Genomic DNA, 57,671 nt, shown 5'->3' on the forward strand with positions numbered 1-57,671 from the left:
TGGACACGACCAAGACCGAAGAGCGCACCGACGACACGAAGGCCGACGAGGCCAAGGGGGCCACCGGGACGCCCGAGGCCGGAGAGACGGGCGAGAAGCCGGCGTCCGGGGCCGCGGCGGTCGAGGAGGACGCCCCGGCCGGTACGGACACCGCGGACGCGGACCCCGAGGAGACCGACGAGGCCGCCGACGACGCGCCGCCCGCCGCGGCGGGCGCGAGCGGCTCGGTGGCGGCCGGCGCCGGCGCCGTCGTGGCCGCCGGCCTCGGCCTCGCCTCGCTCTCCGGCACCTGGATGGGCACCGTCCTGGCCGAACGGCAGACGGTGCTCGGCCAGATCAAGCTCCAGACGGGCAAGGCCGCCGACCAGATCGGCGCCGTCTACGGCACGCCCTGGCACACCCACGCCCTCGTCAACGGCGCCTTCGCGCTGCTCGCCGTCGTGGTCGCCGCCCTGGTCCTCACCCGGACCCGCCCGGCCTGGGTGCGGGCCGTGGCCTGGGGCGGCCTCGCCCTCGGCGTCGTCGGGATCGTCGTCGCCGCCGGCATGTACTTCGACCTGTTCGCGAGTCTGCCGGCGCTGCCCAAGACCGGCGGCGCCGGAACCCCCGGTTCCTGAGGCACCCGCATACGGCAGCCGGTCCGGAACCCGGCGGTACGTAAGGGCGTACCGCCGGGTTCCGCGGCTGTCTAAGGAGGTGCCGGGCCGGGGTCCCCACCGGTCTAAGGCATCGCAGTGCCACAAGATCGGGAATCCTCCCGATGCGGGGCGCCTCCCTGGGCGAGCAGGGTTGAGCACGTCGAAGGGACACCGCCACCGGGTCCCTTGGCGCCAACCACCACCAGGGGAGCACACCGTGTACTACGGGGAACTCGAACACCGCGTCCGCCACGAGGAACTGCGGCGCCAGGCCGACCGGGAGCGGCTGGTCCTCCAGGTCCGCAAGGCGCGCCGGGCCGCGCGCCGGGCCGCCGCTTCCGGAACCGACGACTCCGGAGGGCGGGTGAGCGGCCTGCGGGAACGGTTCTCCCGCGCGGCCTGACGGGGCGGGCCGCGCGCCGTCCCCGGCGGCGGCTCGCCGGCGGTCCCGCCTGCCGTTCCGGCCCCGTGCACCGCACCGGCCCCACGGGCCGTCCCGCGTGACGATAACCACTGCCCCGCTGTCGGACCCCTGTGCCATGCTCGGCGACGTGGAGACCAGGTCCGTCAGTCCGGTGTTCGTCGGCCGCAGCAGCGAGCTGGGCACGCTGCGCGGCGCTCTCGCCCGCATCCAGGCGTCGGGCGAGCCCCGCGCGCTGCTCATCGGCGGTGAGGCGGGCGTCGGCAAGACCCGCCTCATCGACGAGTTCGCCGAGGCGGCGCGGGCCGACGGCGTCCTCGTCGCCGTCGGCGGCTGCATCGAAATCGGCTCCGAGGGCCTGCCGTTCGCCCCGTTCTCCGCCGTCCTGCACCTGCTCAACGCGCAGTTGCCCCGCGAGCTGGCCGCCGCGGTCGCCGGCCAGGAGGGCGAACTGGCCCGCATCCTGCCCGAGCTGGGCGAGACCGCCGTCGAGGGACACGACGAGGAGTACGGCCGCGCCCGCCTGTTCGAGCTGACCGCCCGCCTCCTGGAGCGCCTCGCCGCCCACCGCCCGCTCGTCCTGGTCATCGAGGACCTGCACTGGGCCGACCGCTCCACCCGCGAGCTGTTCTCCTACCTCCTGCGCGCCCTGCACGACGCCGGCATCCTCCTCGTCGCCACGTACCGCTCCGACGACATCCACCGCCGCCACCCGCTGCGCCCCTTCCTGGCCGAGATCGACCGGACGCGCACGGTCCGCCGCGTCGAACTGGCCCGCTTCAACCGCGCCGAGGTCCGCAGCCAGATCGCCGGAATCACCGGCAAGGACCCCGACGAGGCGCTGGTCGACCGGGTCTTCAAACGCTCCGAGGGCAACGCCTTCTTCGTGGAGGAGCTTGCCCGCGGCATCCGGGACGGCTGCCTGACCGGGCTCAGCGACCCGCTGCGCGACCTGCTGCTGGTCCGGGTCGAGGCGCTGCCGGAAGACGCCCAGCGGGTGGTGCGGGTGGCCGCCGAGGGCGGCTCCACGGTCGAACACGAGCTGCTCGCCGCTGTCTGCGGCCTGCCCGAGGACGACCTCATCGAGGCGCTGCGCGCCGCCGTCGGCTCCAACACCCTGGTGCCCGACCGGGACGGCACCGGCTACCGCTTCCGGCACGCGCTGGTCCGCGAGGCCGTCGTCGACGACCTGCTCCCCGGCGAGCGCACCCGCCTCAACCGCCGCTACGGCCAGGCCCTGGAGGCCGACCCCTCGCTCGTACGGGCCGACATCCGCGCCGCCCGCCTGGCCAGCTACTGGTACCACGCCCACGACCCGGCCAAGGCGCTGCCCGCGGTCCTCGCCGCCTCGGTCCAGGCCCGCCGCCGCCATGCCCACACGGAGCAACTGCGGCTGCTGGACCGGGCCCTGGAGCTGTGGGACGACGCGCCCAAGGAAGTCCGCCTGGCCGTGCGCCCGGTGGACTACGCGCAGGCGTACCCCGCCTGCGGCGTCGACGACGACGCGATGCGCTTCATGGACCTGCTCGCCGAGATCACGGTGGCCGCGCGCCTCTCCGAGGACACCGAGCGCGCCTTCACGATCGCCAAGCGCGCCCTGCGCGCCCTGGACGCGGAGCAGGACCCGCTGCGTACGGCCTGGTTCCTGCTCCAGCGCTCCCGCCTCGTGCAGTGCACGGGCCGCGGCGACGGCTGGGCCGAGCTGGACCGCGCGCAGGAGCTGGTGCGCGGCCTGCCGCCGTCCGCCGTGCACGCCGCGGTGCTCGCCCAGTCGGCGGCCTGGGCGGTGCTGCACAACCCGGGCCCGGACAGCTTCGCCACGGCCGAGCGCGCGGTCGAGCTGGCCCGGCTCGTCGGTGACGCGGAGGAGGAGCTGAACTCCCTGCTCACGCTCGGCGGGCTGCGAGTGGACGCGGGCGAGGTGGACGCCGGGCTCGCCGAGCTGCGCACGGCCCTGGACCGGGCCGTCGCCGACGGCTGCTTCCCGGTGATCGCCCGCGGGCACATCAACCTCTCCTCCTGCCTGGAGGGCGTGGGCCGGTCCGGCGAGGCCGTCGAGGTGGCGGACCGCGGACTCGGCCTCGCCGAGCGGTACGGCATGAAGGAGAGCATGAGCTGGATGAGCGGCAACCGCTCCGAGTCGCTCCTGTCGCTGGGCCGCTGGGAGGAGGCGGCCGAAGCCGCGCTGGACGCCCGCCGCAGGTCCCAGAGCGCCCGGTCACTGGCGCTGGCCTCCAGCCGCCTGACGGACCTGGCCCTCAAGAAGGGCGACCTGGACCGCGCGGAGCGGAAGCTGGCCGCCGCCCGTGAGCACTACGGCACCCACGACCCGCAGCCCCAGTACATCATCCCCCTCGCCCGCTTCACCCTGGAGACGGCGGTCGCCAGGGGCCGCGTCACGGACGTGCGGGCCGCCCTCCGGCAGGCCCTCGAAACGGGCCTCCCGCCGGGCACGCAGCGCTACGTCTGGCCGCTGCTGTGGTCGGCGGCCACCGCCGAATCGGACCTGCGGGGCCTGCCGGCCGCCGAGGCGGACCGGCCGGCCGCCCTCGCCCGCATCCGGGAGGCCGCGAAGCACACGCCCGCGGTGTCGCCGGTGTGGGCGGCGTACGGCCGCGCCGTCGAGGCCGAGCTGCTGCGCGCCGCCGACCGCACCGCGCCGGACGCCTGGGCCGCGGCGGTCGCCGCCTTCCAGCGGGTGCAGCGCCCGTACGAGCTCGCCGCGGCCTGCTACCGCTGGGCGGAGGCGCTGCTGTACGGCGCCGCGCGGGCGACCACGGGCCTGGAGGGCCGTACGCCGCGCGAGGCCGCCGCGCTGCTCCTCGGCCAGGCGCACGCCGAGGCGCGGCGGCTGGGCGCCCGGCCGCTCGCCGAGCAGACCGCGCTGCTCGCCCAGCGGGCCCGGATACCGCTCGCGGTGGCGGGCAGCGACGCCGGGCGGTGTGCGGCGGACTGCCCCGCGGCCGGGCCGGACGAGCCCGCCGAGGCGTTCGGCCTGACCCCGCGCGAGCGGGACGTCCTGCGGCTGGTGGCGGCAGGACGCAGCAACCGCCAGATAGCCGACGAGCTGTTCATCTCGCCCAAGACGGCCAGCGTCCACGTCTCCAACATCCTGGCCAAGCTGGGCGTCTCCGGCCGGGGCGAGGCGGGCGCGCTGGCCCACCGGCTGCGGCTGTTCGCCCCGGCGGAGCAGCAGGCGGGGTAGCCGGCGGGGCAGCCGGGGCGAAGGCGGCCGCCCGTCAGGTGTGCCGCGGCGGCTCCTGGTCCGGCAGGCGGATGGTGACCTTGCCCGAGGACAGGTCTATGGGCCCTTTGCCCGGATCGTTGTCGCCGGTGTCGCTGACCACCAGGGTCAGCCGCCGCCGCTCCTCGTCGGTGTGTTTGCGCCCCGGCGCGAACAGCTCTTCCACCAGGTTGAACATCCGGCCCCCTGACGACGTGGCTTGTCCCGTAAGCCGAGTGTAGGCACCACCGGAACGGAACGGGCTGCTGACGACGACTCGGTCCGCGTATCCCCGCGCCGTCAGCTCACCGCCAGTCTCAGGATCCGGTCGTCGTCCTTCTTCGGGTCGCCGCGCCCGTCGGTGTTGCTGGTGACCAGCCACAGCCCGCCGTCCCCGGCCGCCACGACCGTACGCAGCCGCCCGTACTCGCCTTGCAGGAACGCCTGCGGCGCGGCCGCCGCCTCGCGCCCGGCGAGCGGGATCCGCCACAGCCGTTCGCCGCGCAGCCCCGCCATCCAGACCGAGCCCCGGACGTACGCGATGCCGCTCGGCGAGGCCTCCGCCGTGCCCCACTGCGCCACCGGGGCCGTGAACCGGCCGCCGTCCCCGCCCTTGCCCTCCACCTCGGGCCAGCCGTAGTTCCTGCCGGGCTCGATCAGGTTCAGCTCGTCCCAGGTGTTCTGGCCGAACTCCGCGGCCCACAGGCGGCCCTCGGCGTCCCAGGCCAGGCCCTGCACGTTGCGGTGCCCGTACGTGTACACCACCGAGCCGGCGTCCGGATTGCCGTGCACCGGCTCGCCGTCCGGCGTCATCCGCAGGATCTTGCCGCCCAGCGACTTCCTGTCCTGCGCGAGGCCGGTGTCGCCGGTCTCTCCGGTGCCCGCGTAGAGCATCTTGTCCGGGCCGAAGGCGATCCGCCCGCCGTTGTGGATCAGCCCCTTCGGGATGCCCTTCAACACCGTGTCGGGCGCTCCCAGTTGCTGGCCCGGCGGCTTTCTCTCGTCGTAGCTCATACGGGCGATGCGGTTGTCGGACTCGGTGGTGAAGTACGCGTACACCCAGTGGTCCCGCCCGAACGACGGCGCCACCGCGAGCCCCAGCAGGCCGCCCTCGCCGCCCGGCGCCACCCCCGGCACCGTGCCCAGCTCGGTCTTCTTGCCGCCCTTCGCCGCCACCCGGAAGACCGTGCCGGTGTCGCGCGAGGAGACCAGCAGGTCGCCGCCCGGCAGCGGGGCCAGTCCCCACGGGGTCGCGAGGTCGGTGGCGAGGGTGCTCACCACCTTCACCGAACCCTTGGCGGGCGGGGCCGAGGCGGAGGCGGAGACCTGCGCCTCGCCGGGGGAGGAGAGGACGGGAGACGCGGGGGAGGAACCGGAGGCACCCGGCGAGCCGCCGGTCGAGCATCCCGCAGCCAGCAGCAGCGAGGCGGCGGCCAACACAGGGGTCACGGAGCGACGTTGCACGGCGGAGTCCTCTCGTCGACGGGTCCCGCCCACCCCACCACACCCCGCCCCGCACGTCAGGACCCCACTCCGGCACCGCACGGCCCGGTTTGCCGCGTGACACCCGCGCACGCGCGTAGAGTCAGTCCCAGGATCCCAGCGCCGACGGCAGCGCGGCGATCTCCGCCAGGTCGCGGCGGTCGAGCGTCAGCCTGACCGCCTCGGCGTTCTCCGCGGCCCAACGTTCCTTCTTCGTCCCCGGCACCGGCACCACGTGCGGCCCCTGCGCCAGCACCCACGCCAGCGCCACCTGCCCCGGCGTCGCCCCGTGCCGCGCGCCGACCCGCCGCAGGCCGGCCACCACCGGCTGGTTGGCGGCCATCATCTCGGCCGTGAAGCGCGGGTGCCGCGCCCGTATGTCCGCCGGCTCGAAGCCCTGCCCCGGCGTCAGCGTGCCGGTGAGGAAGCCGTTGCCCAGAGGCATCGCGGCGAGGAACCCCACGCCACGGGTGACGCACCACGGCAGCAGTTCCTCCAGGGCCTCCTTCGACCACACCGACAGCTCGGCCTGCACGCTGCTGACGGGGAACACCTGCTGAATGCGTTCCAGTTGCCGCAGGGTCCCGTCGTACAGCCGGGCACCCCGGCGGCGCCCGGCGCGCGCCCCCACCGCGCACAGCCCCAGCGACCGCACCTTCCCGGCCGCCACCAGCTCCGCCATCGCGCCCCAGGTCTCCTCGATCGGCACCTCCGGGTCGGTCCTGTGCAGCTGGTACAGGTCGATGCAGTCGGTCTGCAAGCGGCGCAGGGAGGCGTCACAGGCCCGTTTCACGTATCCGGGGCGCCCGTTGGCGACGATGTGCTGCTCGCCCACCAGCAGCCCGACCTTGGTCGACACGAAGGCTTCCGCGCGGCGCTCCTTCAGGGCCCGCCCGACCAGCAGCTCGTTGGTGAAGGGCCCGTACATGTCGGCGGTGTCCAGCAGGGTGCAGCCCCGGTCGAGCGCGGTGTGCACGGTGCGCAGCGAGCTCTCGCCGTTGCGCTGCGACTCGGTGTACCCCCAGTTCATCGGCATGCAGCCGAGTCCGATTGCACCCACTTCGAGCGCTGTAGCCCCGATTGTCCTGCGCTCCACGCGGTCGTGCCTCCATCCCCTCGCCCCCGATCAAGGGCCTGACCAAACTAACGTCTGAGCACGGGGGGTATCGCATAGCCTCTGGCCATGGCACCTGCAGAACCGCGTACCGCCGCGAACGACGTATGGCTCCCGCTCCCGCCCGACGGGATCGGCGGACTGCCGGACGGCTTCCGCTACGTCCATTGGGACGCCGGGCCGGAGTTCCCCGCCGACCCCGCCCGCTGCGCCTTCTATGTGGTCCCGTACATGAAGAGCCCGGAGGCGTGCATACGACCGCTGCCGGAGATGACCGGGCTGCGCGCCGTACAGACGTTGACCGCGGGCATCGAACACATGCTGCCTGCCCTGCACCTGCTGCCTCCCGGCACCCACCTGTGCAACGCCCGCGGCCTCCACGACGCCAGCACGGCAGAGCTGGCGCTCACCCTGACGCTCGCCTCGCTGCGCGGCATCCCGGACTTCGTCCGGGGGCAGGACGCCGAGCGGTGGCTGCCGGGGTTCCAGCCGGCGCTGGCCGACAAGTCGGTGCTCATCGTGGGTTACGGCTCGATCGGCAGTGCGATCGAGGACCGGCTCACACCTTTCGAGTGTGCGCGGGTGGCGCGCATTGCGCGCACCGCCCGTGAGACCGTGCGCGGGCCCGTGCTTCCGCTCGCCGAACTTCCCGCCGAACTGCCCGGCGCGGACGTCGTGATCATCGCCACGCCACTCACCGACGCGACCCGCGGCCTGGTCGGAGCGGACTTCCTGGCGCGCATGAAGGACGGAGCGCTGCTGGTGAACGTCGCGCGCGGCGCCGTCGTCGACACCAAGGCGCTCCTCGCGGAGCTGGAATCCGGGCGGCTGCGGGCGGCCCTGGACGTCACCGATCCGGAACCGCTGCCCGCCGGGCACCCGTTGTGGCACGCTCCCGGCGTGCTCGTCACTCCACATGTCGGCGGCCCCAGCTCCGCGTTCCTGCCCCGTGCGAGGCGCCTCGTAAGGGATCAGCTGACGCGGTTCGCCACCGGGGAGCCCTTGCGCAACGTCGTGGCTACGGCCGGGTGAAACCTTCCCCACCCCCTTGCGGGTAGCTCTACGGGGCCGTACGACTGCACTGGGTATCGGCATCCCACCGATAGTCACGCTACGTATAGAGGCTATGTCCCTGAGTGACGAACCTGGTGTATCGTCCGAGCGGGGACCGCGCCGGCAGTGATACGGCGCAGCGCGAAAGACCGGAACCGAGGGGGGCGACGGGCGATGTACGGCCAATGGACGAATCGCAAGACAGGCTTTCCGCGATCTCCCGGGGGGACACCTCCGGGCCCCTGGGCGCTTCGGGCGCCCCGCGCACAGCGGCCACCACGATGTCGCGCGGCAGACGGGAGGAGAGGGCGGTGAGCGCCACGGGCGCGGTCCTCACCCGGCCGCCGGTGCAGACCGGCGGGGCCCCGGGTGTGCTGCCGCAGGTCGTGCTCGCGGTCGTCTGCGGCGGCTACGCCATCGGTGCCGCGCTCGGCTGGGGTTCACCCGAACTGGCGCTTTTCATGGGCGATTTCGGTCTGAGCCTGGCCGCCTTCGCCGCCGCCGTCTCCTGCTTCCTGTACGCCCGCAGGCACCACGGCCGCTTTCGACCCGCCTGGCTGCTGTTCGCCGCCTCCTCCGCGATGGCGGGGATCGGCAACGGCGTCTGGGGCTGGTACGAGGTCGTGCTGCGCGCGCCGGTGCCGAGCCCGTCGCTCGCCGACTTCTGCTTCCTGCTCTTCGCGCCACCGGCCATCGTCGGCCTGCTCGTGCTCGCCAAGAGGCCCGTGACCAAGGCCGGCTGGGTGTGCCTCGGCCTCGACGCCTGGCTGATCGGCGGCTCGCTGCTCACGCTCTCCTGGAGCCTGGCGCTCGCGCACACCGCGCACTTCCAGGGCCAGAGCGTGCCGCAGGGCGCGCTCGCGCTGGCGTATCCGCTGCTGGACATCGTGCTGGTGAGCATGGTGCTCGCGCTGCACTTCAAGCGCTCCTCCGCGCACCGCTCGGCCATCAACACCGCCATCGCGGCGCTGGCCCTGACGGTGCTGTGCGACGCGCTGTTCAGCTCGCCGCTGCTGCGCGAGCACTACCGCTCGGGGCAGATCCTGGACGCCGGCTGGTTCGCCGGCTCGATGCTGCTCACGTACGCGCCCTGGGTCGCCCGGCGGCTGCCCGGCGGCGATGCCGCGGACGACGAGGGCAAGCGCGCCGCGCACCGTCAGCCGCAGGCCCCGGGCACCCGGCCCATCGCGGGATCGCTCGCCGCGCTCACGCCGTACCTGGCCGCGGCCGTCTGCACCCTGGGCATCCTGTACAACGTCCTGGACGGCCGCCGCATCGACCGCGTGGTGCTCTTCACCGGCTGCACGGTCGTCCTCGCCCTGGTCGTGCGCCAAGGCATCATGCTGCTCGACAACATCACCCTTACGCAGGAACTGGCGCAGAAGGAGAACCACTTCCGGTCACTGGTGCAGGGCTCCAGCGACGTCATCATGATCGCCGCGCCGACCGGGATACTGCGCTACGTCAGCCCCGCCGCGGCGGGCGTCTACGGCCGGAACGCGGAGGAACTGGTCGGCTCCGAGCTGGCCTCCCTCATCCACCCGGAGGACCTGGGGCGCGTGGTGCACGAGGTGCGCAGATTCCTCGCCGCCCGGCCCGAGGACGAGCCGACCACGCGCATCGAGTGCCGGTTCCGCGCGGGCGGCCGCCGCTCGGGCGTCGAGAAGTGGCTCAACGTCGAGTCCACGGTCAACCGCCACCACGGCGGCCTCATCTTCAACTCCCGCGACGTCACCGAACGCGTCCGCCTCCAGGCCCAGCTCCAGCACAACGCCTCGCACGACGCGCTCACCGACCTGCCCAACCGGGCGCTGTTCACCGAACGGGTCAGCCAGGCCCTGACCGGCCGCCGCGCCAGCGATCCGGGCACCGCCGTGCTCTACATCGACCTGGACGGCTTCAAGCAGGTCAACGACACCATCGGGCACCAGGCCGGGGACGAGCTGCTGGTGCAGGCCGCCCGCAGGCTGGCCGAATCCGTACGGGCGGGGGACACCGCCGCGCGGCTCGGCGGCGACGAGTTCGCCGCGCTCATCATGGGCGACGGCACCCGCGACCACTCCGCACGCGAACACCGCATCCACGAGATCGCCGACCGGCTGCGCATCCGCCTCTCCGACCCGTACAAGATCGACGGCAGAGACGTACGCGTCGCCGCCAGCATCGGCGTCGCCTTCGCCGAGCCCGGCATCACCCCCGGCCCCCTGATGCGCAACGCCGACCTGGCGATGTACCGCGCCAAGCAGGCCGGAAAGGGGTGCGTCAAGTTGTACGCCCCCCAGATGCAGGACGACGTGGTGCGCCGGGCCGAGCTGGCCACCAAGCTGCGCACCGCCCTGCACGACGGCGAGTTCGCGCTGCTGCACCAGCCCGTGGTCGAGCTGGCCGGCGGCCGGATCACGGCGGTCGCCGCGCTGGCCCGCTGGCGCTCCGCGCAGGGCATACTCTTCACCCCCGCCGAGTTCCTGCGGGTCGGCGACCGCGGCCGGCTCAAGGAGGACGGCGACCGCACCGCGGAGCTGGGCCGCTGGCAGCTGGAGGAGGCGGTGCAGCAGGCCGCGGGCCGGCACCGGGCGGGCCACCCGGTCCCGGTGGCCGTCCGGATCTCCGCCCACCGGCTGCTGGACCGCGCGCTGCCGCCGAAGAGCATCGAGGCGCTGCTGTCCCGGCACGGCCTGCCGTCCGGCTCGCTGGTCCTGGAGCTGTCGGACACCGATCCGCGCATACCGCTGGAGGAGCTGGAGCGGCGGCTGGTCGCCCTGCGCCGGCTGGGGGTGCGGATCGCCCTGGACGGCTTCGGCAGCGGCGCGGCCGCCATCGGCGCCCTGCGCCGGCTGCCCGTCGACGTCCTGCGGCTCGACCGCGACCTGGTCGACGGGGTGGTGGAGTCCGCGCGCCTCCACAAGATCACCTCGGGGCTGCTGCGGATCGCCTCCGACCTGGGCATGCAGTCCGTGGCGGACGGCGTCGACCTGCCCGAGCAGATCGTCGCGCTGCGCTCCATGGGCTGTACGCACGGCCAGGGCATGGCCTTCTCCGGGCCGCTGGACGAGCACCGGCTGCGCCGCGCGCTGGCGCAGGGGGTCTATCCCGTGCCGGGCCCGGGGAGCGAGGGCCGCGCCGTGGTGCTGAGCGGTACGGGCCTGCCCGTACGCCACGTCAAGAAGGGGCGGGAGCCGGTGTCACCCGGACGGACGCTGGGCGAGCTGCCCAGACGGTTCGGTCCAGGCGAGGTCAGGGACGGGGCCGAGTCGGTCACGCATCCGACCCTGCGCCCAAATAGTGAGACCTCCGTCCCACCCACTTGACACTCGGCTGGCCCCGGGGGGAGGGTCAGTTCCATGCGCACCCGAATTCTCGTACTTGGAAAGCGCGTCGGCTGAAGCTGGGTCACCCACGAAACCCAGCGCTCCGCACCGGCGCGCTCCCCTCGCTTGCCTCATGGCACGAGGGGTTTTTTGTTGCATAACCACTCCCATACCCCGCCAAAACCCTCAGCTTCGAGAAGAGACGCAGATGACCGAGCAGGCCACCGGGGCCCACCATCCGCAGCCGCGGGCCCGCAACTCCGGCGGAGCGCACGCGACCACCGCCGTCGAGCACGTCACGGGCGCGCAGTCCCTCATCCGTTCGCTCGAAGAAGTCGGGGCCGACACCGTGTTCGGCATCCCGGGTGGCGCGATCCTCCCCGCGTACGACCCGATGATGGACTCCTCGAAGGTCCGCCACGTCCTGGTCCGCCACGAGCAGGGCGCCGGACACGCCGCCACCGGCTACGCCCAGGCCACCGGCAGGGTCGGGGTCTGCATGGCCACCTCGGGCCCCGGCGCCACCAACCTCGTCACCCCGATCGCCGACGCCCACATGGACTCCGTCCCGATGGTCGCGATCACCGGCCAGGTCGCCTCCAAGGCGATCGGCACGGACGCCTTCCAGGAGGCGGACATCTGCGGCATCACCATGCCGATCACCAAGCACAACTTCCTGGTCACCGACCCCGCCGAGATCCCCCGCACCATCGCCGAGGCGTTCCACATCGCCTCCACGGGCCGCCCGGGACCGGTCCTGGTGGACATCGCCAAGGACGCCCTCCAGGCGCAGACCACCTTCGTCTGGCCGCCGCACACCGACCTGCCCGGCTACCGCCCGGTGACCAAGCCGCACGCCAAGCAGATCCGCGAGGCCGCCCGCCTGATCACCGAGGCCCGGCGCCCGGTCCTCTACGTCGGCGGCGGCGTCATGAAGGCCGGCGCCACCGCCGAGCTGAAGGTGCTGGCCGAGCTGACCGGCGCGCCCGTCACCACCACTCTGATGGCCCTGGGGTCCTTCCCCGACACCCATCCGCAGCACGTGGGCATGCCGGGCATGCACGGCGCGGTCGCCGCCGTCACGGCGCTGCAGAAGGCCGACCTGATCGTCGCGCTCGGCGCCCGCTTCGACGACCGCGTCACCGGCAAGCTGGACTCCTTCGCCCCGTACGCGAAGATCGTGCACGCCGACATCGACCCGGCCGAGATCGGCAAGAACCGCGCCGCCGACGTGCCGATCGTGGGCGACGCGCGCGAGGTCATCGCCGACCTGGTCGTCGCCCTCCAGGCCGAGCACGCGGCCGGCCACACCGGCGACTACACCGCCTGGTGGAAGGACCTCAACCGCTGGCGCGAGACCTACCCGCTCGGCTACGACCACCCCGACGACGGCAGCCTGGCCCCGCAGCAGGTCATCCAGCGCCTGGGCGAGCTGGCCCCGGAAGGCACGATCTACGCGGCCGGCGTCGGCCAGCACCAGATGTGGGCCGCCCACTTCATCGACTACGACAGGCCCGCCACCTGGCTGAACTCCGGCGGCGCGGGGACGATGGGGTACGCCGTTCCGGCCGCCATGGGCGCCAAGGCCGGGCAGCCGGACCGTACGGTCTGGGCGATCGACGGCGACGGCTGCTTCCAGATGACCAACCAGGAACTGGTCACCTGCGCGCTGAACAACATCCCGATCAAGGTCGCGATCATCAACAACGGCGCGCTGGGCATGGTCCGCCAGTGGCAGGCGCTGTTCTACAACCAGCGGTACTCGAACACGGTCCTGCACCGCGGTCCCGAGGACTGCCTGGCCACCGCGGACGTCTCCGGCGGCGGCACCCGCGTCCCGGACTTCGTCAAGCTCGCCGAGGCGATGGGGTGCGTGGCGATGCGCTGCGAGGACCCGGCCGAGCTGGACGCGGTGATCGCCAAGGCGAACGCGATCAACGACCGCCCGGTCGTGGTGGACTTCATCGTCCACGAGGACGCCCAGGTCTGGCCGATGGTCGCGGCCGGCACCTCCAACGACGAGGTCATGGCGGCCCGCGGGGTGCGCCCGGACTTCGGCGACAACACGGACGACTGAGACCCGGGACGCGCGAGAGACGCGGATAGAAGAGAGAAGACCGACCCATGTCCAAGCACACGCTCTCCGTCCTGGTGGAGAACACCCCCGGCATCCTGGCCCGGATCGCCGCACTGTTCTCGCGCCGCGGATTCAACATCGACTCGCTCGCCGTCGGCGTCACCGAGCACCCCGACATCTCCCGCATCACCATCGTCGTGAGCGTCGAATCGCTCCCGCTGGAGCAGGTCACCAAGCAGCTCAACAAGCTCGTCAACGTCCTGAAGATCGTGGAGCTGGAACCCGGCGCCGCGGTCCAGCGGGAACTGGTGCTGGCCAAGGTGCGCGCCGACAACGAGACCCGCTCGCAGATCGTCGAGATCGTCCAGCTCTTCCGCGCCAAGACCGTCGACGTCTCCCCCGACGCGGTGACCATCGAGGCGACCGGCAGTAGCGACAAGCTGGAAGCCATGCTCAAGATGCTGGAGCCGTTCGGCATCAAGGAGTTGGTGCAGTCCGGCACCATCGCCATAGGGCGCGGCGCCCGTTCCATCACGGACCGCTCGCTGCGGGCGCTGGACCGCTCCGCCTGAGCCGGCGCGCCCGGACCGTATCGCGAGACCCCCGAACCCTTCCTTCCCCGCCCGACGTAATGTGTCGGGCAACCAGCTAGATCCAAGGAGATACCCGAAGTGGCCGAGCTGTTCTACGACGACAACGCCGACCTGTCCATCATCCAGGGCCGCAAGGTCGCGGTTCTCGGCTACGGCAGCCAGGGCCACGCCCACGCCCTCTCCCTGCGCGACTCCGGCGTCGACGTGCGTGTGGGTCTGCACGAGGGCTCGAAGTCGAAGTCCAAGGCCGAGGAGCAGGGGCTGCGCGTGGTCACCCCCGCCGAGGCGGCCGCCGAGGCCGACGTCATCATGATCCTGGTGCCGGACCCGATCCAGGCCAAGGTCTACGAGGAGTCCGTCAAGGACAACCTGAAGGACGGCGACGCGCTGTTCTTCGGCCACGGCCTGAACATCCGCTACGGCTTCATCAAGCCCCCGCAGGGCGTCGACGTGTGCATGGTCGCCCCCAAGGGCCCGGGCCACCTGGTGCGCCGCCAGTACGAGGAGGGCCGCGGCGTGCCGTGCATCGCGGCCGTCGAGCAGGACGCCTCCGGCAACGCCTTCGCGCTGGCCCTGTCGTACGCCAAGGCCATCGGCGGCACCCGCGCCGGCGTCATCAAGACCACCTTCACCGAGGAGACCGAGACCGACCTGTTCGGTGAGCAGGCGGTGCTCTGCGGTGGCGCCTCGGCGCTGGTCAAGGCGGGCTTCGAGACGCTGGTCGAGGCCGGCTACCAGCCGGAGATCGCGTACTTCGAGTGCCTCCACGAGCTGAAGCTGATCGTGGACCTCATGTACGAGGGCGGCCTGGAGAAGATGCGCTGGTCGGTGTCCGAGACCGCCGAGTGGGGCGACTACGTCACCGGCCCGCGGATCGTCAACGACGCCACCAAGGCCGAGATGAAGAAGGTCCTCGCCGAGATCCAGGACGGCACCTTCGCCAACAACTGGATGGCGGAGTACAACGCCGGCCTGCCGAAGTACAACGAGTACAAGAAGGCCGACGAGGACCACCTGCTGGAGACCACGGGCAAGAAGCTCCGCAAGCTGATGAGCTGGGTGGACGACGAGCAGTAAGCCGTACGGCGCGGGGCCGTGGCACACGCCGCGGCCCCGTTCGCCGCGACCGGGCCCGCAGGCGGCCGGCCGCCGGAGCGCCGGCACCGCACGGCGTTGTCCATCCCGTCACACCACTACCGGGTGATCCTTCCGAAACGGCGGAGGAACCCTCCCGGACCGCCACTACACTGCACACCACAAGCGCGTCAGGCTCACAGCGTCGTGCGTCTTCCACGCGGCTGCCCCCTTCACCGCCTTCGGCCGTCGGGACGGTCGTCCGCGAAGGACAAGTGAGGACTGAAGACCACGTGAGCTCGAAACCTGTCGTTCTGATCGCCGAGGAACTGTCGCCCGCCACTGTCGACGCTCTCGGTCCGGACTTCGAGATCCGGCACTGCAACGGCGCGGACCGCGCCGAGCTGATCCCCGCCATCGCCGACGTCGACGCCATCCTCGTGCGCAGTGCGACCAAGGTCGACGCCGAGGCCATCGCCGCCGCCGGGAAGCTGAAGGTCGTCGCCCGCGCGGGCGTCGGCCTGGACAACGTCGACGTCTCCGCCGCCACCAAGGCAGGCGTGATGGTCGTCAACGCGCCGACCTCGAACATCGTCACCGCCGCCGAGCTGGCCTGCGGCCTGCTGGTCGCCACCGCCCGCAACATCCCGCAGGCGAACACCGCGCTGAAGAACGGCGAGTGGAAGCGCAGCAAGTACACCGGTGTCGAGCTGTCGGAGAAGGTCCTCGGCGTCGTCGGCCTCGGCCGTATCGGCGTCCTGGTCGCGCAGCGCATGTCGGCGTTCGGCATGAAGATCGTCGCGTACGACCCCTATGTGCAGCCGGCCCGCGCCGCGCAGATGGGCGTCAAGCTGGTCTCGCTGGACGAGCTGCTGGAGGTCGCGGACTTCATCACCGTCCACCTCCCCAAGACGCCCGAGACCCTCGGCCTGATCGGTGACGACGCGCTGCACAAGGTCAAGCCGACGGTGCGCATCGTCAACGCGGCGCGCGGCGGCATCGTGGACGAGGCCGCGCTCGCGAGCGCCCTCAAGGAGGGCCGGGTCGCCGGCGCCGGCCTGGACGTCTACGCCACCGAGCCCTGCACGGACTCCCCGCTGTTCGAGTTCGACCAGGTCGTGGCCACCCCGCACCTCGGCGCCTCGACGGGCGAGGCGCAGGAGAAGGCGGGCATCGCGGTCGCCAGGTCGGTGCGCCTGGCGCTGGCGGGCGAGCTGGTGCCGGACGCGGTCAACGTCCAGGGCGGCGTGATCGCCGAGGACGTCAAGCCGGGGCTGCCGCTGGCCGAGCGCCTGGGCCGGATCTTCACCGCGCTGGCCGGCGAGGTCGCGGTCCGCCTCGACGTCGAGGTGTACGGCGAGATCACCCAGCACGACGTCAAGGTGCTGGAACTGTCCGCGCTCAAGGGCGTGTTCGAGGACGTGGTGGCCGAGACGGTCTCGTACGTCAACGCCCCCCTGTTCGCGCAGGAGCGCGGCGTCGAGGTGCGGCTGACCACCAGCAGCGAGTCGGCCGAGCACCGCAACGTGGTCACCGTGCGCGGCACCCTCGCGGACGGCGACGAGGTCTCCATCTCCGGCACGCTGGCGGGCAACAAGAACCAGCAGAAGATCGTCGCGGTCGGCGAGCACTCGATCGACCTCGCGCTCGCCGACCACATGGCCTTCCTGCGCTACGGCGACCGCCCCGGCGTCGTCGGCACGCTCGGCCGCATCCTCGGCGAGGCGGGCATCAACATCGCGGGCATGCAGGTCTCGCGGGCCGACGAGGGCGGCGAGGCGCTGGTCGCGCTGACCGTGGACGACACGATCCCGGCCGCGGTCCTCAGCGAGATCGCCGACGAGATCGGCGCCACCTCGGCGCGCGCGGTCAACCTCACGGACTGATTCGCGGCCGTCCCACCACCGGGCCCGGGCCCCCGCCATGGCGGGAGCCCGGGCCCGTCGGCGTGCTGGGTGTCCCTTCAACCAATCACCCGTTCGGCGTAACGCGGGCCGTTCGCGGGCGCCCCGCAAACTCGCCGCCGGGCCGGTGTTCCGGGGGTTTCCCGACTCGCTGCGCGTGGCGGTGCGACGCGCAATGGGAACTGCGCGTGCCCCCTGCCGGCGCGTGCGGAAGGAGAAGGACGCCATGAACGCACCCCTGGGTGAGAACCCTAAGGATCTGACCGGTATGAACGTGGTCGACCCGGAGGGCACCAAGGTGGGCTCGGTCCAGCAGGTCTACCGGGACGACGCCACCAACGCCCCTGAGTGGATCACCGTGCGCACCGGTCTGTTCGGGATGAAGGAGACCTTCGTACCGCTCGCGGGAGGCCGGCGCGTGGGTGACGAACTACAGGTTCCGTACACCAAGGACCAGATCAAGGACGCCCCGCGGATCGACGCGGACGGCCACCTGGAACCGGCAGAGGAAGAACGCCTGTACCGCCACTACGGCATGTCGCGTCCGGGGACCGCGCCCACCGGCACCGTTCCGGGCCGCACGACCGGCGCGGGGATGGGGACCGCGGGCGCGGCCGGGATGGGCCGGCCCGAGGAGCGCAGGCGGACCGAGTCCGCGCCGCTGGCCGGCGCGGGGGCCGGCGCGATGGCCATGTCCCGCGGCCGGGGCGACGACGCCGCGCGCGCCAAGGAACAGAACCAGGAAATGCTCATCTCCGAGGAGCACGTGGAGCTCGGCACCGAGTCGCGCGAGAGCGGCCACGCCCGGCTGCGCAAGCACGTGGAGACCGAAGAGGTGCATCGCACCGTGCCCGTCAGCCACGACGAGGCGCGCATCAGGCGCGAGAAGATCACCGAAGAGGACCGCCGCAAGGGGCGGGCCCAGCAGCCGAAGCTCGGCGACGGCGAGGTCGACGTCACGCTCTACGAGGAGCAGGTCGTCGTCCGCAAGGAGAACGTGCCGGTGGAACGGATCCGGCTGGAGACCGAGCGGGTCACCGAACAGCAGGAGGTCAACACCGAAGTCCACCGCGAAGAGGTGGAGTTCGACGACGGCAAGGGCACCGGCAGGCGAGGCCGGCGCGACCGGGGCGGCCCCGGTCCCGAGCGGGGCCGGTAGCTCCGGCGCCGGCGGGCGCCCGTGGACGGCCGTACCGGACATCTGCCCGGTACGGCCGTTCCGCACGGGCATAGGCTGGCCGCATGGGACACCGTGAAGACCTGCTGGAAGGCGCCAAGCGCTGCCTGCTCGAAAAGGGGTACGCGCGCACCACCGCCCGCGACATCGTGGCCGCGTCCGGCGCCAACCTGGCTTCCATCGGCTACCACTACGGCTCGAAGGACGTGCTGATGCGCCAGGCATGGGTGGAGACCGTCGCGGAGTGGGGCGAGGGGTTCGCGGGAACGGGTGACGGGGGCGGGGACGGCGATCCCGTGGAGCGCTTCGCGGACACGTGGGACCGGATCCTGCGGCGGTTCACCGAACAGCGGGAGTTCGTGACCTCCCAGGTCGAGGTGCTCGGCCTGCTGCCCCGCGACCCCGAGCTGCGCGCGGCGCTGGCCGCGGTCCTGCCGGAGGGCGGCGAGGGCCTGGTCGCGGTCTTCGAAGGCGTACCGGACACCGAGGTCGACGCGGAGGCGGCACGCGTCGTCGGCTCCTTCTACCAGGCGCTGCTCACGGGCCTGATGGTGCAGTCGCTGATCACCCCCGAGTCGCTGCCCTCGGGCCGGGACCTGGTGGAGGCGATGCGCCGGGTGCTGTCCGGTGCGGTGCTCGGGCCGGGGCCGGGCCGTACGGACGGCGGTCCGGCCGCTTCCTGAGCGGGCTCCGCGCCCGTCGCCCCACTCCGCGCCCGTCCGCCCAGCTGGCCGAGAGAATTCGGTAATTGGCCGCTCCCTGTGCTTGTCCGGTCACCCCACCCGGTTCTACGCTCCCCATACGGACCTGGCAGCGGCCCAGCGGCCTGCCGTCCGGCCCGGATCTCCCAGACCTTGAGGTCGCCGAGCAGCCCGTCACCCACGATCGGCCGGAGATCCGCGCCACGCAGCGAACAGCGACTCCGGCCCCGCCCTTCCCGGCCCGACCTGCCGGGGGCCCTCCCGCGCGCCCTCGGCACGCCAGGAAGGGCGGCCAGTACCGGGCGCAGGGGAAGAGGAGCCCCGTCGTCCGGTAGCCGGTCGCCGCCGGTCCCGGTTCTTCTCCCGGCGGCGGCCGCATCCTCCCGCGGGCACCCCGTCGTCCGTCCCCGTGCCGACGCTTCGCGGACTTTCATCGTGCGTCCGGGCCCGTCGTCTGTCCAGTACTCAACAAACGGCTTTCGCGCGGCCGCCGGCGGTGGCGGCGGTACCGTTTCACAGGCGTGCCGTTTTCAGGGCCATGTGCAGCAGCAGCCGGTCGCCGCCCTCGTCCAGATCGAGCCCGGTGAGCTTCTCGACGCGGCCGAGCCGGTAGTAAAGCGTCTGGCGGTGGATGCCGAGCGCCTGGGCCGCGCGGCCCGCCTGGCCCGCGCAGTCGAGGAACACCTCGGCGGTGCGCGCGAGTTCGCTGTGCGCGGGGGCCAGCAGGGGGCGCACGGTCGCGTCCGGTTCGGCCGGCGGCAGACCTGTCAGCAGACGGTAGGAACCGATCGTGCTCCATTCGGCCACCGGGCCCAGCCGGGATTCCGCGCGCGCCGCACGGGCTGCGGCCAGCGCCTCCTGCCAGGCGGCGGGCAGCGCGGACAGCTCCCGCACCGGCATGCCGAGACCGGCGGCGCTCGGCAGCGTACGGGCCTCCGAGCCGGACGGCACCGGGCCGCCGCCCGCGCGCGGCGAGCGCAGCAGGTGCTCGGCCACTGTGTGTGCCGCGGCCAAGGAAGACGGCGAGCGCAGCCGTACGAGGGCGGCCAAGGACGGGGTGTCGGCGGTCGCGCGGTGCGGCGGGGCGGCGGCGGACGGGTCAGGGCCCGCGGCGTCGGCACCGTCGCCCGACCCGTTCGCGGCGGGCAGCGCGCAGGCGGCGAGCAGCCCCGGCAGGGTGGGCAGCGGCGCGTGATCCGTTTCCGGGACACCCCACGGCGTCACCGCCACCACCATCAGGGGCGCGTCCGCCGCGGACCGCAGCCCGTCACGCAGCGCGGCCGACGCGGCGGCTCGCTCCGCCGGCCGCGATACGAGCAACGCGCGCAGCAGGTCGCCCAGTTCGGCCCCGGAGCGGGCCTCCGCCGCCAGCAGGGCGCCGATCCCCGCCGCCGACTCCATCGCCTGCTCGATACGGGGGTCCGGTGGCGTTCCGCCACCGCCCAGCTCCAGGTCGGTCAGGTGCCCGTCGTCCAGCAGCCACACGTATCCGTGCACGATGCCGCGGTGGCGCACGGGCAGGCAGATACGGCCCTTGAAGACGCCGGCCGCCGGGTCGGGCGGGATGCGCAGCGCCGTCTTCGCGCGGGCGATGCCGAACGCCTCGAACCAGGCCCGTACCGCCGCCGTCGAGCGGCGCTGGAGGATCGACCGGGTCCGTACCGGGTCCATGACCAGGTCGTCGTCGCCCTCGTGCGCGCCGAAGGCGATCAGCCCGAAATCGCGGTCCTCCAGGGTCGCCGGGGCGGCGAGGGCGGCCGAGATCTCGTCCACGAGCTGTTGGTAATCGCCCCGCATGCGCCGCGTGGCTCCTTTCCGGTCGCACCCGGCGGCCCGACGGCCCCGGTGTCCGCGCGGTCACCGGTGCGGTTGGGCCCGCCGGTGCCGTTGTGGTCTTCCTCCATTCTCATACATCTGTCTGAGATGCCGGCCACGAAGGCCAGACAGCTGTCGATGGCCGCCGAGTAGCGAGATCCTTAAGTTTCAGGTGGCTCATCTTGCCGTCGCGCCCGCCTGCCAGGCGCCCGCCCGGCATTGTCATCTTGAATCGTGGAGGTGCCCCGTGCTGGGTCCCGTGCTTCTCGCAGCAGCCCGCAGCGACAGCATCCGCCGTATCGTCTCGGCCGCCCCGGTCACCCGCCCGGTCGTCGACCGGTTCGTGGCCGGCGAGCGGTTGGACGCGTCCATGGCCGCCGTGCGGTCCCTGGCGGACCGCGGTATGGAGGTCACCCTCGACCACCTGGGCGAGGACATCACCGACCCCGCCGAGGCGCTGCGCAACCGCGACGCCTACCTCCAGCTGACCGCCGCCCTCAATGACCTGGGCCTGGGCGAGCGCGCCGAGATGTCGGTCAAGCTCTCCGCCTTCGGGCAGGCGCTGCCCGGCGGCCACGAGCTGGCGCTGAAGAACGTCACGCCGGTCGTCGAGGCCGCCGCCGAGGCCGGCACGACGGTCACCCTGGACATGGAGGACCACACCACGGTCGACTCCACCCTGGCGATCCTCGGCGAGCTGCGCGCCCGCTTCCCGCAGACCGGCGCCGTGCTCCAGTCCTACCTCTTCCGCACCGAGGACGACTGCCACGCGCTCGCCGGGGAAGGCTCCCGCGTGCGCCTGGTCAAGGGCGCCTACAAGGAGCCCGCGACGGTCGCGTTCCAGGACAAGCGGGAGGTCGACAAGGCGTACGTACGCTGCTTGAAGATCCTGATGGCGGGCAAGGGCTACCCCATGATCGGGTCGCACGACCCGCGTATCGTGGCGATAGGCCAGGAGCTGGGCCGCCGCTTCGGCCGCAAGCCCGCCGAGTACGAGTTCCAGATGCTGTACGGCATCCGCGAGTCCGAGCAGCAGCGCCTGGTCGCGGAGGGCCACCGGATGCGTGTCTACATCCCGTACGGCACGGACTGGTACGGCTACTTCATGCGGCGCCTCGCCGAGCGCCCCGCCAACCTCGCGTTCTTCCTGCGCTCGCTCGTCACCAAGGGCTGAGCCGGGCGCCCGGCCACGGCCGGGCCGCACGCGCCGGACCGCCGCCCGCGGCCCGGCGCCCCACAACTTGACGCACCCGCACACCCCCGATCGAAGGAGACGGCCGACATGGACGCCGTGACCCACGTCCCCGCCCCGTACAACGAGCCGGTGCACGGCTACGCCCCCGGTTCCCCGGAGCGCGCCCGCCTGGAGGCCAAGCTCAAGGAGCTGGCCGAGAACCCCATCGACCTGCCGATGACCATCAACGGTGAGAAGCGGATGGGCGGCGGCGAGCGCTTCGACGTCGTGCAGCCGCACAACCACAAGGCGGTCATCGGCACGTACGCCAACGCCACCCGCCAGGACGCCCAGGACGCCATCGACGCCGCCCTGGCCGCCGCCCCGGCCTGGCGCGCCATGTCCTTCGACGACCGCGCCGCGATCCTGCTGAAGGCCGCGGACCTGCTGTCCGGCCCGTGGCGCGAGACCATCGCCGCCTCCACGATGCTCGGCCAGTCCAAGACCGCCCAGCAGGCCGAGATCGACGCGCCCTGCGAGCTGGTGGACTTCTGGCGCTTCAACGTCCACTTCGCGCGCGAGCTGCTCCAGGAGCAGCCGCCCGTCCAGCCGAACGGCGTCTGGAACCGCCTGGACCACCGCCCGCTGGAGGGCTTCGTCTACGCGATCACGCCCTTCAACTTCACCGCCATCGCCGGCAACCTGCCGACCGCGCCCGCCCTGATGGGCAACGTCGTGGTCTGGAAGCCGTCGCCCACGCAGACCCACTCCGCGATCCTGCTCATGCAGCTCCTGGAGGAGGCCGGCCTGCCCAAGGGCGTCATCAACCTGGTCACCGGTGACGGCAAGGAGGTCTCCGAGGTCGCGCTGCCGCACCCGGACCTGGCCGGCGTCCACTTCACCGGCTCCACCGCCACCTTCCAGTACCTGTGGAAGTCGGTCGGCGAGAACATCACCAACTACCGGTCCTACCCGCGCCTGGTCGGCGAGACCGGCGGCAAGGACTTCATCGTCGCCCACCCGACCGCCGACCCGGCGATCCTGAAGACCGCCATCACCCGCGGCGCGTTCGAGTACCAGGGCCAGAAGTGCTCCGCGGCCTCCCGCGCCTACATCGCCCGCTCCATCTGGGACAACGGCTTCAAGGACGACCTGGTCGCCGAGGTCGAGGGTCTGACGATGGGCGACGTCACCGACCTGTCGAACTTCGTCGGCGCCGTCATCGACGACCGCTCCTTCGCCAAGAACAAGGCCGCGATCGACCGCGCCAAGCAGGACCCGACCTGCGAGATCGTCGCGGGCGGCACGTACGACGACTCGGTCGGCTACTTCGTGCGCCCGACCGTGATCGCCTGCTCGGACCCGGAGAACGAGGTCTTCAAGACCGAGTACTTCGGCCCGATCATCGCCGTCCACGTCTACGAGGACGCCGACTTCGACGCGATGCTGGAGCAGATGGAGTCCGCCTCGGCGTACGCCCTGACCGGCGCCGTCCTCGCCCAGGACCGCCAGGTCCTCGTCGCGGCGTCCGAGAAGCTCCGCTTCGCGGCCGGCAACTTCTACCTCAACGACCGCCCCACCGGCTCCATCGTCGGCCAGCAGCCCTTCGGCGGCGGCCGCGCCTCGGGCACCAACGACAAGGCGGGCTCCAAGTTCAACCTGCTCCGCTGGATGTCGCCCCGCGCCATCAAGGAGACGATGGTCGCCCCCACGGACTACCGCTACCCCCACATGGGCTGACGCGCCGGCGGCACCATGCGGACGGCCCGGCGCCCCTTCGGTGGGGTGCCGGGCCGTCGGCGTGGAGTCAGCCGCTGCGTGGCGGGCCGGTGATCGCCTCCCCGATGACGAAGCCCTTGGCGGGGCCTTCGGGGATGGTGACGTCGGTGCCGTAGGGGACGCGGGCCTCGGCCCTGTAGTCCGCCTTGTCCGGGACCGGGGAGGTGAAGACGGTGACGGTGCCGCCGTCGTTGTGGGCGTCGACGAGGACGTAGACGGGGATACCGGCGCGGGCGTAGGCGCGGCGCTTGCGGACGCGGTCGCGAGTGGTGCTGTCGTGGCCGGGAGAGACGATCTCCATGACGAGCGGGACCCCGCGGGCGTCGATGCCCAGGCCGTTGTCCGTGAGGAATTCGTCGTCGTCCCGGGGGGCGACGAGACCGTCCGGGATGAAGACCTTGCGGCCGTGCAGGACGTTCATGTCATTGCAGACGGTGTAGTCGCTGCTCTGTTCCCGGAGGTAGAGGAGAAGCTCCTCCCGCAGCCTGTTGCTGGTCCTTGCGTGGTTGTGACAACCAGTCGGCGACACCTCGATGAACCCCTCGACGATCTCGGCGTGATAGCCCTCGGGGAGTTTCATGGCTTCCCACGCCCGCCACAGGACCTCGTCCAGGTCTGGCCTGAGTGCCCCCTGGTCGGTCGGTTCGGAATCGACGCCGCAAGGGGCCTCGTGGGCAAGAGCGGTCATGACGTAGCACCTCCTCCTCAAGTGTGGGCGCGCCCGGCCCCGTGGCACAAGCGACGCCATCACGCTACGGAGGCGTGTCACCCACCGTGGCAGATCGTCTGACGATCACCCGGACGGGCAGCCGCCGGCCACCCGGCGAATTCCGGCACCCGCCCGAAAAGTGATAGCGCCCCGGAATGGCCAGAGTCAGAAAAAATGGCCGTTCCGGGGCGCCGGGCCGTCAAGGTGTCACAGAATTTCGATGGAATTCACCTTGGGCGGGCGGTTCGGGAAGGAAATCTCGGTCCAGCGGTTGACCCGCACCGAATCGCCGTTGGCGTCGTAGTAGATCAGGTCGTTGTTGCCCGTGGAGATCTTGTCGACCCACCACCCGCCGAAGTCGGTCCGCCCGCGGTTGGCGTAGCAGTCCACGCTCTGGCGGCCGCCGCTGTGCGACCAGATCTTCAGGAAGTTCTCGCCGCCGCGGCACTCGACCTTGTCGATCGCGAAGGCGTTGCCCGTCGGCATGGCCATGGTGAACGCGGCGGCCGCGGCGAATGCCACGGCGACGGAACGTCCGACCCTCTTCTTCTTGGAAATCACGGGGGTTCTCCTTAATTCGAATGTCGAACCGGGAGGGCACGCGGCAACCGGCTAAGGCTGCCTCGTGCTGACAAAAAGACGATCCTGTAAAGCCGCTGTAGGTGGCAATCTTCTTCGGTGCCCCAGGCTAAAATTCGACCACGAATGTCCGGATCGGCTCTATGTTGACAGATTGGGCGGTTTAGGCCCCGCGTTCGCCGGTCGCGGCCTTCGTCGCGCGGTGACCCCTTCGCCCCCGGACGTACCCCGGTCCGCCGGCCTCGGTCGATCACTCGAACATGCACCTCAGGCCAGGGCCTGTCTCAGATAGTAGGAAGGCCAAGTAATTGTGCAGACAGCACGGCGATGCTGGCTTAGCTTTGTAGGAGCCGAACGTTCCGCTCGATCGAGCGGCGGCGGGTGCGGCCCGGTGTGTGCGCGCAGGTGATCCCTGCTGATGCCGCGGCCCCCGCGTCTGTCGGCCGTTTCCGGAAGGACGCTTCCGTTCATCTTCTCGGGGCTTTGGCATTGGAGGCGCATCATGACCAAGACCGCTGTCCGCAGGATCCGTCACTCCGCCCGTAAGACCAACGAAGCCGACCGCAAGAACGCCGCGGCGGCGCTCCAGCGGGCGCTCGACCGCCGGGACAACGGCGGCTCGACCGGGCACTGAGCCCGGGAGCCGTCCGGCGAGCGGCGGGCGCGGATGCGCCCGCCCCGTCCGCGTCAGCGACGCCGGGTGACCTCGAAGCGGTCGATGCTCTCGCCCGACTCGGCGAGGGCCGTCACCTTCATCCGGGGCCGGTGGCCCGGCAGCACCTCGACCGCGATGAAGGAGTAGCCGGTGTAGCGGACCCGCGACCACTGCACGGCTTCCTTGACCTTCACCTTGCCCTCGGCCCAGTGGTACGTGTCCACGTGGTCGAGGTCCCGGACGTGGCCCTCGTAGCTGTCGGGCACCGGGAAGTCGTACAGCGACTTGCCCGCGCCGCCGGCCGTCACGTACACGATGCCCTCGCGCGAGGAGTCCACCGTCTCGCCGATGGGCACCTTCTTCGAGACCCGGCCGCCCTTGAGGGCGTCGGTCCGCTCGTAGACGTGGTTGTGGCCGTTGACCACCAGGTCCACCTGGTGCTTCTCGAAGAGCGGCAGCCAGGCGTCGCGCACTCCGCCTTCGGAGGCGTGCGAGTTGGTGGTGGAGAAGGCGCAGTGGTGGAAGAAGACGACGATGAAGTCGATGTCCCGGGCGGCGCGCAGCTCGCCCAGCTTCCGGTCCAGCCACTTCGTCTGCTTGCCGTCGGTCACGCCGAGATTGGCGGGGATCTCGTACGAGACGTCGTTGGCGTCGAGCGCGACGACGGCGACGTTGCCGTACGTGAAGGAGTAGACGCCCGGTGCCTGCTCGGCGTCCGGGCCGTTCTCCGGCAGGCTCCAGCGGGCGCGCTGGCCGCCGTACCCGTTGGGGGAGTACCAGGCTTCCATGTCGTGGTTGCCGGTGGTCACCATCCACGGCACGGTCTTGGCCACCGTCTCGGTCTGCGCGAGGAACTGGTCCCACTGGCGCGCGTCGTAGGTGTCCTGGTCGGTTCCGGTGCCGTTCGGGTCGGCGTAGCAGATGTCGCCGGCGTGCAGGTGGAAGGACGGGTTCTGGCCCAGGATGAGCTGGTCGTTGGCGAGCGCGTGGTAGCTGACGCCCTGGTCGCCGAAGGCGGTGAAGACGAAGCGTTCGGCGCGGGCCGGTGCGGTGCGGAAGGTGCCGAGGGTGCCGAAGTGCCGGGAGTCGGCGGGGTCGAAGCCGGCGTGGCCGACGCCGTAGTAGTACGTGGTGCCAGGGCGCAGGCCGTCGAGCGCCGCGTGCAGGTAGTACTGGTCCACCGCGGGCAGCTTCTTGCTCAGCGCGGGCGTGTGCAGCTCCCGTACCTCGGCCTGGATCTTCCGGCTCAGGTCCCAGGGCCGCAGCCCCACCCGAAGGAACGGCCGTTTGACCGCGAACGGCACCTGCCACGAGACGCGCATCTGGTGCCTGGGGTCCGCGCCGAAGGCCAGGTGCCGGCCGAACGGCGCGACCAGCGAGCCGTGCACGGCGCCGGTGGCGGGGGAGGAGAGCAGGGTGGGGGAGGCGGCCTGGGCCGGACCCGCCAGCAGGCCGCCGCCCGCGACGGCGCCGGCGGTCGCGGCGGAGGTGCGCAGCAGTCCGCGGCGGGTCAGTTTCGTACGGAGGTACTCGTGCTGCTCGGGCATGCTCATCCGGCTCGCGAGCGGTTCGGGAATGCCCACGCGTGGTGTGTCCATGGAGCGCAACGTCGCATTCCTGTTCGTCGGGCCGGGGCCCTGCGGGTGAACGGCAGGTGTCCGCCTGCTCATGTGTCCGTATGCCGGACGGTACGTGTCAAGAAATGGGACGGAGAGTAGGGTCCAGCCATGTCTCGCAGCATTCGCCTCGCAGTGATCCCCGGTGACGGTATCGGCCAGGAGGTCGTGGCCCAAGGACTGAAGGTCCTCGGCGCGGTCCTCCCGCAGGACGTCAAGCTGGAAACCACGGAGTACGACCTCGGCGCCAGGCGATGGCACGCCACCGGCGAAACCCTGCCGGACGCGGAGCTGGAGTCCCTCAAGGACCACGACGCCATCCTGCTCGGGGCGATCGGCGACCCGTCGGTGCCGTCCGGCGTCCTGGAGCGCGGTCTGCTGCTCAAGCTGCGTTTCGCCTTCGACCACTACGTCAACCTGCGCCCCTCCAAGCTCTTCCCGAACACCGCGACGCCGCTCGCGGGCCGTCCCGACATCGACTTCGTCGTCGTCCGCGAGGGCACCGAGGGCCCCTACACGGGCAACGGCGGCAGCCTGCGCACCGGCACCCCGCACGAGGTCGCCACCGAGGTCAGCCTGAACACCGCGTACGGCGTGGAGCGGGTGGTCAGGGACGCGTACGAGCGGGCCGACGCGCGGCCGCGCAAGAAGCTGACGCTGGTGCACAAGAACAACGTCCTGGTGCACGCCGGCCACATGTGGAAGAAGATCTTCGACAAGGTCGGCGAGGAGTACCCCGAGGTCACCACCGACTACCTGCACGTCGACGCCGCGACGATCTTCTTCGTCACCCAGCCCGAGCGCTTCGACGTGATCGTCACCGACAACCTCTTCGGCGACATCCTCACCGACCTCGCCGCGGCCGTGACCGGCGGCATCGGCCTGGCCGCCTCCGGGAACATCAACCCCACCGGCGCCTTCCCGTCCATGTTCGAGCCGGTGCACGGCTCCGCGCCGGACATCGCGGGCACCGGCAAGGCCGACCCCACGGCCACCGTCCTGTCCGTCGCCCTCCTGCTGCGCCACCTCGGTTACGACGCCGAGGCGGCCCGTATCGAGGAGGCCGTCGCCGCCGACCTCGCGGCGCGGGACGAGGCCACCCGCACCACCGGCGAGATCGGCGACGCGCTCGCCACGCGAGTAGCCGGCTGAGGCCCGCCGCTCGGCACGCGAACACGCGCGACCGACAGCGCCGGGCCGTTCCCGCCCGGCGCTGTACGGCATTCTCACGACTGTGCTACCGCCGGGTTGGGTGCGACCATCGACCCCTGGCAGCCGCACACGGGTCCGCCTTCGGAACCAAGGCGTCCGCTCTCCGGGCACCACGGCATTTCCGTCCCCGCGCGTACGGGAGCGATAATCGAACGTGGAGCCGCTGTACGAGGGGAATCCCGGATGTCCTGTACCGACAAGGACTTCGTGAGCGCGGCCCCACAACCTCACCGGTGAAGGACACGCACTCATGACGACGCCCACGATCGAGCTCAAGCCCTCCTCGCACCCGCTCTCCGATGCGGAGCGGGAGCGGATCCTGGCCAGCCCCGGCTTCGGCCGTTACTTCACCGACCACATGGTGACGATCAAGTGGACGGAGGGCCGCGGCTGGCACGACGCCCAGCTGGTTCCGTACGCCCCGCTGTCCATGGACCCGGCCAACATGACGCTGCACTACGCGCAGACGATCTTCGAGGGCCTCAAGGCGTACCGCCAGCCCGACGGCACCGTCGCCACCTTCCGCCCGGACGCCAACGCCAGGCGCTTCCAGGCGTCGGCCCGCCGCCTCGGCATGCCCGAGCTGCCCGTCGAGACCTTCGTCGAAGCCTGCGACGCCCTCGTCAAGCAGGACAAGAACTGGGTGCCCGCCACCGGTGAAGAATCGCTTTACCTGCGTCCCTTCATGATCGCGTCCGAGGTCGGCCTGGGCGTCAGGCCCGCCAACGAGTACCTCTTCATCGTGATCGCCTCGCCCGCCGGCGCCTACTTCTCCGGCGGCGTGCAGCCGGTCTCGGTCTGGCTCTCCCAGGAGTACGTGCGCGCCGTGCGCGGGGGCACCGGCGCCGCCAAGACCGGCGGCAACTACGCCGCTTCCCTCGTCGCCCAGGCCCAGGCCGCCCAGCACGGCTGCGACCAGGTCGTGTGGCTGGACGCGATCGAGCGCCGCTGGATCGAGGAGATGGGCGGCATGAACCTGTACTTCGTGTACGGGAACAAGATCGTCACCCCGGAGCTGTCCGGCTCCCTGCTCCCCGGCATCACCCGCGACTCCCTCCTGAAGATCGCCGCCGACCTGGGCTACGAGTCCGCCGAGGGCCGCATCTCCGTCGAGGACTGGCGGGCCGCCACCGAGGACGGTTCGCTGACCGAGGTCTTCGCCTGCGGCACCGCCGCCGTCATCACCCCCGTCGGCTCCGTGAAGTCCGAAGCCGCCAACTGGACCGTCGGCGACGGCAAGCCCGGCGAGGTCACCATGAAGCTCCGCAAGGCCCTCCTGGACCTCCAGACCGGCGTCACCCCCGACACCCACGGCTGGATGCACCCCCTGGGCTGATCCACGACCTGCCTCCGAAAACGGCCGTCCGGCTCCCTGCCGGGCGGCCGTTTCGTATGTCCGCGTAGTTGAGTGCCACTCAAAGTATCCGACGAGGTTTCTCGTTCAATGGTTCTCCCATGCCGTATGTGGAGTTAGAGTGACGCACTAAACGACCCCGGAGGAACCCATGACGACCCCCGCCGCCGACGGCTTCCGTATGCCTGCCGAGTGGGAGCCGCACGAGCGGACCTGGATGGCCTGGCCGGGGCCCAACGCCACCTTCGGCGAGGAAGGCGGCGAGGTGCTGGCGCGGGCCCGGGAGGCCTGGGCCGCCGTCGCCCGGACCGTGCGCCGGTTCGAGCCGGTCACGGTCGTGGCGGGGACCGGGCAGGGGGACGGGGCGCGGCGGCTGCTCGGGCCGGGCGCCGAGGTCGTCGAGCGGCCGCTGGACGACGCGTGGATGCGGGACATCGGGCCGACGTTCCTGACGGACGGGACCGGACGGCTGGCCGCCGCCGACTGGGTGTTCAACGGGTGGGGCGGCCAGGACTGGGCCCGCTGGGAGCGGGATGCGGAGATCGGCGGGTACGTGGCCGGGCTGGCCGGGGCCCGTACGTACCGGTCGTCGCTGGTGAACGAGGGCGGCGGACTGCACGTGGACGGCGAGGGGACGGTCCTGCTGACGGAGACCGTGCAGCTCGACCCCGGGCGCAATCCGGGCCGTACCCGCGAGGAGGTCGAGACGGAGATCCATGCCTGCCTCGGCACCACGAAGGCGATCTGGCTGCCGCGCGGACTGACCGCCGACTACGGGCGGTTCGGCACCCGCGGGCACGTGGACATCGTCGCGGCGTTCGCCCGGCCCGGCGTCGTCGTCGCGCACACCCAGCCCGACCCGGTCCACCCCGACCACGAGGTGTGCGAGGAGATCGCCGGGCTGCTGCGCTCCGCGACGGACGCGCGCGGCCGGCGGCTGGAGGTGGTCGAGGTGCCCGCGCCGGCCGTCGCCGAGGCGGACGGCGAGCCGGTGGACTACTCGTACATCAACCACTACCTGTGCAACGGCGGCGTGGTGCTGTGCGGGTTCGGCGACCCGCGCGACGAACAGGCCGCGGAGATCTTCCGGCGGCTGTTCCCCGGGCGGACGGTCACGCTCGTCGACGCCCGTACGATCTTCGCAGCGGGTGGCGGCATCCACTGCATCACCCAGCAGCAGCCCAAGGTGGGCACCGTGTGACGATCTGGAGGTTCCCGTGCCCGGACCGGCCCGCCGACCCCGGCAGCGGCTCACCCGGCCCCGCGAGCAGGTCCTCGCCGCGGCCATGGCCACCATCGCCGAAGCGGGCCTGGACCGGCTGACCATGGCCGGGCTGGGCCGCGAGGTCGGCATGAGCAGCGGGCACATCCTCTACTACTTCGGCACGAAGGACGAGTTGCTGCTCCAGACCCTCCAATGGAGCGAGGAGCAACTGGGCGCCCGGCGCCGGGCCGAGCTGGCCCGCCGCGTACCGGCCCGCGAACGGCTCGACGCGCTGGCCGGGCTGTACCTCCCCGAGGGGCGCCGCGACCCGCGCTGGACGCTGTGGCTGGAGGTGTGGAACCGCTCGCAGTACGCGGACGACGCGGCCCGCGAGCGTCAGCTCGACCTGGAACTGGCCTGGCACCGCGACCTGGTGGCGCTGCTGGCCGAGGGCGCCTCGAAGGGCGAGCTGCGGCCGGTGGACGCGGAGCGGTTCGCCACCCGTACGCGGGCGCTGCTGGACGGGTTCGGCACACACCTCGTCGTCGGCCTCCCTGGGTTGGACCGGGGGCAGGCGCTGCGGCACGTGGGGGAGTTCCTGGACGAGGCGCTGCTGCCCGCGACGGGGGAGTGACGGCCGGCCATGTACGTCCGGCGTGCGGCCCGGGTTGTACGGAAAAGAGCGCATTGACCCTGTCGCCGCTGATGCGGTGGTATCCCCTGGCGCTCCGGCGCAGGGCCGACGGCCGCTATGTCGCCTATGCGGGTACGCAGGGCGCCGTCCCGCCGGAGAAGGAGGAGCTGGGCCGACATCCGCCTCCACGACCGGCGCACCGGCGAGCAGCTGCAGATCGACACCACCGCCGACGGCCTGCCCGCCACCTCCGGCTCCACCGACCCGCTGCTCAGTGCCGACGGCCGCACGGCCGTCTTCGAGTCGCGCCTCGACGACGTGGTCGCGGGTGACACCAACCACGAGACCGACGTGTTCCTGCGGCACGTCCGCTGCGGGAGCCGCCGCACGCATACGCCGCAGGTAACGAAGCGTGATCGTTGCTCGCCGTGCCCTTGCCGCGGCGGGCCGCGTCGGCGACCGTGATCCGTCATGGGACGAGAGCAGTGGAAGAAAATCTGGGTCGGCTCGGCCGGCAACATGGTCGAGTGGTTCGACTGGTTCGTGTACGCCAGCTTCGCGGTGTACTTCGCCGACTCCTTCTTCCCGAAGGGCAACGACACCGCGAACCTCATGAACACCATGGGCATCTTCGCGGTCGGCTTCTTCATGCGGCCGGTGGGCGGCTGGCTGCTCGGCCGGGTCGGTGACCGCCAGGGCCGCAAGGCCGCGCTGACCCTCACCGTCACGCTCATGTCCGCCTCGGCCATCCTGATCGCCGTCGCGCCGACCTACGCGGTGGCCGGGTACGGCGGCGTCGCGGTGCTGCTCATCGCCCGCATGCTGCAAGGGCTCTCGGTCGGCGGCGAGTACGCGGCCAGCGCGACCTACCTGACCGAGGCGTCCGCGCCCGGCCGGCGCGGCTTCGCCTCCAGCTTCCAGTACGTGTCCATGACCGCGGGCCAGCTCCTCGGACTCGGCCTCCAGATCGTCCTCCAGCGCACCATGTCCGAGGAGGCGCTGCACAGCTGGGCCTGGCGCATCCCGTTCATCATCGGCGCGCTCGGCGCGGCCATCGTCTTCTACCTGCGGCGCAACATGCTGGAGACGGAGGTGTACGCGCAGGACGACAGCGCGCACAGCGACCCGGCGCGCGGCACGGTCAAGGCGCTGTGGGCCCACAAGCGCGAGGCGTTCCTCGTCATAGCCCTCACCATGGGCGGCACCGTCGCGTACTACACGTACACGACCTATCTCACCAAGTACCTCTCCGGCAGCGCCGGGATGGCCAAGCCGACCGCCTCGCTGGTCAGCTTCTGCGCGCTGTTCGTCTTCATGTGCATCCAGCCGCTGGCGGGCCGGCTCTCCGACCGCATCGGCCGCCGCCCGCTGCTGATCACCTTCGCGGTGGGCTCGACCTTCCTGACCGTGCCGATCATGACCCTCCTCCAGCACGCGGGCAGCTTCTGGCCCGCGCTCGGCCTCTCGCTGCTGGCGCTGCTCGTCGTCACCGGCTACACCTCGATCAACGCGTGCGTGAAGGCGGAACTCTTCCCCACCGGCATCCGCGCCCTCGGCGTCGCCCTCCCGTACGCCATCGCCAACGCCCTTTTCGGCGGCACGGCCGAGTACGTGGCCCTGTGGTTCAAGAAGGGCGGCATGGAGTCCGGCTACTACTGGTACGTGGCCGGTTGCGCGGCCGTCTCCCTGATTGTCTACATCACGATGCGTGAGACGAAGACGATCGACCTCAACCGGGTCAAGCCGGCCGAGGAGACGCACGTTTCCAGCCCGTCCGGAGTCTGAGGGCACCGTGCGGGCCGCCCCCGGTGGCCCGCACTGTGAGACGTCCGCCCGCCTCTCGGAGGCTTATGGCAAACTGCCACCCATGCTCTCGTTCGCCATGATTATTGGCAGCAGGCGCGCCGGTCCGCAGTGACCACCCGTACGTACCGCGTACGGCGTGGTCGCCGTCGTCCCAGACCCGCGCGCAGACCTCTCGCATCCGCGAGGGGTTTTTTCGTTTCCGGCCCACCCAGCACCGGCGGCGAAGCGCGAGGGCCACGAGGGGGCGGTGGAACCGGTTATTCCGGTAAACCGAGACCCGACAGGAGCCAGACCAGCATGACGGACGCACCCGAACCCTCCTTGCCCGACGACTTCCACGTCTTCGACACGACGCTGCGCGACGGGGCCCAGCGCGAGGGCATCAACCTGACCGTCGCCGACAAGCTGACGATCGCCCGGCACCTGGACGACTTCGGCGTGGGCTTCATCGAGGGCGGCTGGCCCGGCGCCAACCCCCGGGACACCGAGTTCTTCGAGCGGGCCCGTACGGAGATCGACTTCCGGCACGCCCGGCTGGTCGCGTTCGGCGCCACCCGCAAGGCGGGCGTACGGGTCGAGGACGACCCGCAGGTCGCGGCCCTGCTGGAGTCGCAGGCCCCGGTCGTCACGCTGGTCGCCAAGTCGCACGTGCGGCACGTGGAGCTGGCGCTGCGCACCACGCCGGAGGAGAACCTCGCGATGGTGCGGGACACCGTCGCCTACCTGCGCGAGCAGGGCCGCCGGGTCTTCCTGGACTGCGAGCACTTCTTCGACGGCTACGCCCTCGACGCGGACTACGCCAAGCAGGTCGTACGGACCGCGAGCGAGGCCGGCGCCGACGTCGTGGTGCTCTGCGACACCAACGGCGGCATGCTGCCCGCGCAGATCACGGCCGTGGTGCGGACGGTACTCGCGGACACCGGCGCCCGCCTGGGCATCCACGCCCAGGACGACACCGGCTGCGCCGTGGCCAACACCCTCGCCGCGGTGGACGCGGGCGCCACGCACGTGCAGTGCACCGCCAACGGCTACGGCGAGCGGGTCGGCAACTCCAACCTCTTCCCCGTCGTGGCCGCCCTGGAGCTGAAGTACGGGCGCCGGGTGCTGCCCGCGGGCAAGCTGGCCGAGACCACCCGCGTCTCGCACGCCATCGCCGAGGTCGTCAACCTCACGCCGTCCACGCACCAGCCGTACGTCGGCGTCTCCGCCTTCGCGCACAAGGCCGGGCTGCACGCCTCCGCGATCAAGGTCGATCCCGACCTGTACCAGCACATCGACCCGGCCCTGGTCGGCAACACCATGCGGATGCTGGTCTCCGACATGGCGGGCCGCGCCTCGATCGAGCTCAAGGGCAAGGAGCTGGGCTTCGACCTGAGCGGCGACCGGGAGCTGGTCGGCCGGGTGGTGGAGCGGGTCAAGGAGCGCGAGCTGGCGGGGTACACGTACGAGGCCGCCGACGCCTCCTTCGAGCTGCTGCTGCGCGAGGAGGTGGAGGGCAAGCCGCGCCGGTACTTCCAGGTGGAGTCCTGGCGGGCGATCGTCGAGGACCGGCCGGACGGCACGCACGCCAACGAGGCGACGGTGAAGCTGTGGGCCAAGGGTGAGCGGCTGGTGGCCACCGCCGAGGGCAACGGCCCGGTCAACGCGCTGGACCGGGCGCTGCGCGTCGGCCTGGAGCGGATCTACCCGGAGCTGGCCGGGCTGGAGCTGGTGGACTACAAGGTCCGTATCCTGGAGGGCCGTATGGGCACCGGCTCGATCACCCGCGTGCTGGTCTCCACGAGTGACGGGCAGGGCGAGTGGTCCACGGTCGGCGTCGCCGAGAACGTCATCGCGGCCTCCTGGCAGGCCCTGGACGACGCGTACGCGTACGGCCTGATGCGGGCCGGGGTCGAGCCGCAGGAGTAGCCGCCGGGCGCGGAAGAGGACCGCGGCCCCGTACCGGTCTCCTTGGGGGAGGAGCCGGTGCGGGGCCGCGGGGTGCGGGGCGGGAGGCGCCGCCGGGGTTCAGGCGGCCTTGACCGCGGAGATGTCGAAGGTGAGCCTGACCTTGTCGCTGACCATCACGCCGCCGGCCTCCAGCGCCGCGTTCCAGGTCAGGCCCCAGTCGGAGCGCAGGATCTCGGCGCTGCCCTCGAAGCCGACGCGCTCGGCGCCGTACACGTCGGTGGCCGCGCCCTGGAACTCCAGGTCGACGGTGAGCGGACGGGTGACGTCCTTGATCGTCAGGTCGCCGGTGACGCGGTAGGTGCCGGCGTCCACCTGCCCGGCGGCGGTGGAGCGGAACGTCATCAGCGGGAAGGCGTCGCTGTCGAAGAAGTCGGTGCCGCGCAGGTGGGCGTCGCGGTCGGCGATGCCGGTGTCCACGGAGGCGGTCTCGACGTCCAGGGCGGCGGTGGAGCGGGCCGGGTCGCTGCCGTCCAGGTGCAGCCTGCCCTCGTAGGCGCCGAAGGAGCCGCGGACGTTGGTGACCATGGCGTGCCGGACGGTGAAGCCGATCCGGCTGTGGGCCGGGTCGATCGTGTAGTCGCCGGTCAGCGCGGCGAGTGCCGGGTCCGCTTCGAGAACGGCGGTGGCACGGGTGGTGGCGCGGCCGGCGTCGGCGGTGGTGCTGCGCTTGCGGTGGAACAGAGCCATGGCTCCTCCTCGAAGACGGGGCGGGCGAGAGGTTTGTTTAACCTTCAACGAGATCGAGCGTAGCGCTATCTAGTTCAAGTTTCAACATTTGGGGTACGGGGGAGAGATGGACGCGGGTGTCCCGTGGGCGGACATGTCATGGGCATTGTCGGGGTGCGGTGGCCCGTGCTAGACCGTCGGACACCGGTCAACCAGGCTGTATCCGTACGCAGTTGACGTTCACGGAGAGGAGGGACCGTGCCGCCTTCCCCCGTCTGGTCCCGACGCGGATTCCTCGGCCGCTCCGGCGCGGGAGCCCTCGGACTGGCGCTGGCACCCGCGCTCGCCGGGCCCGCGCACGCCGCCGACGACCCGTACGAGACCCTGCGCCGCCGCTGGCTGGGCATCCAGCTCGGCACCGGCTTCGACCCCGGCGCCGCGCCGTACGCCGCCCGCCTCCAGGAGACCGGCGAGCTGGCCCGCGGCTTCCGCGCCGCCATGCGCCCGGACGCCGGCTCGCTCTGGCCCGACAGCCCCTTCGACCCGCCCGCCGGCATCACCCGCAGCTACAGCCGGCTCGCCACCATGGCCCAGGCGTACGCCCAGCCCGGCACCGGCCTGACCGGCGACACCGGCCTGGCCGCCGACGCCGTCCGGGGCCTGGACCACGTGCACGACACGGTCTACCACTCCGGCACGACCCGCTACGGCAACTGGTGGGAGTGGCAGATCGGCAGCCCCCGGCTCCTCCTGGACACCGTCGCGGTCCTCTACGAGCAGCTCGGCGCCGACCGGCGGGCCCGGTATCTGGCCGCCGTCGACCACTTCGTCCCGGACGCCATGCTCGGCGACTACAGCGGCACCAGCACCGGCGCCAACCGCGTCGACCTGTGCCGCGTCGTCGCGCTGCGCGGCATCCTCGGCCGCGCCCCGGCGAAGATCGCGCTGGCCCGCGACGCCCTCTCGCCGGTCTTCCCGTACGTCACCGCGGGCGACGGCCTTTATGCCGACGGCTCCTTCATCCAGCACACCTGGGTCGCCTACTCGGGGACCTACGGCTTCGTCCTCCTCGACGGCCTCGGCCGCCTCTTCACCCTGCTCGGCGGGTCCGAGTGGGCCGTCACCGACCCCGCACGCCGGATCATCTTCGACAGCGTGGAACACGCCTACGCGCCCCTGCTGTACAACGGCCTGATGATGGACAGCGTCAACGGGCGCGCCATCAGCCGGGGCTACCTGCGCGCCGACGAGCGCCGGGTGCTGCGCGGTGACCACTTCCACGGTCACGCGCTGGTCGCCGCCGTGGCCCTGCTGGGGGAGGGGGCCGGGGCCGAGGCGAGGGAGCGCTGGCAGGCGCTGGTCAGGGGCTGGATCCGGCGCGACACGAGCCACCCGGTGCTCGCCGACCGGCAGTTCGACGTCGCCGACCTCGCGCGACTGAAGGCGATCGCCGACGACGGCGGCCCGGTCGCACCCGAGCCCGTCGGCCACCGGCTCTTCCCGGCCATGGACCGGGCCGTGCACCGCCGCCCCGGCTGGGCCGCGGGACTGGCCATGGCCTCGCGCCGCATCACGTACTACGAGAACGGCAACGGCGAGAACCCGCGCGGCTGGCACACCGGCGCCGGGATGCTCTACTGGTGGGGCCGCGACTTCGGCGGCGACCAGTACACCGACGCGTTCTGGCCCACCGTCGACCCGTACCGGCTGCCCGGCACGACCGTGTCCGCCAAGCGGCTGGCCGACAACGAGGGCGGCGGCTGGGGCGCGCCCAAGCCCGCGGCGACGTGGGTCGGCGGGACCACGGACGGCGAGTTCGCCGCCATCGGGCAGGACGTACGCGGCCTGTCCGCCACCCTGCGCGCCAAGAAGTCGTGGTTCTGCGTCGCGGACTGCGTCATCTGCCTCGGCGCCGGCATCACCTCCCGGGACGGCGTGCCCGCCGAGACGATCGTGGACAACCGCAACCTCGGCGCGTCGGGGACACACGTGCTGACCGTCGACGGCGTACGGCAGCCCGCGGCACCCGGCAGGCCGCTGTCGTTCCCGCGCGCCCGCTGGATGCACCTGGCGGGGCACGGCGGGTACGTCTTCCCCCGCCTGCCCGGCGCGGGCAAAGGGCCGGTCCCGCGCGCGCTGCGCGACACCCGTACCGGCTCGTGGAGCGACATCAACACCGGCGGCTCACCCGACCCGTACACCCGCCGCTACCTGACCCTCTGGTTCGACCACGGCACCGACCCGGAGGACGCCGCGTACGCGTACCTGCTGATGCCCGGCGCGGGCCCGCGCGCCCTCGCCGCCCGTGCCGCCGACCGCCACTGGCTGACCGTTCCGGCCAATTCCGGCGCCCGGCAGGCCGTCGCCGTCCCCTCGCTCGGCCTGGTCGCCGCCAACTTCTGGCAGGCCGGTTCGGCGGGCGGCCTGGCCGTCACGGCGCCCGCCAGCGTCCTGGTGCGCGAACGGCGGCAGCGGGCCGCGTACGGGCACCGGGGCGGCCCGATCGCGTCACTGTGTGTCGCCGAGCCACCGCGTACAGGGGTACCGTTCGAGGTCTTCTGGGACCGCCCGGCGCGGGCCGTGCTCACCGCCGACCCCGCCATCGAGGTCCTGGAGACCGCTCCGTCCCTGCGGCTGCGGGTCACCCCCGGAACCGCCTGCACCACGCACACCTGCACGGTTGCCCCGCGCTGACGCTCCCGCCCGGTCGGCCACGCCGTGCCGGCGTCCGGCCGACCGGTGGACTACCACAACGTCACACCGGCGCGTTTTGTCGGGCTCATACATACCGCCGGGGGTGCCTCGCGTGCCCGGGACCCCCGGCGGGGGCCGCGTACAGGCTGCTTCTGTCTTGCCTGCCCACCAAATCGCTTCCGACGTTGTACGAAACCGACATCGGTTCTGGAGGGTCCGGCCACGTACCGTCGATACATGACCACTGTCGAAGATGCGCCCGCCGAGGCGAACGACGCCCGCGGGCGGGTCGCCGAGCTGCATGCCATCCGTGAGCAGGCCCGGCGAGGCCCGAGTGAGCGGGCTACCGAGGCCCAGCGTGCGAAGGGCAAGCTGACCGCCCGTGAGCGGATCGACCTTCTCCTGGACGAGGGGTCGTTCAACGAGGTGGAGCCGTTGCGGCGGCATCGGGCGACGGGGTTCGGGCTGGAGGCGAAGAAGCCTTACACCGATGGTGTGATCACCGGGTGGGGGACGGTGCACGGGCGGACGGTGTTCGTCTATGCGCACGATTTCCGGATCTTTGGTGGGGCGCTGGGCGAGGCGCACGCCACGAAGATCCACAAGATTATGGACATGGCGATCTCGGCGGGGGCGCCGCTGGTGTCGTTGAACGACGGGGCCGGTGCCCGGATCCAGGAGGGTGTCTCGGCGCTGGCCGGTTACGGCGGCATCTTCCAGCGCAACACCAGGGCGTCGGGGGTGATCCCGCAGATCTCGGTGATGCTGGGCCCGTGTGCGGGCGGTGCGGCCTACAGTCCGGCGCTGACGGACTTCGTGTTCATGGTCCGGGAGACGTCGCAGATGTTCATCACCGGCCCGGACGTGGTGCGTGCGGTGACCGGTGAGGAGATTTCCCAGAACGGGCTGGGGGGTGCGGATGTGCACGCCGAGACGTCGGGGGTGTGCCATTTCGCCTACGACGACGAGGCCACCTGCCTTGAGGAGGTCCGCTACCTGCTGTCCCTGCTGCCGGCCAACAATCGGGAGAATCCGCCGTCGGTGGTGTGTGACGATCCCGCCGACCGCTGCGGGGACGCGCTGTTGGATGTGGTGCCGGCGGACGGCAACCGGCCCTATGACATGCGTGCGGTGATCGAGGAGCTGGTCGACGACGGCGAGTTCCTGGAGGTCCACGAGCGCTGGGCGACCAACATCATCGTGGCGTTGGCGCGGTTGGACGGCGAGGTGGTGGGGTTGATCGCCAACCAGCCGCAGTCGCTGGCGGGGGTGCTGGACATCGAGGCCTCGGAAAAGGCCGCCCGGTTCGTGCAGATGTGCGACGCGTTCAACATCCCGATCGTCACGCTGCTGGACGTGCCGGGCTTTTTGCCCGGGGTGGACCAGGAGCACGGTGGCATCATCCGGCACGGCGCCAAGCTGCTGTACGCGTACTGCAACGCGACGGTGCCGCGGATCTCGGTGGTGCTGCGCAAGGCGTACGGGGGTGCGTACATCGTGATGGATTCGCAGTCGATCGGTGCGGATCTGACGTATGCGTGGCCGACGAACGAGATCGCGGTGATGGGTGCGGAGGGTGCGGCCAATGTCATCTTCCGTAAGCAGATCGCGGAGGCGGACGATCCGGAGGCGATGCGGACGCGGATGGTCAAGGAGTACAAGTCCGAGCTGATGCATCCCTACTACGCGGCCGAACGGGGGCTGGTCGACGACGTCATCGACCCCGCCGAGACCCGCCAGGTGCTCATCCGCTCCCTGGACATGCTCCGCAACAAGCACGCCGACCTGCCCGCCCGCAAGCACGGCAACCCACCCCAGTAACCGGCGAGCAGCGCCGACCACCCACCGACCGGACCTTCCGCAGACCGGAGAAACGACGTGACCACTCCCGTTCAGACCAGCCCCATCCGCGTGGAGAAGGGCGATGCCAGCGAGGAAGAGCTGGCGGCGCTGACCGCCGTCCTGCTCGCCCGCGCCGCCCACCGGCCGGCCGCCGCCGTCCCGGGCCGCCGGAGCGCCACCACCGCCCGCTGGCGCCGCCTGGAGCGCCAGCACGGCTTCCAGAGCGCGGGCAGCTGGCAGCGCTGAGTCGCTCCGTCACCGCGGGGGCCCGGTACTCGTACGAGTACCGGGCCCCCGCGCTTTCTTCGTGTACCGCACACAGTTCCTGCGGCGGCCGAAACAAGGCGTAGGTTCGCACCGACTCTCGGGGCGACAGGTGTGCATTCCGTGATCCACGTGCTGGCATGCGCTCGTCATTCCACTCCCGGCGTCCCCGTACCGCCGAAGCCGGGAGCGGATCCCAGCACGACCGGAAGGAATGCCCATGTTCCGCACACTGGGTGCCGGTGCCGCCGCGGCATCGCTCGCGCTCCTCGCCGGGTCGGCGTCCCCCGCCTCCGCACAGGCCGCCCGGTACGGCGAAGAGGCGCCGCCGACGGGCCAGATCACCATCACGGTCGCCACCGTCAACGGGTCGGGCTGCCGGCCCGGCAGCGCCGCGGTCGCCGTCTCGCCCGACAACACGGCGTTCACCGTGACGTACAGCGAATACCTCGCCCAGGCGGGCAAGGACTCCAGACCCACGGACTCCCGCAAGAACTGCCAGATCGCGCTGCGCGTGCACGTCCCCCAGGGCTTCACCTACGCCATCGCCAAGGCCGACTACCGCGGCTACGCCCAGCTCGCGCCCGGCGCCGTGGGCCTGGAGCAGGCGGGCTACTACTTCCAGGGCAGCTCGCAGACCAACCGCGCGAGCCACCGCTTCACCGGCCCGTACGACGCCAACTGGCAGACCTCGGACGAGACGGCCATCGACGCGCTGGTCTACGCCCCCTGCGGCGAGCAGCGCTACTTCAACATCAACACCGAGCTGCGGGTGGACGCCAAGGGCTCCGACCCGAAGCTCACCAGCTTCATGGCGATGGACTCCACCGACGGCAGCATCAACACCAAGTACCACTTCGCATGGAAGCAGTGCCCCAAGCCGGGGGCGTGACGGTACGGCTGCGGGCCCCGCGCACCTCGTGTGCGCGGGGCCCGTGCGTGCCGTGCCGGCTCAGCGGAGGCGGGCCATCAGGGCGTGCTCGACCAGGGTGATCAGGGCGCTCTTGGCCTCGCTGCGGTGGCGGGCGTCGGTGGTGATGATGGGGGCGTCGGGGCCGATCTGGAGGGCTTCGCGTACCTCGTCGGGGGTGTACGGCTGGTGGCCGTCGAAGCCGTTGAGGGCGATGACGAAGGGCAGGCCGCTGTTCTCGAAGTAGTCGACCGCGGGGAAGCAGTCGGCGAGCCGGCGGGTGTCCACGAGCACGACGGCGCCGATGGCGCCGCGTACCAGGTCGTCCCACATGAACCAGAACCGGTCCTGGCCAGGCGTACCGAAGAGGTACAGGATCAGGTCCTGGTCCAGGGTGATGCGGCCGAAGTCCATGGCCACCGTGGTGGTGGTCTTGTCCGGAGCGTGCGTGAGGTCGTCGATGCCGGCCGACGCCGAGGTCATCACGGCTTCGGTGCGCAGCGGGTTGATCTCTGAGACGGCCCCGACGAACGTGGTCTTGCCCACGCCGAAGCCGCCCGCCACCACGATCTTCGCGGAGGTGGTGGAGCGGGCTGCACCGCTAGAGCTTGCGAAGTCCACTGAGCACCCTTTCGAGCAGTGTCACATCTGGCTGTCCGCCGGCGGTCTCGTCCCCGCCGGGCTGATGGATGGCGACGAGCCCGGCCTCCGCCAGGTCGGCGACGAGGATTCGGGCGACGCCGAGGGGGATGGAGAGGAGGGCCGAGATCTCGGCCACTGACTTGATCTCGCGGCAGAGGTGGCAGATGCGCTGGTGCTCCGGCAGTTGGCCCTGCAGCCTGGCGGGGTCGGCGGTCGTGCTGACCAGCGCCTCGATGGCGAGCTGGTAGCGCGGCCTGGTCCGGCCTCCGGTCATGGCGTACGGACGCACGAGCGGGTTGCTCGTGCCCCCGGCGGGGCCCGACGGCGCGCGCCGCTGGGGCTGCACCGGCTGGATGCGGGGCGCCCGCGGCTGTTCGTACCCCGACGGCTCGTACGGCTGCCGGGAGTCGTACGGCTGCCGCTGCTGGTACGGCTGCTGGGGCTGCTGCGGCTGTGGTGGCCGCTGCTGCCGACGGCTGGGCGCGGAGGGAAAGTTGAAGCGGTTGTGATGGGTGTCGCCCTGGGACTCGGACTGCTGTCCGGGTCCGTACGGGTATCCGCTCGGGGGCGTTGCCACGTTTCCTCCTCCAACTTGCCATTCTGACGCCGGTCGCGCCACCGCACCCTATGGCGCGGTGGCGAGAAACGCACTGCCTGTCTGTTAGTTGAGAAGGCTGCCCTGCAGTTCGGCGCGCAGGTCGGGCGTCAGCACGGTGCCCGCGCGGTCGACCAGCAGGGCCATCTCGTAACCGACGAGGCCGATGTCGCACTCGGGGTGCGCCAGTACGGCCAGCGACGATCCGTCCGAGACGGACATGATGAAGAGGAAGCCGCGCTCCATCTCCACCACGGTCTGGTTGACGCTCCCGCCTTCGAAGATGCGGGAGGCGCCGGAGGTCAGCGAGGTGAGGCCGGAGGCCACCGCCGCCAACTGATCGGCTCTGTCCCGAGGGAAGCCCTCGGACATGGCGAGGAGGAGACCGTCCGCGGAGACCACGACCGTGTGGGACACACCGGGGGTGTTGTCCACGAAGTTGGTGATCAACCAGTTCAGGTTCTGCGCCGCCTGGCTCATCGGGCTCACACTAACGCTCCTGATCGTAGGTGCTGCCGGGGCCGAAGCCCTGTTGGTCATTCTGGGGGACCTCCGAGTGGTCCGTGCCCACGTTGCGTCCCTGCTGTACCCCGCGCCGCAGGTTGCTCAGCCGGCCGCGGACGTCCTCCGGAGCGCGGGAGACCTGCGGGCCGCCCTGCGGGCTCTGCTCCGCCGTGCCCTCGACCAGGTTGGCCTTGGGTACCCGCCGGGGCAGACCGGAGGAAGTGACTCCGCCCGCCTTCGGCTCGCGCAGCCGCTCCGCCCGCTGCCAGCGCTCGTCGTTGGCCGAGCGCCACTCGGAGTCGTCCGTGCCGGACTCCGGCGCGTTCCCCTGCGGGGCGGCCGCCGGGTCCTCCTGGGCACGGGGCCTGGAGGACGCCTCCTCGAACGGCTGCCACTGCTGCTGCTGAACCTGCGGCTTGCCGGCGGCTCCGCGGCGCGGAAGGCCGGCGTCGGTCAGCGACGGCGGGTCGTTCGGGGTGGGGTCCGGACGGTCGAATGCTACGCGCTCCGGCGCATCCAGGGGAGCGGCCTGCTGATTCCGGTCGGATTCCGTTTCCTGACCGAAATAGCCGGTGGCCGCACCCTGTTCGGGCCAGTCGTCCTGCTGCCGGGGCTCGTAAGGAGCGTACGGCTGCTGGCCGGGGGCCTCGCCGTAACCGGAACCGGGGTACTCCTGGCCCAGTGGCGAACGGTTGTCGTAGGAACCCTGTTCCGGTTCCGCATATGCCTGCCCGGGATAGCCCTGGTAGGCCGCGCCACCGGTCTGCGCCTCGTCCTGGAACAGCGGCCGTGCCGGGTCCTGGTACGGCGCGGCCGCGGGGTCGTGCGACCGGTCCTGGAGACCCGCGCCGCCGGTCTGCGCCTCCAGCGCCGCACGGCGCTCCTCGCGCATCAGCGAGCGGTTGACCGGGTCGAGCACGGCGCCGTGCGGCCCGTAGCCGGCCTCGTCGAAGCCCAGCTCGGCGGCGGAGCGGCCGTCGCTCTCGTAGGCCCCCTGCTGGTGCTCGGGGACGATCCGGGAGACGGTGAAGTCGTCGTCGTGGCCCTCCGCCTCGCCGCCACCGCCGTGGGTGATCGCCTCGGGGAGCATGACGAGGGAGGTGGTGCCGGCCTGCTCGCCGGAGGGGCGCAGCTGGACGCGGATGCCGTGCCGGTCGGCCAGCCGGCCGACCACGAACAGGCCCATGCGCTGGGAGACCGAGGCGTCCACGGTCGGCGGGTTGGCCAGCTTGTGGTTGATGTCCGCGAAGTCCTCGGGGGTCAGCCCGATGCCCTTGTCGTGGATCTCGATCATGACCCGGCCGTCCGGCAGCCGGGTGGCGGCGACCCGCACCTTGGTCTGCGGCGAGGAGAACGTGGTGGCGTTCTCCAGCAGCTCGGAGAGCAGGTGCACGAGGTCGGTCACGGCGGTGCCGTGGATGTCGCCGTCCGGCACGCCGGACAGCTCTATCCGCTCGTACGACTCGACCTCGGAGGTGGCCGCGCGCAGCACGTCGATCAGCGGCACCGGCTGGTTCCAGCGGTGGCCCGGCTCCTCGCCCGCGAGGATGAGGAGGTTCTCGCCGTTGCGCCTCATACGGGTGGCCAGGTGGTCCATCCGGAAGAGGCTCTCCAGCTGGTCCGGGTCGGCCTCGTTGTTCTCCAGCTCGGTGATCAGGGTGAGCTGACGCTCGATCAGGCCCTGGTTGCGCTGCGAGAGGTTGGTGAAGATCGCGTTGACGTTGCCGCGCAGCAGCGCCTGCTCTGCGGCGAGCCGGACGGCCTCCCGGTGCACCTGGTCGAAGGCGCGGGCGACCTCGCCGATCTCGTCGGTGGTGTGGATCGGGATGGGCTGCACGCGGGTGTCGACGCGGCCCGGGTCCGTACGGGAGAGCTGGTCGACCAGGGTGGGCAGCCGCTGCTCGGCGATGCCGAAGGCCGCGGTGCGCAGCTGGCGCATGTTGCGGCTCATCCGGCGCGCCATCATCCCGGCCACCAGGAAGGCGGCGACCAGCGCGGCGATCACGATCGCGGAGTCGGTGAAGGTGGACTGCCGGGCGTCGGAGGAGATCTGGGCGGCCTCGTCGACGGCCTTGTCCGCGAGGTCCTTCTCGATGGCGCGGTACATGTCGAACGTGCCGGTCGCCGCGGCGAACCAGGTCTCCGGGGTGATGCCCTGCGCGGCGAGCTGCTGCGGGGAGGCGCCGGAACCGATGGCGGCGGCCATCGCGTCGAAGGCCGGCGGGGCCTTGAACTGCTGGCCGGCGTTCTCCGCGCGCTGCTTCGCCCTGGCGACGGCGTCCGCGCTCTGCTTCTTCAGCTTGGCGGTGTCGTTCTTGAGCCGCTGTACGTCCTCGGGGGTGCCACCGGAGGTGTACTCGCCGATCGCGATGTTCTCCAGGTACTTGTACGAGGCGAACGAGGTCAGCTGCTTCTTGTGCTCCTTGCCGCCCTGCGGCGACGCCGGGTCGACCAGCAGGTGCGTACCGATGGAGCGGGTCAGCGACTCGGCGGCCTTGGCCAGCGAGACGGCGTACACCGTGCGGCCGTAGGAGGTGATGTTGCCGGTGCCCAGGCCCAGCTCGTTGGCGAACTCCATCAGCGGGTGCTGGATGGCGACGTAGCCCTCTTCGGTGCGCACGCCGGGCAGCTGAGGGGTGTAGGCGGCCTCGCGCAGCTTCTTCAGGCCGGGCTCGACCTTCTCGAAGGCGGCGAGGCGGCGCTTGAGGCCGTCCTTGTCGGGCATGGCCTTGACCGCGGTGTGGAACTCGGCCGCGGCGGCGTCGGTGGCGTCGCGGGCCTCGCGCACCACCGGTTCGTCGCGCTTGCCGCCGAGCAGCGGCTCGGCGGTGCGGTCGCGCTCGTCGATGATGGCGTGGCTGTAGGCGGCGGCGGCGCGGACCAGCTTGGCGGTGTTCTCGGCGTCCTGGGCCTCCTGCCAGGTCTCGACCGAGCTGTTCACCCGCAGGCCGCCGAATACCAGGGCGACGAGCACGGGAATGAGCAGGATCGCGTTCAGCCGGGTGGCCACCCGCCAGTTGCGCGGGGAGAACCGTCCGCCGCTCACGGGGACGGTGGCGACCGGGCTTTCGGACGCGCCGGCAGCCGGAGCCGCGCTGTGCGACGGCGGCGTGAAGTTGCCCCGCCGCGCTTCCTGCGGCTCGGGGCCCGACTTGCTTCGCCTCACTCGACCAACAACCTCTCGGCGCCGGCACCGCACCCTCTTGCGCTGTGCCGTTTTCTTCAGGGCGTTACTACTCCGGAGTTCAGCGAATTTCAGCACGTCAGGACCGTGCGTTCCAAACACTGGGGAAAGGGGGAGCAGCTCGCCGAGCGCGTCAGATAAAAGGGGCGTTAAGGGCGAGGGGCGGCAAAAGGCGAGAGAAATGTGAGCACAGCGGAGCCGCGTGTGCGCGCCGGGTGTCGGCGGCGGATGAATTCTCTGTCGAAACGTTATGAACAGCACCGGTGGCGTGTCCAAGGACACAGATCCAATGCCGTCATACGGGAACCGGGGCCCGCCCGGGACCTTTCCGGCGCCAGGCGGCGCCGGTCCGGTCTCTCATTGCCCGAGGCAACTTACTTTCGGGCGAAGCGACTTGGGGAAGTCACTTGAGGCGGGCCATCAGGGCGTGCTCGACGAGAGTGATCAGGGCGCTCTTGGCCTCGCTGCGGTGGCGGGCGTCGGTGGTGATGATGGGGGCGTCGGGGCCGATCTGGAGGGCTTCGCGTACCTCGTCGGGGGTGTACGGCTGGTGGCCGTCGAAGCCGTTGAGGGCGATGACGAAGGGCAGGCCGCTGTTCTCGAAGTAGTCGACGGCCGCGAAGCAGTCGGCGAGCCGGCGGGTGTCCACGAGCACGACGGCGCCGATGGCGCCGCGTACCAGGTCGTCCCACATGAACCAGAACCGGTCCTGGCCAGGCGTACCGAAGAGGTACAGGATCAGGTCCTGGTCCAGGGTGATGCGGCCGAAGTCCATCGCCACGGTCGTCGTGGTCTTGTCCTGTACGTGGCTCAGGTCGTCGATCCCCGCCGAGGCGGAGGTCATCACGGCCTCCGTACGCAGCGGGTTGATCTCCGACACGGCCCCGACGAAGGTCGTCTTGCCCACGCCGAAGCCGCCCGCCACCACGATCTTCGCGGAGGTGGTGGACCCACCGCCGCCCTGAGCGGCGGCGGGACCGGCGCCGTCAGAGCTTGCGAAGTCCACTGAGCACCCTTTCCAGCAGCGTCACGTCGGGCGTGCCGCCGGCCTCGGTGCCGCCACCCGGCTGGTGGATCGCCACCATGCCGGCCTCCGCCAGGTCCGCGACCAGGATCCGGGCCACACCCAGCGGGATGTGCAGCAGGGCCGAGACCTCGGCGACCGACTTCACCTCACGGGTCAGGTGGCAGATGCGCTGGTGCTCGGGCAGCAGGCCGGGCAGCTGGGACGGGTCGGCGGTCGTGCTGACCAGCGCCTCGATGGCGAGCTGGTAGCGCGGCCGGGTCCGTCCCCCGGTCATGGCGTACGGGCGGACCAGCGGCTGGTCACCTTCGCCCCCGTACGGCGCTTGGCTGTAGGCGCCGTACGGGCCGGGCGAGGCAGGTGGCGGGGTCATGGGGTCCTCCGGACGGGACAACTGACTGTCGTCGGGTTGGGCCGGTGGGGGGTGCGGCACGGTGGTCGGTCGGTCGGGTCGTGACGTTCGGCGGGACTCAGTGCAGCAGGCTGCCCTGGAGTTCGGCGCGCAGGTCGGGCGTCAGCACGGTGCCCGCGCGGTCGACCAGCAGGGCCATCTCGTAACCGACGAGGCCGATGTCGCACTCGGGGTGCGCCAGTACGGCCAGCGACGATCCGTCCGAGACGGACATGATGAAGAGGAAGCCGCGCTCCATCTCCACCACGGTCTGGTTGACCACGCCGCCCTCGAAGATGCGGGACGCACCGGAGGTCAGCGAGGTCAGCCCGGACGCCACCGCGGCCAGCTGGTCGGCCCGGTCGCGGGGGAAGCCGTCGGACATGGCGAGGAGCAGTCCGTCCGCGGAGACCACCACCGTGTGGGACACCCCTGGGGTGTTGTCCACGAAGTTGGTGATCAACCAGTTCAGATTCTGCGCCGCCTGGCTCATCGGACTCAACTAACGCTCCTGCTGGTGAGTGGGGTCGACAATGCCGTGATTGCCGGTGGAGTGGTTCTCCTCGGCCCGGTAACGGCCTTGCTGGATACCCCGTCGAAGATTGGTCAGCCGGCCGCGTACGTCGTCGGGCGCACGCGAGACCTGCGGGCCGGTCTGGTGGGACTGCTGCTGCGCGGTGCCGGCGACCAGGTTGGCCTTGGGCACCCGGCGGGGCAGTCCGGAGGTGGTGACGCCGCCCGCGGCGGGCTGGCGGATCTGCTCCGCCTGCCGCCAGCGCTCGTCGTTGGGCGAGGCGCGCCACTGTCCCGGCGCGCGGTCGCCGTCCTGGCCGGCACCGCCGAGCCCGGCACCGGGCGTGCCGGAGGGCTCCCGGCGCGGCAGCGGCGGTACCTCGGAACGGTCGGCCGGCGGGCTCGCCGGCTCGTCGGCGGCCTGCTGCGGCACACCGGCCGCGGCGGACGCCGGAGTGTTGAACCAGTTCGACTCGATCGTGTCGAAGATCGGCGTACGGCCGTCACCCGGGCCCGTGGGCGCGTCGCCGCCGAGCAGGTCGCCGTCGGCCGGACGCTGCCGGTCCTGCGGCCGCGCGGGGAACTCCCCGGTGTCCTGCCGCGGCGCTTCCTGCGGGTCGGCGGGCAGCGTGAACTCGCCGGTGGTCTGGTCGCCGCGCTGCTGCGCGCCGCCGCCGAAGGCGTTGCCGCCCTCGAAAGCGCTGCCGCGGCCGTCGGTGTCGTACCCGCCGTTCTGGAACGCGTTGCCGCCGAACGAGCCCTCGCCGAAGCCGCCGGCCTCGGGGCGGGCGAACTGCCCGGTGTCGCCGGTGTCCTGCCGCGGTGCTTCCTGCGGGTCGGCGGGCAGCGTGAACTCGCCGGTGGTCTGGTCGCCGCGCTGCGGCGTGCCGCCGCCGAAGGCGTCCTGGCCGGGGGCCGGGGCGTCGAAGTCGGGACGGGCGAACTCCGCCGTGTCACCGGGGCCGCCGGCCGCCGGAGCGGCGAAGGTGCCGGTGGTCTCCGGCTCCTCGTGGCCGCGCGGCCGGTCCTGCGCCTCTCGGGGCGCCATCGGCCAGTCGTCCGAGGCACCGCGCTCGCGGCGGGCTCCCCAGCTCGTGGTGCCCGGCTGCTGCGCGCCGCCGGTGGCGGTGTCCGCGCCGCCGGTCAGCTCGGCCGGCGCGCCGCGCTGCGGCAGCTGGGGCCGCTCGTCGCGGCGGGGCGCGCCCGTGGGCGGCGCCACCGTCGGCATCTGCGAGGTGTCACCGGCACCGGCGCCCGCACCCGCGTTCGCGCCGGCCGGCGCGCCACGGGTCGGCAGGGCCGGACGTCCGCCGCTCTGCTGCTGCCCGGCACCGGGCGCGCTCTTCGCGGGGCCCGTGCCGGGCGCGTTGCCCTGCCGGCCGCCCGGGGCACCGAACGCGCCGGCACCCGGACCGCCCTGGCCGCCGGGACCGCCGCGGCCCGGCAGCGCCGGACGCGCACCGCCCGCGCCGACCTGGCCGCGCGGCTGGAGACCGGCGAGCCGGTTGGCGGAGGAGTTCGGGGTGTTGGGCACGCCCTCGCCGTGACCGGCGCCGGGGCCGCCCTTGCCGCCCGGCTGCGGCTTCTTGCCGCCCTGGGCGACGTCGACCGGCAGCATGACCAGCGCCGTCGTACCGCCCGAGTCGGACGGCCGCAGCTGGATACGGATGCCGTGCCGCAGCGACAGGCGGCCGACCACGAACAGGCCCATGCGGCGGGAGACGGAGACGTCCACCGTCGGCGGGCTGGCCAGCCGCTCGTTGATCGCGGACAGGTCCTCGGGCGACAGGCCGATACCGGTGTCGTGGATCTCGACCAGCACCCGGCCGTCGGGCAGCGCGTGACCGGTGACCTTGACCTTGGTCTGGGGGGAGGAGAACGAGGTGGCGTTCTCCAGCAGCTCGGCGAGGAGGTGCACGAGGTCGTTGACGACGCGGCCCGCGACCTCGGTCTGCGGTACGGCGCTCAGTTCGATGCGCTCGTACTGCTCCACCTCGGACGCGGCGGCGCGCAGGACGTCGACCAGCGGCACCGGGCGCGTCCAGCGGCGGCCCGGCTCCTCGCCCGCGAGGACGAGGAGGTTCTCACCGTTACGGCGCATACGGGTCGCGAGGTGGTCCAGCTTGAACAGGGAGGACAGCTGGTCCGGGTCGGCCTCGCGGGACTCCAGCTCGGAGATGAGCGAGAGCTGGCGCTGGATCAGGCCCTGGCTGCGGCGCGAGAGGTTGGTGAACATCGCGTTGACGTTGCCCCGCAGCAGCGCCTGCTCGGACGCCAGGCGGACGGCTTCGCGGTGCACGTCGTCGAAGGCCGCGGCCACCTTGCCGATCTCGTCGCGGCTGTGCACGCCGACCGACTCGACGGAGGTGTCCACGTCCTGCGGGTCCGCCTCGGACAGCTGCTTGACCAGCTCGGGCAGGCGCTCCTGGGAGACCTTCTGCGCGGTGTCCTGGAGGCGGCGCAGCGAGCGCACCATGGACCGGGAGACGACGAACGCGCCGACGAGCGAGATGCCCAGGACGAGCAGGATCATCGCACCGTTGAGGATGGCTTCCTGCGTCGCCTCGTTGCGCAGCTCGCGCGACTTCTGCTCCATCTGCGAGAGCAGCGAGCTCTCGATCTTCTTCATCTCGTCGAGCTTGACGGTGTCGGTGTCGTACCAGTCGAGGTACTTGTAGTCCTCGCTGCGGATACCGCCGTCGCTGGCGAACGTCCGGTGCGCGAAGGCGACGGCCGCCTTGATGTCGTCGTTGTTGCCGTCCAGGCCCTTGGTGAGGTCGGTGGCGCCGACGGAGATCTGGGAGAAGCGGTCGCGGGCCGCCTTCTCGTTGTCCTCGGCGGTACGGCCGGCCAGCCGGTCGTTGGACGACAGCTGCGGGCCGCCCTTGTGCGCGAGGCCGGCGCTGACCAGCGCCCGCTGCATCGACGCGTACTCCTTGGCGGAGGAGAACGCCGCCAGCGCGCGGGTGCTGCGGATCATCTCCGGGTTGCTGGTCGCCTGCGCCATGTCCTGGGACAGCGCGAGCAGCGAGTTGATCAGCTGGTTGTAGCTGCTGACCGTACGAGCGGTGTTGTCCGCGTCCTTGTACGCGTTGTTGCGGATCTCGCTGAGGGTGTTCAGCTGGCGCCCGATGTCCAGCAGGGTCGCCTGCACGCCGGCCATCGTCGGGTCGTCGCGCTGGACGTCACCGGTGGCCTTGTTGAACGCCTGCTTGGCGCGGTCGGTCGCCTCACGGGGGGCGACGACGTTCGCGTCGTCCTTGACGTTGCCGCTGCCGGCGATCGGACCCGCCGACTTGTCCCGCTCGATCTGCAGCGCGTCGGCCAGCTCGGTCGCCTGCCGCGTCATCTCGGTGAGCAGCTGCATCTTGTCGAGCTGGTCCATGTTCTCCAGGGAGTTGGAGATACGCATGCCACCCAGCGTCGTCGCGGCGATGACGGGGAGGGCCAGCAGGGAGACCAGACGAGTGCTGATGCGCCAGTTGCGCATGGCTATTCGGGCGCCGGGGCCGCTCGGCTCCTTGGCGCCCTTCGACGGCTTGGCCGAGCCGTCGCCGTCGGCCGGGTCACCGCCCGGCGTCCGGCCGCCGCGGTCGGCCGGCAGACCGCCCGCCGGGCCGTTGCCCTGGGCATGCTGGGGCGAGGAGGCGCGGTCGCTTCCGCCGCGCAGCTCCGGGTCCGCCGCAGCTTCCCCTTGGCCCTGGCGGGCCTGGGGAGACCCCATGCCATCCCTCTTGAAACGTCCCTGCACTAGCGTCGCAACCTCTGGACCAGGCGTCCCTCCGCGTGAACGGCGGGACGGTTGTCGAGTCGTAGGGGGCCGGGGCCCCCGTTTGGCGGTCGTGAGTGACCGGCGGGCTACCCCCTCTGGCCGAGAGAGCGGCACCACCGCGCGGCGCTTCGCTGCGCCTCCTGCGCGCCGTCCGGCTGAAACCTGCGGCGGTCCGTGGAATTCCAGCACAGTGCAGGATCTCCAACAAGGGCGGTGCCGTCCGCTGTGACATGCGTGACGCAATGTGCGGGACACGTCACCACACGTAGAGAGTGACACAGTCGATAACGGACTTATGTCCGCGAGTCGCTCGCCCGCATCCCCTGTCCCAGGTGCGGTGATCGGGAGCGGAACATGCGCTTCAATCCGGCAATGTCCGTTTCGCCCCTGGATGTTGATCATGAGAATTGCGGCATTTGTCACACACTTCGTGAGGAAACTCACAAGGTTGAGGCCGACTTTCCCGGGGCGGCACGGGGAATAGCGCGCTTAGCCTGACGCTTTACACAGTTGCCCGAAATGACAAGGCCCCAATCCTGTGGCGGCCCTGTTTCCCGACGTCCTTACGCGAGGCATGAGCAGTGAAGACCACGATGATGTTCCGCAACATAGCCAACCCGCGGCGCACCACCCTCGCGCATCTGAAGGATGCCGACGAGCTCCGCGACGCCGCGGCCGATGCGCCGGAGCACCCCGTCGAGCTGCCCGCCCAGACCGCCAACCCGCGCCGCACCGTGCTGATGGAAGCCCCCGCGCCGCAGACCGTCCCCGCGCAGGCCGGCGCCCGGGACACGGCCGTCTGACCCAGGGGAAACGGGCCGGCCGCGCCCCCGCGATAGCCTGGAGTGTCAACTCCGGCCAGTGATCTATGAGGGGCAGCGGCAACCCGTGCGCATCGCCAGATTCTCCATCGACGGCAACGTCGGCTTCGGCGTCCTCGACGGCGACGACATCGACGTCATCAAGGGACATCCCTTCGCGGAATTCGAGCGCTCGGGTCACAAGGTCCCCCTCGAAAAGGTCCGCCTGCTGCCGCCGGTCCTGCCCAACAAGGTCGTCGCGGTCGGCCGCAACTACGCCGAACACGCCCGCGAGCTGGACAACGAGGTCCCGGACGTGCCGGTCACCTTCTTCAAGCCCTCCACCTCGGTGGTCGGCCCCGGTGACCCCGTCGTGTACCCCTCCTTCTCCCAGGAGGTGCACCACGAGGCGGAGCTCGCCGTCGTCATCGGCCGCATGTGCCGCGAGGTCCCGCGCGAGCGCGTCAAGGACGTCGTCCTCGGCTACACCTGCGCCAACGACATCACCGCGCGCGACGTACAGAAGCGCGAGGGGCAGTGGGCGCGGGCCAAGGGCTTCGACACCTCCTGCCCGCTCGGCCCCTGGGTCGAGACGGAGCTGGACCCCGCCGACCTGACGATCATGTGCACCGTCAACGGCGAACAGCGCCAGCTCGGCCGCACGAGCGAGATGGTCCGCTCCGTCGAGGACCTGATCGTGCACATCACCGAGGCGATGACGCTGCTCCCCGGCGACGTCGTCCTCACGGGCACCCCGGCCGGGGTCGGCCCCCTCCAGGACGGCGACGAGGTCGCCGTCCACATCGAAGGCATCGGCACTCTCACCAACAAGGTGATCAAGCGTGGCTAACGCGACCCCCGTCCGCGTCCGTTTCTGTCCCTCCCCGACCGGCAACCCCCACGTGGGCCTGGTCCGCACCGCCCTGTTCAACTGGGCCTTCGCCCGGCACACCCAGGGCACCATGGTCTTCCGCATCGAGGACACCGACGCGGCCCGCGACTCCGAGGAGTCCTACAACCAGCTGCTCGACTCGATGCGCTGGCTGGGCCTGGACTGGGACGAGGGCCCCGAGGTCGGCGGCCCCCACGCGCCGTACCGCCAGTCGCAGCGCATGGACCTCTACAAGGAGGTCGCGCAGAAGCTGCTGGACGCCGGCCACGCCTACAAGTGCTACTGCTCCACCGCCGAGCTGGACGCCCGCCGCGAGGCCGCCCGCGCCGCCGGCAAGCCCTCCGGCTACGACGGCAAGTGCCGGGTGCTGACGGCCGACGAGATCACCGCGTACGAGGCCGAGGGCCGCGAGCCGATCGTCCGCTTCCGCATGCCGGACGAGCCGATCACCTTCACCGACCTGGTGCGCGGCGAGCTGACCTTCACCCCGGAGAACGTCCCCGACTACGGCATCCTCCGCGCCAACGGGGCACCCCTCTACACGCTCGTCAACCCGGTCGACGACGCCCTGATGGAGATCACCCACGTCCTGCGCGGCGAGGACCTGCTCTCCTCCACCCCCCGCCAGGTGGCCCTCTACAAGGCCCTGATCGACCTGGGCATCGCCAAGTCGATCCCCCTCTTCGGCCACCTCCCCTACGTCATGGGCGAGGGCAACAAGAAGCTCTCCAAGCGTGACCCGCAGGCGTCCCTGAACCTGTACCGCGAGCGCGGCTTCCTCCCCGAGGGCCTCCTCAACTACCTCTCCCTCCTCGGCTGGTCCTTCTCCGCCGACCAGGACGTCTTCGGCATCGACGAAATGGTCGCGGCCTTCGACATCGCGGATGTCAACGCCAACCCGGCCCGCTTCGACCTGAAGAAGGCCGAGGCGATCAACGCCGACCACATCCGCCGCCTGGACCCGAAGGCCTTCGCCGAGGCCTGCCGCCCCTGGCTGCAGGCCCCCCACGCCAACTGGGACCCGGCCGACTTCGACGAGGCGGCCTGGCAGGCCATCGCCCCGCACGCCCAGACCCGCCTGACGGTCCTCTCCGACATCACCGCCAACGTCGACTTCCTCTTCCGCAAGGAGCCGGTCGAGGACGAGGCGTCCTGGACCAAGGCGATGAAGGGTGACCCGGTGGCCCTGCTCACCACCGCCCGCGAGAAGCTGTCCGGCGCCGACTGGTCCAGCGCCGACGCCCTCAAGGAGGCCGTCCTGGCCGCCGGCGAGGCCCACGGCCTCAAGCTCGGCAAGGCCCAGGCCCCCGTCCGCGTGGCCGTCACCGGCCGCACGGTCGGCCTCCCCCTCTTCGAGTCCCTGGAAATCCTGGGTAAGGACCGCACGCTGGCACGCATCGACGCGGCCCTGGCGAAGCTGGGCGCGTAACGCGGAGGCTTCACGTCGTACGCCGAAGGGGCGGCCGCCGGGTACCGGTGGCCGCCCCTTCGTATGTGGCGGGGCCGGCTCACGCGGCCACGAGATCGATGACGTTGATCACGACGTGCGTGTTGGACACCACGTACTGGATGAAGCCTCCCTCGAAAGTGGCCGACCAGCTGTTGTCCCGATGGCTCTTGGCAGGCGCGCCGAACGGATTCAGGCTGAGCCGTTTCTCCAGCTCCTCCAAGGAGGCCCGTTGCGCGGTGCCCAGAGCCGCCTTGCATCGTGCGGCGCGGTCCGCGTACCTGACGACGTAAGCGGTCATGGGCACCTGCCGACGTCGAGGGCATTGTTCTCGGCGTCGTACGCGTTGCCTTCGGCGTCCCAGAAGACCATGCCTTCCGTGTCCCCCTCCGCCAGGCGCTTGGCCATCTGCTCCACCTGATCCAGGTAGCCGGGCGTCGCGCACGCGCAAGCGAAGGGGAACCACTTGTCGACGACCCGGTCCAGCTCCGCACGATCGAATTCCGCCGCCGCGCTGAGCCAGTCCTGCTCGAAGTACCGCAACCAGTCCGGGCGCCGCTGCAACGCCGTACGGATCGCGTCCGGAGTCCGCTCGCAGGCGTCCCGATCCACTTCGATCTCTCTGTCCATGGCCGGCGACCTCCGGTACGTGTAGGCAGGGCGGGGCCCACGGTAGGCGGCGGTGGGGCACCCATCCAGGAGATCCGGGCTTCTGTGCTCCGGTGGACGAATCGGTCCGTCCGGCCCGGGGCGGCGACCTCCGCCCGCCCGTCCTCATAGGCCAGCCCCCAGGCGGCGACCTGCGCGTCCCGCAACCCGCCGACTGCGTACTCCTCAAAGTTCTCACTTATTCACTGGTGCGTGGTACGCCTTGCACATGCGTCCACTGAGAGGAGTGGCCTTGGTGGCAGCCATGCCGCCGACCTTGCGGCAGCGCCGCTTGGGCGCCGAACTGCGCAAACTGCGGGAACAGGCCGGGCTGACATCGACGGAGGCGGCGGCCAGGGTCGGCATCCAGCAGGCCCGGATGAGCATGATCGAGGCCGGGCGGTACGGGGTGAGCGCGGACCGGGTGCGGGCCATGGCCCACACCTACGCCAGCGCCGACGCCGCACTGACCGAAGTGCTGGGCGACATGACGGGGCGCCGCAGCCGCGGCTGGTGGGACGAATACCGTGAGTTGTTGCCCACGGCCCTGGTCGAGGTCGCCGAGTTCGGCACGGGGAGGCGCCGTTGCCCTACACGGCGATCATCCACGAAGCCGCGCTGCGGATGGGGATCGGCGGGTCGGACGTCGTACGCGCGCAACTTCGGCATCTCATGGACATGGGGGAGCACGAGCACGTCACGATCCAGGTCATCCCGTTCGGGCGGGCGGACTTCCCCGCGGCGGGGCAACCGATCACCTACGCGTATGGTCCCGTGCCGCAGTTGGACACCGCCCTGCTGGATTACGACCACGGCTGCGAGTTTCTCTTCGCGGGGGCCCAGTTGGCTCGCTACCGGGCGGTACTGGACCGTATGCAGCGGTGCGCACTCGATCCCACCCAGAGTCGCGACCTGATCCACAAGATCGCGAAGAGTCTGTGAGGCCCAGACGATGCACGTCTACCGCTGGCAGAAGTCCTCGTACAGCAACGAGGGCGTGAACTGTGTGAACGTCGCCGCCGCGCCCGACGGCACCTTCCGGCTCCGGGAGAGTGACGCCCCGGAGGCGATCCTCTCGGCCACCCGCGGCAGCCTGACCGCGTTCCTGGCCGCGATCAAGGAACGAGGCGCGCCCCCAACCGGCCACCGCCCCCGTGAGGTATCCGCGTGACCATCGAGGCCGTCCTCTGGGACGTGGACGACACCCTCTTCGACTACACCGGGTCCGACCGCGCGGGAGCGCTGCGGCATATCGAGGCGGAGGGGCTGCTCGGGCGGTATCCGGACGCCGAGTGCGCGCTCGGGCGGTGGCGGGAGTGCATGGAGGTGGCCTTCGGGCGGTTTCTCGCCGGGGAGGTGGGGTTTCTGGAGCACCGGCGGGAGCGGGCTCGGGCCTTTCTGGGGGAGGAGATGGGCGACGAGGAAGCCGACGCCTGGTTCGGGCGGTACGTCGCGCTCTACGAGGCGGCCTGGACCCTTTTTCCGGATTCCGCCCGGGCCCTCGCCGACCTCGCGCCGCTGACCCGGCAGGCCGTGCTCTCCAACTCCTCCGGCGCCGTCCAGGAGCGGAAGCTGCGCGCCCTGGGCATCCGTGACCGCTTCGAGGTGGTTCTGTGCGCCGACGGGCTGGG

49 protein-coding genes and 1 pseudogene (2 of these 50 running past the window's edge) are annotated in these 57,671 nt (G+C 71.5%); 32 read left to right on the top strand and 18 right to left on the bottom strand.

All coding sequences use genetic code 11. The features are described 5' to 3' along the window. From ACH4K4_RS21815 to ACH4K4_RS21825, 3 genes are all read left to right on the top strand, one after another. On the top strand, nt 1–617 hold the 3' portion of the coding sequence (locus tag ACH4K4_RS21815; RefSeq protein ID WP_398169329.1) for a hypothetical protein. It extends 1 nt beyond the left edge of the window; the window shows 617 of its 618 coding nt (coding positions 2–618); its start codon straddles the left edge of the window (only 2 of its three bases are visible, at nt 1–2); it ends in the stop codon at nt 615–617. 238 nt (nt 618–855) lie between these two features. Then, entirely contained in the window at nt 856–1,041 is a 186-nt protein-coding gene (locus tag ACH4K4_RS21820) for a hypothetical protein (RefSeq protein ID WP_398169331.1), read from the top strand. 136 nt (nt 1,042–1,177) lie between these two features. After that, on the top strand, nt 1,178–4,264 hold the full coding sequence (locus tag ACH4K4_RS21825; RefSeq protein WP_398169615.1) for an AAA family ATPase: 3,087 nt from the start codon (nt 1,178–1,180) through the stop codon (nt 4,262–4,264). Between the two features lie 34 nt (nt 4,265–4,298). Here the strand turns inward: ACH4K4_RS21825 and ACH4K4_RS21830 are convergent, their stop codons facing one another. From ACH4K4_RS21830 to ACH4K4_RS21840, 3 genes are all read right to left on the bottom strand, one after another. After that, nucleotides 4,299–4,481, bottom strand: coding sequence for a DUF6191 domain-containing protein (locus ACH4K4_RS21830; RefSeq protein WP_398169332.1), 183 nt, complete (start codon nt 4,479–4,481; stop codon nt 4,299–4,301). A gap of 101 nt (nt 4,482–4,582) precedes the next feature. Beyond that, nucleotides 4,583–5,731 carry a PQQ-dependent sugar dehydrogenase gene (locus ACH4K4_RS21835; protein ID WP_398169334.1) on the bottom strand — a complete coding sequence of 383 codons (1,149 nt, stop codon included), beginning with the start codon at nt 5,729–5,731 and terminating at the stop codon, nt 4,583–4,585. Nucleotides 5,732–5,867: 136 nt separating this feature from the next. After that, on the bottom strand, nt 5,868–6,860 hold the full coding sequence (locus tag ACH4K4_RS21840; protein ID WP_360136553.1) for an aldo/keto reductase: 993 nt from the start codon (nt 6,858–6,860) through the stop codon (nt 5,868–5,870). Between the two features lie 87 nt (nt 6,861–6,947). Between ACH4K4_RS21840 and ACH4K4_RS21845 the strand changes: the two genes are divergently transcribed. From ACH4K4_RS21845 to ACH4K4_RS21880, 8 genes are all read left to right on the top strand, one after another. Then, on the top strand, nt 6,948–7,910 hold the full coding sequence (locus ACH4K4_RS21845; RefSeq protein ID WP_398169336.1) for a 2-hydroxyacid dehydrogenase: 963 nt from the start codon (nt 6,948–6,950) through the stop codon (nt 7,908–7,910). Between the two features lie 332 nt (nt 7,911–8,242). Beyond that, nucleotides 8,243–11,239 (top strand): putative bifunctional diguanylate cyclase/phosphodiesterase, encoded by a 2,997-nt coding sequence (locus tag ACH4K4_RS21850; protein WP_398169337.1) that lies wholly within the window; start codon nt 8,243–8,245, stop codon nt 11,237–11,239. 208 nt (nt 11,240–11,447) lie between these two features. Next, a complete protein-coding gene (locus tag ACH4K4_RS21855) occupies nt 11,448–13,316 on the top strand; it encodes an acetolactate synthase large subunit (protein WP_398169339.1) in 1,869 nt (622 codons plus the stop codon). Between the two features lie 47 nt (nt 13,317–13,363). Beyond that, the gene (gene ilvN, locus ACH4K4_RS21860) at nt 13,364–13,888 is read left to right on the top strand and encodes an acetolactate synthase small subunit (protein WP_030018315.1); all 525 of its coding nucleotides are present in this window, start codon (nt 13,364–13,366) and stop codon (nt 13,886–13,888) included. Between the two features lie 99 nt (nt 13,889–13,987). Then, nucleotides 13,988–14,986: a ketol-acid reductoisomerase gene (ilvC, locus tag ACH4K4_RS21865; protein WP_398169341.1), complete on the top strand. Its 999-nt coding sequence runs from the start codon at nt 13,988–13,990 to the stop codon at nt 14,984–14,986. A 290-nt stretch (nt 14,987–15,276) separates the two neighbouring features. Next, on the top strand, nt 15,277–16,869 hold the full coding sequence (serA, locus tag ACH4K4_RS21870; RefSeq protein ID WP_398169343.1) for a phosphoglycerate dehydrogenase: 1,593 nt from the start codon (nt 15,277–15,279) through the stop codon (nt 16,867–16,869). Nucleotides 16,870–17,113: 244 nt separating this feature from the next. Then, entirely contained in the window at nt 17,114–18,046 is a 933-nt protein-coding gene (locus tag ACH4K4_RS21875) for a PRC and DUF2382 domain-containing protein (RefSeq protein ID WP_398169344.1), read from the top strand. 83 nt (nt 18,047–18,129) lie between these two features. Then, nucleotides 18,130–18,747, top strand: a complete 618-nt coding sequence (locus ACH4K4_RS21880; RefSeq protein WP_398169346.1) for a TetR/AcrR family transcriptional regulator — start codon at nt 18,130–18,132, stop codon at nt 18,745–18,747. A 531-nt stretch (nt 18,748–19,278) separates the two neighbouring features. On the opposite strand, the gene ACH4K4_RS21885 is transcribed toward ACH4K4_RS21880, so the two are convergent. Further along, the gene (locus tag ACH4K4_RS21885) at nt 19,279–20,562 is read right to left on the bottom strand and encodes a PucR family transcriptional regulator (RefSeq protein ID WP_398169347.1); all 1,284 of its coding nucleotides are present in this window, start codon (nt 20,560–20,562) and stop codon (nt 19,279–19,281) included. A gap of 265 nt (nt 20,563–20,827) precedes the next feature. Between ACH4K4_RS21885 and ACH4K4_RS21890 the strand changes: the two genes are divergently transcribed. Further along, nucleotides 20,828–21,754: a proline dehydrogenase family protein gene (locus tag ACH4K4_RS21890; RefSeq protein ID WP_398169349.1), complete on the top strand. Its 927-nt coding sequence runs from the start codon at nt 20,828–20,830 to the stop codon at nt 21,752–21,754. Nucleotides 21,755–21,862: 108 nt separating this feature from the next. Beyond that, entirely contained in the window at nt 21,863–23,494 is a 1,632-nt protein-coding gene (gene pruA / locus ACH4K4_RS21895) for an L-glutamate gamma-semialdehyde dehydrogenase (protein WP_398169350.1), read from the top strand. 67 nt (nt 23,495–23,561) lie between these two features. On the opposite strand, the gene ACH4K4_RS21900 is transcribed toward pruA, so the two are convergent. Both ACH4K4_RS21900 and ACH4K4_RS21905 read right to left on the bottom strand, forming a co-directional pair. After that, nucleotides 23,562–24,221 carry a Uma2 family endonuclease gene (locus tag ACH4K4_RS21900; RefSeq protein WP_398169351.1) on the bottom strand — a complete coding sequence of 220 codons (660 nt, stop codon included), beginning with the start codon at nt 24,219–24,221 and terminating at the stop codon, nt 23,562–23,564. 228 nt (nt 24,222–24,449) lie between these two features. Next, nucleotides 24,450–24,803 carry a beta/gamma crystallin domain-containing protein gene (locus ACH4K4_RS21905; RefSeq protein ID WP_398169352.1) on the bottom strand — a complete coding sequence of 118 codons (354 nt, stop codon included), beginning with the start codon at nt 24,801–24,803 and terminating at the stop codon, nt 24,450–24,452. Nucleotides 24,804–25,323: 520 nt separating this feature from the next. On the opposite strand from ACH4K4_RS21905, the gene ACH4K4_RS21910 reads away from it, so the two are divergent. Continuing rightward, entirely contained in the window at nt 25,324–25,455 is a 132-nt protein-coding gene (locus tag ACH4K4_RS21910) for a hypothetical protein (RefSeq protein ID WP_398169354.1), read from the top strand. Nucleotides 25,456–25,508: 53 nt separating this feature from the next. Here ACH4K4_RS21910 and ACH4K4_RS21915 read toward each other — a convergent pair whose 3' ends face one another. Next, the gene (locus ACH4K4_RS21915) at nt 25,509–27,074 is read right to left on the bottom strand and encodes a purple acid phosphatase family protein (RefSeq protein ID WP_398169355.1); all 1,566 of its coding nucleotides are present in this window, start codon (nt 27,072–27,074) and stop codon (nt 25,509–25,511) included. A gap of 129 nt (nt 27,075–27,203) precedes the next feature. On the opposite strand from ACH4K4_RS21915, the gene ACH4K4_RS21920 reads away from it, so the two are divergent. From ACH4K4_RS21920 to cimA, 7 genes are all read left to right on the top strand, one after another. Next, entirely contained in the window at nt 27,204–28,244 is a 1,041-nt protein-coding gene (locus tag ACH4K4_RS21920; protein ID WP_398169357.1) for a 3-isopropylmalate dehydrogenase, read from the top strand. Nucleotides 28,245–28,554: 310 nt separating this feature from the next. Continuing rightward, complete coding sequence (locus ACH4K4_RS21925; protein ID WP_398169359.1) at nt 28,555–29,640, top strand: branched-chain amino acid aminotransferase; 1,086 nt, start codon at nt 28,555–28,557, stop codon at nt 29,638–29,640. 169 nt (nt 29,641–29,809) lie between these two features. Further along, nucleotides 29,810–30,859, top strand: coding sequence for an agmatine/peptidylarginine deiminase (locus ACH4K4_RS21930; RefSeq protein WP_398169361.1), 1,050 nt, complete (start codon nt 29,810–29,812; stop codon nt 30,857–30,859). A 16-nt stretch (nt 30,860–30,875) separates the two neighbouring features. After that, on the top strand, nt 30,876–31,496 hold the full coding sequence (locus ACH4K4_RS21935) for a TetR/AcrR family transcriptional regulator (RefSeq protein WP_398169362.1): 621 nt from the start codon (nt 30,876–30,878) through the stop codon (nt 31,494–31,496). A 126-nt stretch (nt 31,497–31,622) separates the two neighbouring features. Then, entirely contained in the window at nt 31,623–31,961 is a 339-nt protein-coding gene (locus ACH4K4_RS21940) for a hypothetical protein (protein ID WP_398169363.1), read from the top strand. Between the two features lie 6 nt (nt 31,962–31,967). Then, complete coding sequence (locus ACH4K4_RS21945) at nt 31,968–33,281, top strand: MFS transporter (protein WP_398169365.1); 1,314 nt, start codon at nt 31,968–31,970, stop codon at nt 33,279–33,281. Nucleotides 33,282–33,599: 318 nt separating this feature from the next. After that, the gene (gene cimA, locus ACH4K4_RS21950; RefSeq protein WP_398029071.1) at nt 33,600–35,210 is read left to right on the top strand and encodes a citramalate synthase; all 1,611 of its coding nucleotides are present in this window, start codon (nt 33,600–33,602) and stop codon (nt 35,208–35,210) included. Nucleotides 35,211–35,309: 99 nt separating this feature from the next. Here cimA and ACH4K4_RS21955 read toward each other — a convergent pair whose 3' ends face one another. Further along, nucleotides 35,310–35,939: a YceI family protein gene (locus tag ACH4K4_RS21955; RefSeq protein ID WP_398169366.1), complete on the bottom strand. Its 630-nt coding sequence runs from the start codon at nt 35,937–35,939 to the stop codon at nt 35,310–35,312. Between the two features lie 237 nt (nt 35,940–36,176). On the opposite strand from ACH4K4_RS21955, the gene ACH4K4_RS21960 reads away from it, so the two are divergent. The 4 genes from ACH4K4_RS21960 (at nt 36,177) to ACH4K4_RS21975 (ending at nt 41,610) form a co-directional block, all read left to right on the top strand. Continuing rightward, nucleotides 36,177–38,612 (top strand): polysaccharide lyase 8 family protein, encoded by a 2,436-nt coding sequence (locus ACH4K4_RS21960; RefSeq protein ID WP_398169368.1) that lies wholly within the window; start codon nt 36,177–36,179, stop codon nt 38,610–38,612. Between the two features lie 237 nt (nt 38,613–38,849). Beyond that, nucleotides 38,850–40,433 carry an acyl-CoA carboxylase subunit beta gene (locus ACH4K4_RS21965; protein WP_398169369.1) on the top strand — a complete coding sequence of 528 codons (1,584 nt, stop codon included), beginning with the start codon at nt 38,850–38,852 and terminating at the stop codon, nt 40,431–40,433. A gap of 57 nt (nt 40,434–40,490) precedes the next feature. Continuing rightward, nucleotides 40,491–40,700, top strand: a complete 210-nt coding sequence (locus tag ACH4K4_RS21970; RefSeq protein WP_360131336.1) for an acyl-CoA carboxylase epsilon subunit — start codon at nt 40,491–40,493, stop codon at nt 40,698–40,700. Between the two features lie 238 nt (nt 40,701–40,938). Next, nucleotides 40,939–41,610: a DUF4360 domain-containing protein gene (locus ACH4K4_RS21975; protein WP_398169371.1), complete on the top strand. Its 672-nt coding sequence runs from the start codon at nt 40,939–40,941 to the stop codon at nt 41,608–41,610. Between the two features lie 60 nt (nt 41,611–41,670). Here the strand turns inward: ACH4K4_RS21975 and ACH4K4_RS21980 are convergent, their stop codons facing one another. From ACH4K4_RS21980 to ACH4K4_RS22015, 8 genes are all read right to left on the bottom strand, one after another. Continuing rightward, a complete protein-coding gene (locus tag ACH4K4_RS21980; protein WP_073447656.1) occupies nt 41,671–42,249 on the bottom strand; it encodes an ATP/GTP-binding protein in 579 nt (192 codons plus the stop codon). Then, complete coding sequence (locus tag ACH4K4_RS21985; RefSeq protein ID WP_398169372.1) at nt 42,230–42,847, bottom strand: DUF742 domain-containing protein; 618 nt, start codon at nt 42,845–42,847, stop codon at nt 42,230–42,232. Before ACH4K4_RS21985 ends, ACH4K4_RS21980 begins: the two co-directional genes overlap by 20 nt. A gap of 84 nt (nt 42,848–42,931) precedes the next feature. Next, nucleotides 42,932–43,345, bottom strand: coding sequence for a roadblock/LC7 domain-containing protein (locus ACH4K4_RS21990; RefSeq protein WP_018087204.1), 414 nt, complete (start codon nt 43,343–43,345; stop codon nt 42,932–42,934). A 10-nt stretch (nt 43,346–43,355) separates the two neighbouring features. Further along, nucleotides 43,356–46,535, bottom strand: coding sequence for a nitrate- and nitrite sensing domain-containing protein (locus ACH4K4_RS21995; protein WP_398169374.1), 3,180 nt, complete (start codon nt 46,533–46,535; stop codon nt 43,356–43,358). Between the two features lie 421 nt (nt 46,536–46,956). Then, complete coding sequence (locus ACH4K4_RS22000) at nt 46,957–47,559, bottom strand: GTP-binding protein (protein ID WP_398169376.1); 603 nt, start codon at nt 47,557–47,559, stop codon at nt 46,957–46,959. Continuing rightward, nucleotides 47,540–47,950 carry a DUF742 domain-containing protein gene (locus tag ACH4K4_RS22005; protein ID WP_030682600.1) on the bottom strand — a complete coding sequence of 137 codons (411 nt, stop codon included), beginning with the start codon at nt 47,948–47,950 and terminating at the stop codon, nt 47,540–47,542. The genes ACH4K4_RS22000 and ACH4K4_RS22005 overlap by 20 nt, the downstream gene beginning before the upstream one ends. Before the next feature lie 97 nt (nt 47,951–48,047). Beyond that, nucleotides 48,048–48,461, bottom strand: a complete 414-nt coding sequence (locus ACH4K4_RS22010) for a roadblock/LC7 domain-containing protein (RefSeq protein WP_030018344.1) — start codon at nt 48,459–48,461, stop codon at nt 48,048–48,050. Nucleotides 48,462–48,470: 9 nt separating this feature from the next. Beyond that, a complete protein-coding gene (locus ACH4K4_RS22015) occupies nt 48,471–52,205 on the bottom strand; it encodes a nitrate- and nitrite sensing domain-containing protein (protein ID WP_398169378.1) in 3,735 nt (1,244 codons plus the stop codon). Between the two features lie 629 nt (nt 52,206–52,834). On the opposite strand from ACH4K4_RS22015, the gene ACH4K4_RS22020 reads away from it, so the two are divergent. The 3 genes from ACH4K4_RS22020 to gltX all read left to right on the top strand — a co-directional run bounded on the left by ACH4K4_RS22020 (nt 52,835) and on the right by gltX (nt 55,374). Next, a complete protein-coding gene (locus ACH4K4_RS22020; protein ID WP_398169379.1) occupies nt 52,835–53,056 on the top strand; it encodes a hypothetical protein in 222 nt (73 codons plus the stop codon). Nucleotides 53,057–53,141: 85 nt separating this feature from the next. Next, on the top strand, nt 53,142–53,903 hold the full coding sequence (locus ACH4K4_RS22025; protein WP_398169380.1) for a fumarylacetoacetate hydrolase family protein: 762 nt from the start codon (nt 53,142–53,144) through the stop codon (nt 53,901–53,903). Further along, on the top strand, nt 53,896–55,374 hold the full coding sequence (gltX, locus tag ACH4K4_RS22030) for a glutamate--tRNA ligase (protein ID WP_398169381.1): 1,479 nt from the start codon (nt 53,896–53,898) through the stop codon (nt 55,372–55,374). Before ACH4K4_RS22025 ends, gltX begins: the two co-directional genes overlap by 8 nt. A gap of 79 nt (nt 55,375–55,453) precedes the next feature. Here the strand turns inward: gltX and ACH4K4_RS22035 are convergent, their stop codons facing one another. Beyond that, nucleotides 55,454–55,693, bottom strand: coding sequence for a hypothetical protein (locus ACH4K4_RS22035; RefSeq protein ID WP_398169382.1), 240 nt, complete (start codon nt 55,691–55,693; stop codon nt 55,454–55,456). Further along, entirely contained in the window at nt 55,690–56,022 is a 333-nt protein-coding gene (locus ACH4K4_RS22040; protein ID WP_398169384.1) for a DUF6247 family protein, read from the bottom strand. The genes ACH4K4_RS22035 and ACH4K4_RS22040 overlap by 4 nt, the downstream gene beginning before the upstream one ends. Nucleotides 56,023–56,305: 283 nt before the next feature. On the opposite strand from ACH4K4_RS22040, the pseudogene ACH4K4_RS22045 reads away from it, so the two are divergent. The 4 genes and pseudogenes from ACH4K4_RS22045 to ACH4K4_RS22060 form a co-directional block, all read left to right on the top strand. Beyond that, a pseudogene (locus ACH4K4_RS22045) lies at nt 56,306–56,443 on the top strand (helix-turn-helix domain-containing protein); the annotation flags it as partial. A gap of 182 nt (nt 56,444–56,625) precedes the next feature. Then, nucleotides 56,626–56,982, top strand: coding sequence for a DUF5753 domain-containing protein (locus ACH4K4_RS22050; RefSeq protein WP_398169386.1), 357 nt, complete (start codon nt 56,626–56,628; stop codon nt 56,980–56,982). Nucleotides 56,983–56,992: 10 nt separating this feature from the next. Beyond that, nucleotides 56,993–57,211, top strand: coding sequence for a DUF397 domain-containing protein (locus ACH4K4_RS22055; protein ID WP_398169388.1), 219 nt, complete (start codon nt 56,993–56,995; stop codon nt 57,209–57,211). Beyond that, nucleotides 57,208–57,671, top strand: the 5' portion of a protein-coding gene (locus tag ACH4K4_RS22060) for an HAD family hydrolase (protein ID WP_398169390.1). It continues 262 nt past the right edge of the window; only the first 464 of its 726 coding nucleotides appear in the window; the start codon lies at nt 57,208–57,210; the stop codon falls past the right edge of the window. Before ACH4K4_RS22055 ends, ACH4K4_RS22060 begins: the two co-directional genes overlap by 4 nt.

The organism is Streptomyces sp. NPDC017529, assembly GCF_044329785.1.
GTDB lineage: Bacteria > Actinomycetota > Actinomycetes > Streptomycetales > Streptomycetaceae > Streptomyces.

Bases quoted from the DNA above. Each gene is read 5' to 3' on its own strand.
- ACH4K4_RS21925 (WP_398169359.1), top strand. From the start codon at position 28,555: ATGACGACGCCCACGATCGAGCTCAAGCCCTCCTCGCACCCGCTCTCC.
- ACH4K4_RS21975 (WP_398169371.1), top strand. From the start codon at position 40,939: ATGTTCCGCACACTGGGTGCCGGTGCCGCCGCGGCATCGCTCGCGCTC.
- ACH4K4_RS22005 (WP_030682600.1), bottom strand. From the start codon at position 47,950: ATGACCCCGCCACCTGCCTCGCCCGGCCCGTACGGCGCCTACAGCCAA.
- ACH4K4_RS21900 (WP_398169351.1), bottom strand. From the start codon at position 24,221: ATGACCGCTCTTGCCCACGAGGCCCCTTGCGGCGTCGATTCCGAACCG.
- ACH4K4_RS21875 (WP_398169344.1), top strand. From the start codon at position 17,114: ATGAACGCACCCCTGGGTGAGAACCCTAAGGATCTGACCGGTATGAAC.
- ACH4K4_RS22040 (WP_398169384.1), bottom strand. From the start codon at position 56,022: ATGGACAGAGAGATCGAAGTGGATCGGGACGCCTGCGAGCGGACTCCG.
- ACH4K4_RS21940 (WP_398169363.1), top strand. From the start codon at position 31,623: ATGCGGGTACGCAGGGCGCCGTCCCGCCGGAGAAGGAGGAGCTGGGCC.
- ACH4K4_RS21845 (WP_398169336.1), top strand. From the start codon at position 6,948: ATGGCACCTGCAGAACCGCGTACCGCCGCGAACGACGTATGGCTCCCG.
- ACH4K4_RS21965 (WP_398169369.1), top strand. From the start codon at position 38,850: ATGACCACTGTCGAAGATGCGCCCGCCGAGGCGAACGACGCCCGCGGG.
- ACH4K4_RS21910 (WP_398169354.1), top strand. From the start codon at position 25,324: ATGACCAAGACCGCTGTCCGCAGGATCCGTCACTCCGCCCGTAAGACC.
- ACH4K4_RS21920 (WP_398169357.1), top strand. From the start codon at position 27,204: ATGTCTCGCAGCATTCGCCTCGCAGTGATCCCCGGTGACGGTATCGGC.
- ilvN (WP_030018315.1), top strand. From the start codon at position 13,364: ATGTCCAAGCACACGCTCTCCGTCCTGGTGGAGAACACCCCCGGCATC.
- ACH4K4_RS21990 (WP_018087204.1), bottom strand. From the start codon at position 43,345: ATGAGCCAGGCGGCGCAGAACCTGAACTGGTTGATCACCAACTTCGTG.
- ACH4K4_RS21825 (WP_398169615.1), top strand. From the start codon at position 1,178: ATGCTCGGCGACGTGGAGACCAGGTCCGTCAGTCCGGTGTTCGTCGGC.
- ACH4K4_RS21880 (WP_398169346.1), top strand. From the start codon at position 18,130: ATGGGACACCGTGAAGACCTGCTGGAAGGCGCCAAGCGCTGCCTGCTC.
- ACH4K4_RS21885 (WP_398169347.1), bottom strand. From the start codon at position 20,562: ATGCGGGGCGATTACCAACAGCTCGTGGACGAGATCTCGGCCGCCCTC.
- ACH4K4_RS21915 (WP_398169355.1), bottom strand. From the start codon at position 27,074: ATGGACACACCACGCGTGGGCATTCCCGAACCGCTCGCGAGCCGGATG.
- pruA (WP_398169350.1), top strand. From the start codon at position 21,863: ATGGACGCCGTGACCCACGTCCCCGCCCCGTACAACGAGCCGGTGCAC.
- ACH4K4_RS21945 (WP_398169365.1), top strand. From the start codon at position 31,968: ATGGGACGAGAGCAGTGGAAGAAAATCTGGGTCGGCTCGGCCGGCAAC.
- ACH4K4_RS21955 (WP_398169366.1), bottom strand. From the start codon at position 35,939: ATGGCTCTGTTCCACCGCAAGCGCAGCACCACCGCCGACGCCGGCCGC.
- ACH4K4_RS22055 (WP_398169388.1), top strand. From the start codon at position 56,993: ATGCACGTCTACCGCTGGCAGAAGTCCTCGTACAGCAACGAGGGCGTG.
- ACH4K4_RS22035 (WP_398169382.1), bottom strand. From the start codon at position 55,693: ATGACCGCTTACGTCGTCAGGTACGCGGACCGCGCCGCACGATGCAAG.
- ACH4K4_RS21830 (WP_398169332.1), bottom strand. From the start codon at position 4,481: ATGTTCAACCTGGTGGAAGAGCTGTTCGCGCCGGGGCGCAAACACACC.
- ACH4K4_RS21855 (WP_398169339.1), top strand. From the start codon at position 11,448: ATGACCGAGCAGGCCACCGGGGCCCACCATCCGCAGCCGCGGGCCCGC.
- ACH4K4_RS22015 (WP_398169378.1), bottom strand. From the start codon at position 52,205: ATGGGGTCTCCCCAGGCCCGCCAGGGCCAAGGGGAAGCTGCGGCGGAC.
- ACH4K4_RS22010 (WP_030018344.1), bottom strand. From the start codon at position 48,461: ATGAGCCAGGCGGCGCAGAATCTGAACTGGTTGATCACCAACTTCGTG.
- cimA (WP_398029071.1), top strand. From the start codon at position 33,600: ATGACGGACGCACCCGAACCCTCCTTGCCCGACGACTTCCACGTCTTC.
- ACH4K4_RS21930 (WP_398169361.1), top strand. From the start codon at position 29,810: ATGACGACCCCCGCCGCCGACGGCTTCCGTATGCCTGCCGAGTGGGAG.